At 62.9% G+C, this 56894-nt stretch carries 51 protein-coding genes and 1 pseudogene (1 of these 52 running past the window's edge); 19 read left to right on the top strand and 33 right to left on the bottom strand.

Going from position 1 to position 56894, the window contains the following annotated elements; translation table 11 throughout:
* Window positions 1–65: 65 nt before the first annotated feature.
* Both ACZ5KP_RS06275 and ACZ5KP_RS06270 read left to right on the top strand, forming a co-directional pair.
* The gene (locus tag ACZ5KP_RS06275; RefSeq protein ID WP_460921036.1) at window positions 66–731 is read left to right on the top strand and encodes a ribonuclease H-like domain-containing protein; all 666 of its coding nucleotides are present in this window, start codon (window positions 66–68) and stop codon (window positions 729–731) included.
* Between the two features lie 119 nt (window positions 732–850).
* Window positions 851–1780: a metallophosphoesterase family protein gene (locus tag ACZ5KP_RS06270; protein WP_460921034.1), complete on the top strand. Its 930-nt coding sequence runs from the start codon at window positions 851–853 to the stop codon at window positions 1778–1780.
* Between the two features lie 96 nt (window positions 1781–1876).
* Here ACZ5KP_RS06270 and ACZ5KP_RS06265 read toward each other — a convergent pair whose 3' ends face one another.
* From ACZ5KP_RS06265 to ACZ5KP_RS06240, 6 genes are all read right to left on the bottom strand, one after another.
* On the bottom strand, window positions 1877–2944 hold the full coding sequence (locus tag ACZ5KP_RS06265) for an ABC transporter permease (RefSeq protein ID WP_460921032.1): 1068 nt from the start codon (window positions 2942–2944) through the stop codon (window positions 1877–1879).
* A complete protein-coding gene (locus tag ACZ5KP_RS06260) occupies window positions 2934–4769 on the bottom strand; it encodes an ABC transporter permease family protein (RefSeq protein WP_460921030.1) in 1836 nt (611 codons plus the stop codon). The genes ACZ5KP_RS06265 and ACZ5KP_RS06260 overlap by 11 nt, the downstream gene beginning before the upstream one ends.
* Before the next feature lie 82 nt (window positions 4770–4851).
* A complete protein-coding gene (locus ACZ5KP_RS06255) occupies window positions 4852–5733 on the bottom strand; it encodes an ABC transporter ATP-binding protein (RefSeq protein WP_460921028.1) in 882 nt (293 codons plus the stop codon).
* Window positions 5734–6165: 432 nt separating this feature from the next.
* Window positions 6166–8328 (bottom strand): PAS domain-containing protein, encoded by a 2163-nt coding sequence (locus ACZ5KP_RS06250; protein WP_460921026.1) that lies wholly within the window; start codon window positions 8326–8328, stop codon window positions 6166–6168.
* Between the two features lie 143 nt (window positions 8329–8471).
* Window positions 8472–9626 (bottom strand): PAS domain-containing protein, encoded by a 1155-nt coding sequence (locus tag ACZ5KP_RS06245; protein ID WP_460921024.1) that lies wholly within the window; start codon window positions 9624–9626, stop codon window positions 8472–8474.
* A 63-nt stretch (window positions 9627–9689) separates the two neighbouring features.
* Complete coding sequence (locus tag ACZ5KP_RS06240) at window positions 9690–10715, bottom strand: two-component system sensor histidine kinase NtrB (RefSeq protein WP_460921022.1); 1026 nt, start codon at window positions 10713–10715, stop codon at window positions 9690–9692.
* A 392-nt stretch (window positions 10716–11107) separates the two neighbouring features.
* On the opposite strand from ACZ5KP_RS06240, the gene ACZ5KP_RS06235 reads away from it, so the two are divergent.
* Window positions 11108–11656: a hypothetical protein gene (locus tag ACZ5KP_RS06235; RefSeq protein WP_460921020.1), complete on the top strand. Its 549-nt coding sequence runs from the start codon at window positions 11108–11110 to the stop codon at window positions 11654–11656.
* A 333-nt stretch (window positions 11657–11989) separates the two neighbouring features.
* Window positions 11990–12445: an ester cyclase gene (locus ACZ5KP_RS06230; protein WP_460921018.1), complete on the top strand. Its 456-nt coding sequence runs from the start codon at window positions 11990–11992 to the stop codon at window positions 12443–12445.
* Between the two features lie 638 nt (window positions 12446–13083).
* On the opposite strand, the gene ACZ5KP_RS06225 is transcribed toward ACZ5KP_RS06230, so the two are convergent.
* Both ACZ5KP_RS06225 and rdfA read right to left on the bottom strand, forming a co-directional pair.
* Window positions 13084–15222 (bottom strand): archaea-specific SMC-related protein, encoded by a 2139-nt coding sequence (locus ACZ5KP_RS06225; protein WP_460921016.1) that lies wholly within the window; start codon window positions 15220–15222, stop codon window positions 13084–13086.
* A 168-nt stretch (window positions 15223–15390) separates the two neighbouring features.
* Entirely contained in the window at window positions 15391–16017 is a 627-nt protein-coding gene (gene rdfA, locus ACZ5KP_RS06220) for a rod-determining factor RdfA (RefSeq protein WP_460921014.1), read from the bottom strand.
* Between the two features lie 563 nt (window positions 16018–16580).
* Here rdfA and ACZ5KP_RS06215 point away from each other — a divergent pair.
* Both ACZ5KP_RS06215 and ACZ5KP_RS06210 read left to right on the top strand, forming a co-directional pair.
* Window positions 16581–17345 (top strand): IclR family transcriptional regulator, encoded by a 765-nt coding sequence (locus tag ACZ5KP_RS06215; RefSeq protein WP_460921012.1) that lies wholly within the window; start codon window positions 16581–16583, stop codon window positions 17343–17345.
* Between the two features lie 85 nt (window positions 17346–17430).
* The gene (locus tag ACZ5KP_RS06210) at window positions 17431–18603 is read left to right on the top strand and encodes a mandelate racemase/muconate lactonizing enzyme family protein (RefSeq protein WP_460921010.1); all 1173 of its coding nucleotides are present in this window, start codon (window positions 17431–17433) and stop codon (window positions 18601–18603) included.
* A gap of 54 nt (window positions 18604–18657) precedes the next feature.
* On the opposite strand, the gene ACZ5KP_RS06205 is transcribed toward ACZ5KP_RS06210, so the two are convergent.
* Entirely contained in the window at window positions 18658–19443 is a 786-nt protein-coding gene (locus ACZ5KP_RS06205; RefSeq protein ID WP_460921008.1) for an SDR family NAD(P)-dependent oxidoreductase, read from the bottom strand.
* Between the two features lie 286 nt (window positions 19444–19729).
* Between ACZ5KP_RS06205 and ACZ5KP_RS06200 the strand changes: the two genes are divergently transcribed.
* The 5 genes from ACZ5KP_RS06200 (at window position 19730) to ACZ5KP_RS06180 (ending at window position 24981) form a co-directional block, all read left to right on the top strand.
* Window positions 19730–21019 (top strand): ABC transporter substrate-binding protein, encoded by a 1290-nt coding sequence (locus ACZ5KP_RS06200; protein WP_460921006.1) that lies wholly within the window; start codon window positions 19730–19732, stop codon window positions 21017–21019.
* Window positions 21020–21042: 23 nt separating this feature from the next.
* The gene (locus ACZ5KP_RS06195; protein ID WP_460921004.1) at window positions 21043–21996 is read left to right on the top strand and encodes a carbohydrate ABC transporter permease; all 954 of its coding nucleotides are present in this window, start codon (window positions 21043–21045) and stop codon (window positions 21994–21996) included.
* A 3-nt stretch (window positions 21997–21999) separates the two neighbouring features.
* On the top strand, window positions 22000–22938 hold the full coding sequence (locus ACZ5KP_RS06190) for a carbohydrate ABC transporter permease (protein ID WP_460921002.1): 939 nt from the start codon (window positions 22000–22002) through the stop codon (window positions 22936–22938).
* A gap of 110 nt (window positions 22939–23048) precedes the next feature.
* Complete coding sequence (locus ACZ5KP_RS06185; protein WP_460921000.1) at window positions 23049–23843, top strand: creatininase family protein; 795 nt, start codon at window positions 23049–23051, stop codon at window positions 23841–23843.
* A gap of 76 nt (window positions 23844–23919) precedes the next feature.
* Window positions 23920–24981, top strand: a complete 1062-nt coding sequence (locus ACZ5KP_RS06180; protein ID WP_460920998.1) for a lactonase family protein — start codon at window positions 23920–23922, stop codon at window positions 24979–24981.
* Between the two features lie 103 nt (window positions 24982–25084).
* Here ACZ5KP_RS06180 and ACZ5KP_RS06175 read toward each other — a convergent pair whose 3' ends face one another.
* Entirely contained in the window at window positions 25085–26242 is a 1158-nt protein-coding gene (locus ACZ5KP_RS06175) for an ABC transporter ATP-binding protein (RefSeq protein WP_460920996.1), read from the bottom strand.
* Window positions 26243–26746: 504 nt separating this feature from the next.
* On the opposite strand from ACZ5KP_RS06175, the pseudogene ACZ5KP_RS06170 reads away from it, so the two are divergent.
* Window positions 26747–27246 (top strand): annotated as a pseudogene (locus tag ACZ5KP_RS06170) (hypothetical protein).
* A gap of 170 nt (window positions 27247–27416) precedes the next feature.
* Here the strand turns inward: ACZ5KP_RS06170 and ACZ5KP_RS06165 are convergent.
* The 4 genes from ACZ5KP_RS06165 to ACZ5KP_RS06150 form a co-directional block, all read right to left on the bottom strand.
* Window positions 27417–29966, bottom strand: a complete 2550-nt coding sequence (locus ACZ5KP_RS06165; RefSeq protein ID WP_460920994.1) for a PAS domain S-box protein — start codon at window positions 29964–29966, stop codon at window positions 27417–27419.
* A gap of 108 nt (window positions 29967–30074) precedes the next feature.
* Window positions 30075–30830 carry an ABC transporter permease gene (locus ACZ5KP_RS06160; protein WP_460920992.1) on the bottom strand — a complete coding sequence of 252 codons (756 nt, stop codon included), beginning with the start codon at window positions 30828–30830 and terminating at the stop codon, window positions 30075–30077.
* Window positions 30827–31564 (bottom strand): ABC transporter permease, encoded by a 738-nt coding sequence (locus ACZ5KP_RS06155; RefSeq protein WP_460920990.1) that lies wholly within the window; start codon window positions 31562–31564, stop codon window positions 30827–30829. Before ACZ5KP_RS06155 ends, ACZ5KP_RS06160 begins: the two co-directional genes overlap by 4 nt.
* Complete coding sequence (locus ACZ5KP_RS06150; protein WP_460920988.1) at window positions 31557–32258, bottom strand: ABC transporter ATP-binding protein; 702 nt, start codon at window positions 32256–32258, stop codon at window positions 31557–31559. The genes ACZ5KP_RS06155 and ACZ5KP_RS06150 overlap by 8 nt, the downstream gene beginning before the upstream one ends.
* 395 nt (window positions 32259–32653) lie before the next feature.
* Between ACZ5KP_RS06150 and ACZ5KP_RS06145 the strand changes: the two genes are divergently transcribed.
* Entirely contained in the window at window positions 32654–34924 is a 2271-nt protein-coding gene (locus tag ACZ5KP_RS06145; protein ID WP_460920986.1) for a copper-translocating P-type ATPase, read from the top strand.
* 51 nt (window positions 34925–34975) lie between these two features.
* Window positions 34976–35182: a hypothetical protein gene (locus ACZ5KP_RS06140; protein WP_460920984.1), complete on the top strand. Its 207-nt coding sequence runs from the start codon at window positions 34976–34978 to the stop codon at window positions 35180–35182.
* Between the two features lie 703 nt (window positions 35183–35885).
* Here the strand turns inward: ACZ5KP_RS06140 and ACZ5KP_RS06135 are convergent.
* The 3 genes from ACZ5KP_RS06135 to ACZ5KP_RS06125 all read right to left on the bottom strand — a co-directional run bounded on the left by ACZ5KP_RS06135 (window position 35886) and on the right by ACZ5KP_RS06125 (window position 36996).
* Window positions 35886–36302, bottom strand: a complete 417-nt coding sequence (locus ACZ5KP_RS06135; protein WP_460920982.1) for a PIN domain-containing protein — start codon at window positions 36300–36302, stop codon at window positions 35886–35888.
* Between the two features lie 9 nt (window positions 36303–36311).
* Window positions 36312–36542, bottom strand: a complete 231-nt coding sequence (locus ACZ5KP_RS06130; RefSeq protein ID WP_460920980.1) for a hypothetical protein — start codon at window positions 36540–36542, stop codon at window positions 36312–36314.
* A gap of 256 nt (window positions 36543–36798) precedes the next feature.
* Entirely contained in the window at window positions 36799–36996 is a 198-nt protein-coding gene (locus ACZ5KP_RS06125; RefSeq protein WP_460920978.1) for a CopZ family metallochaperone, read from the bottom strand.
* A 253-nt stretch (window positions 36997–37249) separates the two neighbouring features.
* Here ACZ5KP_RS06125 and ACZ5KP_RS06120 point away from each other — a divergent pair, with 253 nt between their 5' ends.
* Both ACZ5KP_RS06120 and ACZ5KP_RS06115 read left to right on the top strand, forming a co-directional pair.
* Entirely contained in the window at window positions 37250–37621 is a 372-nt protein-coding gene (locus ACZ5KP_RS06120; protein ID WP_460920976.1) for an SHOCT domain-containing protein, read from the top strand.
* 119 nt (window positions 37622–37740) lie between these two features.
* Window positions 37741–38544, top strand: coding sequence for a DUF1801 domain-containing protein (locus ACZ5KP_RS06115; protein ID WP_460920974.1), 804 nt, complete (start codon window positions 37741–37743; stop codon window positions 38542–38544).
* 99 nt (window positions 38545–38643) lie between these two features.
* Here the strand turns inward: ACZ5KP_RS06115 and ACZ5KP_RS06110 are convergent, their stop codons facing one another.
* The 14 genes from ACZ5KP_RS06110 to ACZ5KP_RS06045 all read right to left on the bottom strand — a co-directional run bounded on the left by ACZ5KP_RS06110 (window position 38644) and on the right by ACZ5KP_RS06045 (window position 52423).
* Window positions 38644–39456, bottom strand: coding sequence for a DUF6036 family nucleotidyltransferase (locus ACZ5KP_RS06110; RefSeq protein ID WP_460920972.1), 813 nt, complete (start codon window positions 39454–39456; stop codon window positions 38644–38646).
* Window positions 39453–40376, bottom strand: a complete 924-nt coding sequence (locus tag ACZ5KP_RS06105) for a helix-turn-helix domain-containing protein (protein ID WP_460920970.1) — start codon at window positions 40374–40376, stop codon at window positions 39453–39455. Before ACZ5KP_RS06105 ends, ACZ5KP_RS06110 begins: the two co-directional genes overlap by 4 nt.
* Window positions 40377–40612: 236 nt before the next feature.
* Window positions 40613–41089, bottom strand: a complete 477-nt coding sequence (locus tag ACZ5KP_RS06100) for a hypothetical protein (RefSeq protein WP_460920968.1) — start codon at window positions 41087–41089, stop codon at window positions 40613–40615.
* A 141-nt stretch (window positions 41090–41230) separates the two neighbouring features.
* Window positions 41231–42016, bottom strand: a complete 786-nt coding sequence (locus ACZ5KP_RS06095) for an ABC transporter permease (RefSeq protein ID WP_460920966.1) — start codon at window positions 42014–42016, stop codon at window positions 41231–41233.
* Entirely contained in the window at window positions 42009–43010 is a 1002-nt protein-coding gene (locus ACZ5KP_RS06090) for an ABC transporter ATP-binding protein (RefSeq protein WP_460920964.1), read from the bottom strand. The genes ACZ5KP_RS06095 and ACZ5KP_RS06090 overlap by 8 nt, the downstream gene beginning before the upstream one ends.
* Before the next feature lie 132 nt (window positions 43011–43142).
* Window positions 43143–44228 (bottom strand): TrmB family transcriptional regulator, encoded by a 1086-nt coding sequence (locus tag ACZ5KP_RS06085; protein ID WP_460920962.1) that lies wholly within the window; start codon window positions 44226–44228, stop codon window positions 43143–43145.
* A complete protein-coding gene (locus ACZ5KP_RS06080; protein ID WP_460920960.1) occupies window positions 44225–45388 on the bottom strand; it encodes an ABC transporter ATP-binding protein in 1164 nt (387 codons plus the stop codon). Before ACZ5KP_RS06080 ends, ACZ5KP_RS06085 begins: the two co-directional genes overlap by 4 nt.
* Window positions 45389–45390: 2 nt before the next feature.
* Entirely contained in the window at window positions 45391–46515 is a 1125-nt protein-coding gene (locus ACZ5KP_RS06075; protein WP_460920958.1) for an ABC transporter ATP-binding protein, read from the bottom strand.
* Window position 46516: 1 nt separating this feature from the next.
* A complete protein-coding gene (locus tag ACZ5KP_RS06070; RefSeq protein ID WP_460920956.1) occupies window positions 46517–47407 on the bottom strand; it encodes a carbohydrate ABC transporter permease in 891 nt (296 codons plus the stop codon).
* Window positions 47404–48309 (bottom strand): carbohydrate ABC transporter permease, encoded by a 906-nt coding sequence (locus ACZ5KP_RS06065; RefSeq protein ID WP_460920954.1) that lies wholly within the window; start codon window positions 48307–48309, stop codon window positions 47404–47406. The genes ACZ5KP_RS06070 and ACZ5KP_RS06065 overlap by 4 nt, the downstream gene beginning before the upstream one ends.
* 3 nt (window positions 48310–48312) lie before the next feature.
* Window positions 48313–49626 carry an ABC transporter substrate-binding protein gene (locus ACZ5KP_RS06060; protein ID WP_460920952.1) on the bottom strand — a complete coding sequence of 438 codons (1314 nt, stop codon included), beginning with the start codon at window positions 49624–49626 and terminating at the stop codon, window positions 48313–48315.
* A gap of 81 nt (window positions 49627–49707) precedes the next feature.
* Window positions 49708–51243, bottom strand: a complete 1536-nt coding sequence (locus ACZ5KP_RS06055; protein ID WP_460920950.1) for a sulfatase — start codon at window positions 51241–51243, stop codon at window positions 49708–49710.
* Window positions 51240–51461 (bottom strand): DUF1450 domain-containing protein, encoded by a 222-nt coding sequence (locus ACZ5KP_RS06050; RefSeq protein ID WP_460921136.1) that lies wholly within the window; start codon window positions 51459–51461, stop codon window positions 51240–51242. Before ACZ5KP_RS06050 ends, ACZ5KP_RS06055 begins: the two co-directional genes overlap by 4 nt.
* Window positions 51462–51481: 20 nt before the next feature.
* Window positions 51482–52423 (bottom strand): glycoside hydrolase family protein, encoded by a 942-nt coding sequence (locus ACZ5KP_RS06045; RefSeq protein WP_460920948.1) that lies wholly within the window; start codon window positions 52421–52423, stop codon window positions 51482–51484.
* A gap of 421 nt (window positions 52424–52844) precedes the next feature.
* Here ACZ5KP_RS06045 and ACZ5KP_RS06040 point away from each other — a divergent pair, with 421 nt between their 5' ends.
* Together ACZ5KP_RS06040 and ACZ5KP_RS06035 are read left to right on the top strand one after the other, a co-directional pair.
* Window positions 52845–54821 (top strand): amylo-alpha-1,6-glucosidase, encoded by a 1977-nt coding sequence (locus ACZ5KP_RS06040; RefSeq protein WP_460920946.1) that lies wholly within the window; start codon window positions 52845–52847, stop codon window positions 54819–54821.
* A 154-nt stretch (window positions 54822–54975) separates the two neighbouring features.
* A complete protein-coding gene (locus ACZ5KP_RS06035) occupies window positions 54976–55338 on the top strand; it encodes a hypothetical protein (protein WP_460920944.1) in 363 nt (120 codons plus the stop codon).
* Window positions 55339–55503: 165 nt separating this feature from the next.
* Here ACZ5KP_RS06035 and ACZ5KP_RS06030 read toward each other — a convergent pair whose 3' ends face one another.
* On the bottom strand, window positions 55504–55830 hold the full coding sequence (locus ACZ5KP_RS06030) for a hypothetical protein (RefSeq protein WP_460920942.1): 327 nt from the start codon (window positions 55828–55830) through the stop codon (window positions 55504–55506).
* A gap of 186 nt (window positions 55831–56016) precedes the next feature.
* Between ACZ5KP_RS06030 and ACZ5KP_RS06025 the strand changes: the two genes are divergently transcribed.
* The gene (locus ACZ5KP_RS06025) at window positions 56017–56484 is read left to right on the top strand and encodes a hypothetical protein (protein ID WP_460920940.1); all 468 of its coding nucleotides are present in this window, start codon (window positions 56017–56019) and stop codon (window positions 56482–56484) included.
* Here ACZ5KP_RS06025 and ACZ5KP_RS06020 read toward each other — a convergent pair.
* Window positions 56475–56894 carry the final stretch of a type B DNA-directed DNA polymerase gene (locus tag ACZ5KP_RS06020; RefSeq protein ID WP_460920938.1) on the bottom strand. 1719 nt of this gene lie beyond the right edge of the window, so only the last 420 of its 2139 coding nucleotides appear in the window; its start codon lies beyond the right edge, outside the window — the gene reads right to left on this strand; its stop codon occupies window positions 56475–56477. The genes ACZ5KP_RS06025 and ACZ5KP_RS06020 overlap by 10 nt on opposite strands.

The following is a 56894-nucleotide window of genomic DNA, read 5'->3' as shown; positions in this document are numbered from 1 at the left end:
TCTGCCGGGGATTGCATGTCGATCTGATACGAACGTTCAACGGGGGCGGCCATGTAGTATGTGGTATGCACATCGATAGAGGTGATCCGGGATTCAATCGTGTAGCAACGTTAGACATCGAGACGACGCACTTCAAAGCGCACAAGGGAGAGCTCGTATCGATTGGGATTGGCGTACACGAGCGAGGTGACCCAGGGGTCGATGCGAGTTACGAGCTGTTCCACAGGGACGGCAGAGGCGAGGCGGCGCTAATACAGCGGGCGATGGAGCAGCTTTGTACCCTCGATGCCGATGGGCTCGTCTCCTACAACGGGCAGGGTTTCGATCTGTCGTTCATCGATGATCGGCTCGATATTCTGGGGAAAGCATCTACCGTTCCAGAACCTCCAGCATTCGTTCGAGATCAACACGTGGACCTCATCCTTGATCGGAAGCAGAAAGCAGACCGAACTGGGGTATCATGGCCGAGCCTTGAGGACTGTCTACAGTCGTACGATCTCCCGCTTCCGAAAACGTTCTGGCATGATGAACCAATCACAAACAAGCGGTTTGGGGAAGAAGTCGGTCCGACTTATCTCGAAGCGATTTCGGACGGGGCCAATCCCCAGGACGATCTCGTCGAGGCAATTAATCACTATCTTCAGACCGACCTGGAGGCGAACCTCGCACTCTACTACGCCGACATCGGCGACTCGTTTGAATTCCATTCCCTTGGAACCGAGTACCCGTAGACGAGCAGATTGCGGAGCAATCGTGATTGGTGAATCTGTGGTCAAAGGGCACCGGAGAGATACCGAGCTAGCCATCGTCCGGTCCAAACGTTGATTAATGCCCCCTGAGCGGGACGAACATGGGCGAGCAGCGCATTCTGGTGATGGGGGACAATCACGGCGACATTGAATCGGTCCAGCGAGTGGTTGACGAAACGGCTGAGGAGACCTTCGACTTCGCCGTCCACGTCGGCGATCTCACGAATGCCTATTTCGACGGAGTCGAAGCAGGCGTGGAGCAGTTGCAGGATCTCGATGAACTACTTCAGGCTCTGGAAAGCCGCACGTCCGGCGGTTTACTCTACATTTTCGGTAACAGGGATCACGCGAGGGGACTCGACGGAGAATACGTCTACGAACGATGCCAGCTGGAAGCTGGGACACGAATACCACCTGACGGTCACGTAACGGTTGGAGGGCAACGTTTTACACAGAGCCCCGATCTCGTCGATTCTGACGATATTTTGGTTACCCATGGAGAGCGCGTGTGGTTACTCGATCACTTTTCTGGTCGGGCGTATTTCTCGGGCCACGTCCACACCGGCCGGTACAAGGGCCGCTGTCTCAATTCTGCATTCCTGTATCGAACTGATGACCACCAAGCTGAGCCCCTCGTCGGTGGGTATTTCGTTGTAACTGTCCGGGACGAACCGCCGTTCGATGTCGAGCTTCGGAATCTCGACCGGCTGCAGAAGATCATCTGTCCCGACCACCACGAGCGAGGCGTCCTTTTCGCCGCGGACTATCACGACTGCCAGTTCTGCTACGACAACGAGCACCAGTTTCTACGCGAGATGGCGAGTTCAGCTTTCTACGGGCTCACCCAGGGTCGAGACAGGGAGGCCGTCGATCAAGCTGCAATCGTCGAGTACGCCGTGAAGTTGTTCGAAAACCCTCCGGCTGGGTTTGAAGAGAAGTTTACTAGCTATATTGAGAACGTTGGACAGCATCCCAAGGATCCACTCCGGCGCACCAACGACGGCAGAATCGTCACTCCGTCTGCTCTGTAGATGCAATCCCGTCGAGTCGTACTGGCTTCTGGCAACCGTCCTGTGAACTCTTGATGATAGGACAGGAAACGATGATTGCTCCGAACATTCCGTCAATCACCGATCCCCACCCAGCTGCTCCACGGACAGCCGCCCGACCAGCACCCGAACCACCACGAGCGCGAGCGCGCCGGCGAGGAGGTACCCGCCGAGCAGCGTCCAGGTCGTCCCGGTGGGATTCCCGACGGAGAGCTTCGCGACGGTGTTCGCGGGGTGTTCGGGCAGGAGCGACGCGACGATGAACGCCGAGAGGACGCCGACGGAGTAGACCAGCTGGGCCTGCCGGCGGTCCGGGGCGAGCAACGCGATGGCGATGCCGAGGCCGACGATCGCGGCGGTGATCGCGGCGACGAGCCCGAGGATCGCGGGCGCGTTGTCGATCGGGATGCCGTTGACGTGGAGCAGCCCCAGCCAGAGCGCGACCTGGGCGGGCGCGAGCGACGCGGCCGCCAGCAGCTTGCCGTCGAGGATGTCGACGATCGAGACTGGCGCCGCGCGGAGCAGTTCGAAGGTGCCCCGTTCGAGCTCCTCGCTGATGGAGTCGACGGCGATCGAGCCGCTGATGAACACCGGCAGGAAGCAGAGTAGCGGGAGAAGCACCGTGTAGGTGAACCCGACGTAGGGGCTCCCGGAGCTGTCCGCTGGCAGGGCCAGGGGCTCGAACTCGAGCCGGTCGTCGAAGGCGGCGCGGCGATCCCGCTCGAGGGCCTCGAGCCCGTCGCGGAGCCGCGTGACGACGAGCGTGCTCCGGACGCCGGAGTCGGGGACGGCGGCGCGTATCCGCAGCCGGCCGTCCTCGCTCTCGGTGACGGTCAGGAGGGCGTCGTACCGGCCGTCCCGGAAGCGCGTCTGGGCCTCGTCGGCGTCGGCGAAGTGGACCGGCTGGATCCCGTCGACGGACTCGAGCGAGCGGGTGACGTCCTCGCCGCCCTCGCCGGTGATCGCGACGCCGATGGAGCCGCCCTCGACGGAGGAGGGATCGTACATCGAGACGAGCCCGACGACGAGGAAGGATGAGAAGGCCGCGACGAACAGCTGGATCAGAAGTGCGAGGACGATCGTCTTCTCGCTCTTCAGCGCGGCGAGCTCCCGCTTCGCGATCGTGAGCCGGGGATCACGTGGCAAGCGCGATCACCCCGAGGTTGTACGCGGCGTGGACGACGACCGCGACCGCGAGCGCGACCCCGTAGCTGCGCGCGTTCTTGCTCGCGCCGACGGCGCTGATCGCGGCCGTCACGCAGTGGAGCACGAGCGGCGCGAGGAACAGCGCGACCGCCAGCGCCGGCCCGACGCTCGTGGCGGGCGTGAACGCCGCCTGGGCGACCTCGAGCTGGTCGAGCCCGACGAGCTGGACGGCGTGGGTGACCTTCTCCGCGAGGAAGAAGCCCGTCCCGCTCGCGAGGCCGAGTGCGACGGCGGTCCGGAGCCCGCGGTCGAACCGGTCGTGCTCGAAGGCCGCGTAGACGTGGACGCTCTTGGCGACCTCCTCGATCACGGCGACCAGCAGCATGATCGCGGGCAGCGAGACCGCGAGCGGGAGCGCGAACAGGATGGCGACGGCGAGCAGCTCCAGGACGAACACGAAGGGGATGAACAGCGCGGTCATCGCCGCGACGTGCCGGCGCTCGTGGATCCACGCCGCCAGCGCGTCGAGGGCCTTCCGGTGGACCGGCAGCTGCGTGAACATGTCCTCCTCGCGGTAGATGCCGGTGCCCAGCCCGAACAGGACGCCGCTCGCGAGGACGGAGGGACCGGTCGCGAACGCGATCCCGGCGAGCCCAACGCTCGTGCCGTCGAGGTCCATGACCACCAGCGTCAGCGGCGAGATCAGCGCGATCGGCGTCACGTCCGTGAAGATCGCCGGGACGAACACGAACGTCGTGACGAGCACGCTGATCGAGACCGTGAGGAAGGTCAGCTCCTTGTAGGAGCGTGCGAACATCGCGCCGACGAAGGTCAGCCCGAGGAAGAGGAGGCCGATCGGCAACACGGCCAGCACCGACAGCGGGCCGCCGCCGATGAGTGTGGCGATGCCCACCGTGACCGCCGCGATCGCGCCGAGATAGGGCAGCGTCTTCCCGCCCACCACGTCGGTCCGGGTGACCGGCGCGACGAGCAGCAGTTCGCCCCGGCGGTTGCGCCGCTCGTCCATGATCGTCGAGCCGTAGGCCTGGATGACGAAGTTCATCGGCAAGACGAACGCGAACGCGAGCACGAGCGAGCCGAAGGGGAACGGTGCGGCGAGATCCCCCGGCGTGCCGCTCTGGGCGCCCCCGCCGCCGATCCCGACGTCGGGGATCGGGAGCCCGCCGCCGCTCGATCCGCCGGCGGTGCCGTCGGTCGTTCCGCTATCGGTGTCGTCGCTGGTGCCGTCCGTGCCGCTGCCGTCAGCGGTTCCGTCGCCGCTGCCGTCGCCAGTGGTGCCGTCGCTGCCGGTGCCGTCGGTGGCAGTGCCGTCGCCGCCGCCACCGCTACCGTCGGTCGTCCCGCCGTCGTTCGTTCCGCCGGTCCTGGCGTCCCCGCCGGACTGCTCGACGAACACGAGATCGACCAGCACCGGGAACGCCGCCGCCTGGTCGCTCTCCTCGCGGAGGTGCCGGACGTTGTACGCCCGGATCGCCTCCCGGAGCTCCGTCTGCGCCGCGTCGCCGGTCGTCGAGTCCGCGACCCGCACGGTCTCGTCGGTCACGACGAGGTCCGCGCCGCTGCCCTCGCCGACGATCCGCAGCGAGGACCGTTCCTCGATCGCGTCGTGGTAGGGGTGGTCGTCGTCGACGGCGACGGTGTAGAGCCCGGCGTCGAGCTGGCCCGCGCCGCTCGTGATCGCGGGCGCGCCAGCGCCCGCGGCGACGACGGCGACGAGCAGTACGGCGATCGTCTTGCGGTCGATCGTTCCGGTGGCGGTCTGGACCTCCCAGCGCGCGATCCGGAGCAGCTTCCGCAGTCCCACAGTTATCGCCGCCTCCGGTCGGTTCGCAGGCGCGGTGCCGCGTCACTGCAGCTGCGGACAGTCGAGCGATGCGAACGCCGCCTCACGATTCGGCCTCCCGGCCGTCGCCGGCGAGGTCCAGGAAGATCTCCTCGAGGCTCGACCCCTCCGTCCGGACGTCGAGCACCTGTCCGCCCGCCGCGTCGGCGGCCTCCCGAACGTCCTCGATGGCGTCGAAGCTCGTGACGACCAGCTTGTGCCGGCCGTTCTCGCGGACGCTCCCCTCGATCTCCACGTCGGTGTAGACGTGGTAGGCGCTCTCGCCGTACTCCTCGCGGATCGCATCGAGCGTTCCGCGGGCGACGATCTCGCCCTCGTTCATGATCGCGACGCGATCGCAGACGTCCTCGACGTGATAGAGGTTGTGCGCGGAGAACACGACCGTCTTCCCCCGCTCGGCCAGCTCGCCGACGAACCGGTTGACGTAGTTGGTCGTTCTGGGATCGAGCCCACTCGCCGGCTCGTCGAAGATCAGGACGTCGGGATCGTTGACGAGCGCGCGGGCGATCGCGACCTTCCGGGTCATCCCCTTGGACATGTCGCCGATCTTCCGGTCGCGGTGGTCGAGTTCGAGGCGATCGAGGTCGCGCTCGATCCGCTCGGTGGCGGTCTCGCGCGGGACGTCGTAGAGGTCCGCGAAGAATCGGAGGTAGGAGCGCGCGGTCATCTCCTCGTAGAGCGGCGACTCCTCGGGCAGGAAGCCGAGGTTCCGGCGCATCTCCGGGTCGCCGGCGTCCAGGCCAGCGACGGTCGCGGTCCCCTCCGTCGGTTCGAGCAGCCCCGCGAGCATCTTCAGCGTCGTCGTCTTCCCGGCGCCGTTTGGCCCGACGACGCCGAACACCTCGCCGCTCTCGACGGCGAACGTGCTGTCGGCGACCGCGACGAACCCTCCGTACTCCTTCCGGAGGCCAGCGACCTCGATCATTGCGTTGGCCGGTGGTTGGAGGGTGTGGTAGTAAAATGGGTCGGCCCGTCCAGTGGTCGACGTCGCACGTCACACAGCAACGGCCTCGAAAGCCCTCGGCCGGCTCGCGGTCGCGCAGCGACATATCGCCGCCTTCGCGGCGATAGGGATCGCTGCGGCGACCAGGTGAACGCGACCCCGCCTCGCCCTTTCAGTCCACCAGGTGCTGTGGGGGTTACGGGCCGATTCGCGTGGTCGGTCGGGGTCGCGGATCGTGGGTTGGCTGGTGGGCTGGGGCCGGTGTGGAGAATGGGGGACTCGATTCGGGACGTCCACGAGCGACGGGACGTGGCCGAGTGCGGGCGGGATGAACGGCCTACCGAGCCACCATACCAATTCACATGCGGGCCGTGGCTCCCCGTGGCGTACTGATTTCCAGCCGGGCGAGCAGCGTTACTCCGACAGGAAGATCTCGAACCGGACGCCGGTGAGTTGTTCGGCGTCCTTGATCGAGATCGACCCGCCATGGGCCAGAACAATTTGACGAATACTCGCCATCCCCATCCCAATGCCTTCCTCGCCGTTTTTCGTCGAGAATCCCGGCGTGAACACGCGGTCTCGGAGATCGGGATCGATTCCGGGACCGCTATCTTCGTAATACATGCCATCGTCGAGGCTTCCAACCTGGATGTTCACGGTTCCGTTGCCGTGTTCGATCGAGTTCCCGACGAGATTTTCGAGCAATCGTTGATACGCATCGGCGTCTACGTCCAAATGGATCTGCTCTTCGACCGTGAACGATGCAGTCTCCGGAGGATCGACTGTCGTCCAGACTTCTTCGAGGAGCGCCTCGATATCGGTTCGTTCCGTGCTTGAGACGATGTCTCCCGTACGAAGTGAGGTCACGAGATCGTCTCGAAGATCGTCTACGCGCTCGATAGCAGAAGCGGCACTTTCGACGTGCGTCATATCGCCGGTTTCCAGGGCCAACTCCAACCGACCCTGCACGGTCGAAATCGGACTCTGGAGATCGTGAGAGACGAAACTCGTGAATTCGTCGAACCGTTCCTTCCGCTCCCGTAACTCCTGTTCACGCTGCTTCCGTTCGCTCACGTCGTTTGCAGATGCGACGATCCGGGTCACTTCACCGTCGTCAGTGACGGGTCGAAAGCTCCCTTCGACGGTTATCCCGTCGCCGTCTTCCGATGAATGGACCGCCTCGTAAGTTACGTACTCACCGCTTGCGGCGTCGTCGATCCACCGCTTCACATCCGAGGTTTGCTCCTCGGTCCACCACGGCCCGTCCCAGAACTTCTGCCCGAGGACATCCTCACGACTGGCATTGACGTATTCGATCGCTGTATCGTTGACATCCTGTACCGTTCCATCGAGTGTGAGCAACCCGACCAGCAGGTTCGGATCGTTGAATATTGCCTCGAACTGCCGATTACGCTTTTGAAGCGTCTCGTTCCGATCTTGTAGCTTCGAGATGTTCCGTCCTTCCGGGAGTAATTCGGTAACCTCACCATCTTCGTTGGTGACGGGCCGAACCGAGAAGTCGATGTACGCTTCTTCCTCCACACCCTGAATGCGTATCTCGTCGCGGAACATCTCGCCGTCTCGGGCTGTTTCGACCGCTTCCTGGGCGATTGTTTGGGCACTGTCGCTAGAGTCGAACCAAGCAGTCTCCCACAGTTTCGTCCCGACCACAGCGTCGCGCTCGACACCAGCGAAGGAGAGGGCCGTCTCGTTCGCTTCGATGATCGTTCCATCCGGCTCCGTCAGCCCAGTGAACTGATACGTGTTGTTGAAGATGGCGTCCAACCGTCGCTCCCGTTGCTTCTGATCGGTGATGTCGGTGATGAATCCTTCCAGCCTATCAGCCGATTGCTCGGGGGTGATGACACTGCGGCCACGCTCCCATACCCATTTCGTCTCGCCGCCAGCAGTGGTGATGCGGTACGTACATTGGAAGGAGTCGTTGTCCGCGACTGCCCGCCGAATATCTTCAGAGAGTTCGTCCTGGTCGTCGGGGTGGACGATATCCTTTCCCCACGAGACTGTTCCGTTTTCGAGTTGCTCTGTCGTGTGGCCGGTTAGCGCCTCACATTCCCCTTCGACGTTCTCCATCGGCCAGCCCGGTTCGTTCCGACAACGATAGACGACGCCAGGCAGGTTACTGACCAGGGTTTTGAGTCGCCGTTTCTGCCGTTCGACCGCTCGCTGTGAGCGATGGCGTTCGAACGCGTTCTCGATCCGGTTCGCCAACAAGGTGTAGTGGTCGGTCCCCGTTTCCTTCTGGAGGTAGTCCGTGGCGCCAGCGGAGACGGCCTTGCTCGCAACTTCTTCGGATCCCTTGCCAGTGAAGAGGATGAACGGGAGCTCTGGGTAGTCATCTCGGACGCGTTCGAGCAACTCAATGCCGGTCATACCCGGCATATCGTGATCCGAGACGACGCAGTCGGGAGGATCCTGCCGAATCGTTTCGAGTGCAGCCACAGCACTCGTTTCGGTGTTGACGGAGAGGTGCTCGCTTTCCTTCTCCAAGAACTCTGCCGTGAGTTCCGCAAAACCAGGCTCATCATCGACGTGAAGTACCGAAATAGAGCCCGTCACAGTGACTGTTTATCGAACCAACATTATAGAGATTATCCCCAAGCGACGAACTGAACCACCAAACAGCCTTCGAGGAATCGGTTAGCGAAAGTGAGTGCCGAGTGTATCGATGTGGGGCAGTCAGTACGGACGGTGCATGCAGGTCATGGATCCTTCCGCCCGAGTCCGACGACACCGATGACCTCACCATCGTCCTCGACGGGGATACCGGTGAACTCGTAGGGGATCGTGTTGCCTTCCTTCGTCAGCAGGTCGGCTTCCACCACGACACGCTCACCGTCGTCGAGAATCCGATCGATTTCGGCTTCGATCGCGGCCTTCGTGTCCCCCTCGAACAGGTCCATCGGCGTTAGCCCGCGAATCTCCGAGGGCGAATATCCGATGACGTCCTCGAACTCGTCGTTCCAACGAACGTAGTTCAGGTCGTCGTCGAAGACGTAGAATAGGTCGTCGAGGGAGTTGAGCGCGGTTTCCAGAAAACGCTGTTCGCGCCGAAGTGCTTTCTCGCGTGCCTGCCGCTCGGTGATATCACGGACGACGCAGACGTGGCCACCGTCACCCAACTGCGTGAGGCTGAGCTCCTCGACGACGCGTTCGTCGCCGGCCGTGATGCCGACCGACTGACCCGACCAGGTCCCGTCGGATTCGAGCGCTGGAAGGATTTCGGAACGGAAGCGATCGGCCTCCTCGTCGGGGTACAGCGCCTCCCAGTGTTCCCCGAGAATGTCTTCCCGCTCGGCACAGTACACGTCGGCGTAGGCCCGATTCAAATAGACGTACTCGCCGTTCTCGTCGAGGATTCCGATCCCCTCTTGGGCCGATTCTAACGCCTGGAATCCACGGAACACTTCCTGTTCTGCTCTGTACTTCTCGACGAGGTTCTCCACGCGGTTCGCCAGAACAGTGTACTGGTCCGTCCCAGTTCCTTTCTGCAAGTACTCTGTAACGCCAGCTGTGATTGCCTCGCTGGCAATCTCCTCGTCACCTTTCCCTGTGAAGAGGATAAACGGGAGATCCGGATGTTCGTCTCTGACGAGTTCTAGAAAGTCGAGTCCGTCCTGTCCGGGCATCTCGTAGTCGCTGATGACACAGTCGATGTCGTTGTGCTGCAGAACCTGCATCCCGTCATCGACGCTCGTTTCCGTGGAAATCTCGATGTCGTCCCGTTCCCGTTTGAGAAAGGTAGAAACCAACTCGACGAACGAACCGTCGTCGTCCACGTGCAACGCGTGGATTGAATCCGCCCGTGGAGAGAAACTGAGATCGTCAAACTCGCGTATTTCTCCCGATTCGAACATGCTCACTAGTGGTCGCCCTCGTCATATGAATCCTGTTGCCGAGCCGAGTTGAATGGCGTGAAACTATTGAAAATCGATCCCGGTAATCTCGAACCGTGCACCGCCGGCATCGCTCTCGGTGATAGCGATGTCCCAACCGTGGCCGTCCACGATCTGCTTCACGATCGAGAGCCCGTAGCCAGTCCCGTCTTCGCTCGTCGAGTAGCCGTACTCGAAGATATCCTCACGGATCGCTTCTGGAATGCCTGTCCCGTTGTCTTCGACGTAGAGGCCATCCGCATTGGAGAGGCGTCCGACGCGGAGCGTTACATCTTCGCCGACGTGCTCTATCGCATTGTGAAAGAGATTCTCGAATAGACCGTGCAGGCGGCTCTCGTCGGCCTCGATCGTCCCGACATCAGTGCCGATACAGAGCTCGGCATCGCCGGTCGAGACGTTCCGCCACGCCTCCGTGACAACAGTCTCGACATCGACCATTTCGGTGCTGCCAATTGCCTCGCCGTCTTTCGTCAGCTCGGCCACGTCGTCAACGAGTGCGTCGATGCGTTCGAGCGATTCCGCGATCCGGTCGAGCTCCGGAATGTCGTGTTGCTCCTGGGCGAGTTCCGCATGGCCGCGCGCCACGGATAGCGGATTCCGAATGTCGTGCGTGAGGATCTCGGAGAACTCGTCGAGTCGATCTTTCTGGTCGCGGAGGCGCTCTTCTCGCTCTCGACGTTCGGTGATGTCGCGGATGATGCCCGTGAAGTACCGCTCGCCATCGTGTTCGTGCTCGCGCAGGCTGATCAGCGTCGGCACCTCGTGGCCGTCTTTGTGGAGGGCGGGCAGCTCCATCCCGTCCCAGTCGATGTTCTTCTCGCCGGATTCGACGTAGGAGTCCAGCGCAGCCGCGTGCACAGGCTGGAGCCGTTCGGGGATGATCTTCATCTTGGAACTCCCGATCAGTTCCTCCTGTGAGTACCCGAGAATGTCTTCGACGGCCGGATTCGCGTGCACGATATCGCTGTTCTCGTCGATCGTCAGCATCCCCTCCGCTGCGTTTTCCACGAGCGTCTGGTAGAATTCTTCAGACCGAACGGCTGCACCCATCCTATCCATTTGGTGGTCAAATCAGTATACGGGTTTGCGCCCTAAATCTGTGCTGGGCGTTCCTGGATGGCACCTACGACGGAGTCGGTGAGAATCCCTCGGGAGCTTCGACGCTGGTACACTCGAATCGACCACCGCCATTCTGCACGTCACAGATTTCGACGTTGCCCCTGAGCGTTCGTGACGACGGGAACCCGAGAAGCGCCGCGAGCAATCTACAACCCCAGCACACCGAGCGCGGTCGGACTATTCTGTGCGGGCGTGCGAGCGGCTGCTGAGTCAAGACGTGGAGTAGCCTGTGAGCAGTCCTTCGTCTGCCCGCCGTTACTGGCTGCCGTACTGGCCGTCTCTCGGCCGATACGTTTGTAGTAGGCCGTGAGATACGTTGTCGTATGGCGGGGGAAGAGGAGGATGCGGTGGCGTTCGAAGCGTTCAGTCTGCCCGTTCTCGGCGTCCTCTTTGGACTCGCGACGATCGGGAGCGCGGGGAGCATCCTCCTGTTGGGTTCGTCCGTCCCGACGCCAGCAGGCGCCGTCGACGGTGCCATGGAGCAGTATCTCGACTGGATGCGCGTTGCCGTGGCTGCACTCCTCATCGCAGTGGGGCTGGATGTGGTGAGCGGCTTCCTCACTGCAAACTCTGAGCTCGACGTGAATTCGAAGTGGGGCGGCTCCGCGGTCTACGCGATCGCCGTCTGGAGTATGCTCCTGGTCACACTCTGGAACGTCGGGATGTTGGTGTTGCTGCCGATCGCGCGCTCGATCGTTCCCTACCAGGGCTCTCGGTACATGGTGTGGACGTTCGCGATCAGGTTCAGCATCGACGCTATCCTCGTCGTCGCAGCGCTCGTCCTGATTCTCACGGTGGCCGTGCTGGTCCTGCGGCTACTGCTCGATGTGATCGTCTTCGGCATGAGCACGCTCGGGTCCGACGGCGAGTGAGGTGACTGACGGGGCGATCGGTCCACCTCGTGGTGGGACCGATCGGTCGCGAGTGCCCGGTGGCCGACGGCGCGGGGTTGGTTGTGGTGCTGGGTGGTTGGAGCCGGGGAGTGCCGCCGTGCGATCGAGTTCCGGCTCGGTGCGGCGTCGGACCGAACGTCCGCCTGGCGGTGATCCGATCGTGGGGAGTACAGCCGGGTAGATCGTCCCGAAGTAAGCCGGGACCCGCACCGCCCCGGCAGGACGTCGTGGAGCGTTACTCTCGATCTGGTGCTCATAACAATACGCTCTCAAGCCTTCCGTGCTCCCACCTGCCTCCGGGCGGGACCGATTATGGCACTTCAAGAAGACAACGAGACGGTGGCCCGACGCGTGTACGAGGAAATCTGGCAGAACCACAACTACGACGCCATGGAGGAGCTCGTCGCCGAGGACTACGTCCTCCACGACCCCTCGATGCCGGAGGACGAGTCGTGGCCCGGCGGTCACGAGGGCTATCGCATGATGGCCGAAATGGGCGCGGAGATGATCGACGGCGAGCTCGAGATCCAACAGCTCCTCCCGTCCGACGACTACGTCACGATCCGCTGGAGGCAGACCGGCACGCACGTCGGGCAGATGGGCGACGTCGAGCCGACGAACGAGGAGGTGACCGTCACCGGTATCGAGATCGACCGCTTCGAGGACGGGAAGCTCGCCGAGACGTGGCAGGAGGTCGGCATGCTCCCGATGCTGATGCAGATCGGGGCCGTCCCCGACGACCTCTTCGGCGAAGACGTTCCGGCGTAGCGTCGGTCGAGCGGGCGCCCGAACGCTCCGCTTCGGTCGCGAGTGCGTCCCGGGTCGCCGTGCTCCGAACGGGAGTATCGAGGACTGAGCAGCACTCCAGGTACACTCACCAATTTTGCCATAGATCGGCGCGTTCCTGAGCTAGAACAACCGCCGTGTGATGCACCAAAGTATAAGATTAATATATATTCAGTGAAGCTGAGTGCATGGTATTCAGTGTATCCAGCACGGGCGACTGTTCGCCCCTCGGAAGTATCGGACAACTCTTCCAGCAGTCGGGAATCTCCAGACTGCACTCGTGGATCTCGTGACTGTCGGGGCAGGTATCGGCGACGTCGATGGCTGGTGGAAATGTGACGGACGAGCTGCCGTCGTCTTGGACGTAGTACTGCTGTCCGTGTACTACTTCCTTCGTTTCGCCCCGGTGTTCCCGACTGGGTTGCTACTACAGCTCCGTTCGATGGGTCGCTGGTCCGGGAGAAACAGCGCGCAGCCAAAGCATGCCACTGGCAATTGGCTGATCCGTCCAGTCGAATCGGGGGTTCGATCAGTCAGTCGCGTGCACAGTTCGTATTCGGGGTCTCCACTAGTTGCCCCCGGCCATCTGCGGAGATTTACCGGACCGAGATTAGTGTATTCTATTCTGATAAGAAGTCAATATCCTCGGCTTTCCGATGTTTGTAGTCGGTGGCTCCTCTCGCCACCGTCTGCTCGCTGGATTGGACCACGGCCGCGTCTTCCGGGAGCAGAGCAGTGATAAGGAACCCCGTCCGCTGACCGAAGTACCCGAGCAGTTCGGCGATCCGTTCGGCGTCGATCGCTTCGACCGAGTCGAGGACGACGAACGGCACGTCGTCGTACACGCTGTGGACGATGTACCCCGACAGCGCCAGAACGAGTCCGACCACCTTTCGCTCCGATTCGCTCAGCGTCCGGACCGAATCCTCGTAGACGGCACCGTCGTCACCCTCCCGCACGACGGTGAGTTCGAACGTTCCCGGCTCGGCCACGGCGTCGCCGGGTTTGTGGTCGATCCAGATGCGCGCGATGTTCTCGTAATCGAGGACGTCGACGACGCGCTCCATGTGTTCGTTGAACGCCGACGCGAGCGCCTGCTCGGCAGCTTCGACGCGCCCACGGAGCGTCTGGAGGCCCTCAACGACTGCGTCGCGCGCCTCCTCGACGTCCTCGCGATCGTCCACGAGCTGCTGGATTCGCTCGATCTCTGCCTCGACGTCGTCGAGCTCGCTCTCTGCCTGTCCGCGCTCGTACTCCAGCTCCGAGAGGCGTTGATACGCGTCGACCAGATCGCTCTCGCGAAGCGATTCGGTCTCGTCGACGCGGCGTTCGAGCTCCTCGATCTCCGCCGTGAGCTCTTGGACCGATTCGGCGCGTCGCTCGGCCTCCGACCGGTGGTGGTCGATCTGGTCTTCGATCCGTTCGGAGCGGGACTCGAGCCGCTGGTACTCCTCGCGTTCGTCGGCGAGTTCCTGGCGCCGTTCCTGGAGTTCGTCGATCTCGTCTTCGATCTCCCCGACCTCGGCGTGCAGATCGGCGCGGAGGTCGCGAAGGGAGTCGAGCTGGCCCCGAACTGCCTCCACGTCGACGTCGCTTCCACACGTCCAGCACTCGACCGTTTCGTCGGCTGGATTCAGCTGATCGGTGACGCTGTCTGAACCCTCGACAGTCTCGCTCCCGGGGACTCCCTTCCCTCCGATCGCGTCGACGTCGATGTCGTCGTCCTCGAGTACCGTCTCGTTGAATCCGATGATCGCGTCGACGTCGGTGTACGTCGCTTCGCGGTCACGTTTCCGCCGTCGCTGGCGTGCGAGCCGCTCCTCGAGCCGCTCGATCTCTTCTTCTGGGACCGCGGTCGCTTCGAGCGCCGCTTCGACGTCCGTGGCTTCTTCCTCGTACTCGGCGACCTTCTCGCGGTGGTACTCGATCTCGTCGTTCGTCTCGGCGAGTTCGGAACGGAGGTCCTGGAGTCGTTCGAGGAGCTCCTCGGCCTGTTCGGCCTCGGCCTCGCTAGCGTCGTAGGCGTCGACCTCCGCCTCGACGTCCTCGATCTCTGCCTCGATCTCCTCCAGCGTCGTCTGCTTCTGTTGGCGACGGTCACGAAGGGCTGGAAGTCGGTCCGCTTCGTCGTCGATCGTCGCCAGATACTCGTCGACCTGCTGGAGTTGGGATTCGAGGTCGTCGATCCGGCGGTCGACGGCGTCCGTGTCGACCGGTCGCATCAGGAGCTCCCGAAGCTCCGTCGGGTCGCCACCTCGCTCGACGGCCCGTCGCACTGGATTGTCCTCGAGGAGCGCGACGAAGGCGTCGACGACGTCGGCGTCGTCCGAGAGCGGGCTGCCTCCCGCAACGACGCGGTTTCGATCGGTTCGAGTGAACGTACGCGTATACGTTGCTCCGCCGAACTCGAGCTCGACGCGACCCGCGTCGGCGTCCGAGGACAGGGTCGTCGCCGGTGGCGCAGTCGTGTCGGTCCCGAGTGCGGCACAGAGTCCACGGAGTGTCGACGTCCGATTGGTCGCATTGTGGCCGGCGATAGTCGTGATGCCGCCGTCGATCGTGATCTCGCCCGCTTCGACGCCGCCGATCTGTTCGAGCGAGAGCGTGGCGGTCTGGGGTGCGTCGATCGTCGGCGCCTCGACGTCTGTGTCGAAGGACGATTCGATCTCGGTGTCGACGGCGTCGACGTCGAACTCGTCGGCTGGCGCGTCGACGCCACGATCGTCCCCGCGTCGGGATGGTGGATCGAACTGTGACATTCTTAGATCGTCAACGGAGCTGTGTCGGAATCGGTTCCGGATCTACTGGTCATGGGCACGACCACTGCTCCCGCTCGTCACGACTTATAGATTGTGGACGTCGCCGACACCCAGTGGCTTGTCCCGCGGGATCGCGGGTTCGCCGTATCCACCAACGCCCGGTCGGATCTACTCCGACGCGCACGCACAGCCCGTTTCGTCGAGGAGTTCGTCCACGGCGTAGGTCTCGCCACAGTCGGGACAGGTCACCCGTACCGTGAGCGAGGCTTCGAGGGAGCCACTGTCGAGTCGATCTGCCCGTCGGAGGGACTCGAGGGATTGCTCCACGATCGATCTGTCGCGTTCGATGATCGAGGCGATCATCTCCCGCGTTTCCTCGACCGACGGATCGGTTCGCGACCGTGCCGTGTCGACGCCCAGATGGTCGTTGAGGTGTCGGCGTACCGTCTCGTGAGAGACGAACTCGCGCTCGAGCGACGCCACGTCGAGGGTACTTCGATCGAGCGCCGTGGCGATGCGTTCGCGGACGGCGACGTCGACCTGCATCTCTTCTGCGGGGGTGCCGACGATCACAGAGCGGACGGTTCCGGGATCGGCCGCGATCTCCACGTCGGCTTCGCGGAGCGCACTCCCCAGGAGCTGTTCGTCGACGTACTCGGCGAGTTCACGGAGGCTGGCGTCTTCGGTCCGTAGCTGCCGGAGTTCGTCGTCGAGTGTCGTGAGTCCACGTCGGTCAGCGGCAGCGGCCACTTTGCAGCAGTGATCGTCCGCGTCGTCGTGGTCAGGGGCTGCCATGGCGACTCTGCCAGTCGATAGCACGAACGCTCGTATAGGTCTTCATATTGCTCGCTTGCTCGGTTACTGCGGTCCTCACCGTCGACTCCGATGCCGTTTTCGTCTGCCGAGTACCTCCGACAGTTGTCGGGCCATCGAGTCGAATGTCCCGTTGCATGTGACCTGTCCCCGCCCGCCCAAAATTTGACAGACTTGTACTGTCAAATCCGACTGCCGGTATCCGTTCTGTGACCTATGCCGCCAGCCTGAGTCCAGCAATATAGGATTCAATCGATGGATTGTGCACTATTATTGGAATTATTGCTGTTCCTTCCACGTTTGTATCTGCCATCGGTCCCGCCAGCGCTCCTCTCGTTGCGGGTCGGTACCAGTCCGTATACCTTCCGTGGGGGAGTTTCACAAACAGGCTCGAACAGATCGAGATTGGCCACGTTCCTTCGCGTATATTGAATAGCCAGTATTAGCTTCCAATATGGCTGGTTCATGTGGCGATAGAATCTTTCAATGGTGAAATATCGAAGATTCACGACCACGCTTATGAGCAATCGCGAGTGTGGTGGTGTATGGGACAATCGTCGACGGGGAACTCGATCGGCTCGCTGGAGCGCGCGTTCGACATCGTCGCGCTCCTCCGCGAGGAGGGCTCTCTCACGCTCACCGAAATCGCAGAGGAACTCGACGTCCCGACGAGTACGGTACACGTCTACCTCAAGACGCTCGAACAGGAGGGCTTCGTGACCGCAGAGGACAGGCAGTACCGTAACAGCCTGAAATTTCTCGAGATCGGGGGGCAGGTTCGCCAGCAGCTAGACATCTACAGGGCGGCGGCACCGGTCCTCACGGACATCGCGGGAATCACCGGCGAACGTGCTGGATTGGGCGTCGAAGAGAACGGTAAGCGAGTCCTCATCGGCGCGGAAGACGGGCGAGGGGCGGTGAGCGACAATATCCCGATCGGCGAGTTCACCGAGATGCACTGGACGGGGCTCGGAAAGTGTCTGCTGGCGCATCTCCCCGAGCAGCGTCGGGAGGCAATTATCGAGGACAGTGACCTCCCTCGTGCGACCGAGAACACCATCACTGACCCCGGGCGGCTGCGCGAGGAACTCTCGACGATCAGAGACCGAGGGTTCGCGATCGAAGACGAAGAGCGGCGCGACGGCATCCGAAGTGTGGAGGTGCCGATCCTTACGCCGGAGGGTGAGATCATCGCTGCTATCGGCGTGACTGGCCCCGTCAACCGGTTCGGGGCCGAGCAGCTCTCACAGTACATCTCGATGCTTCGGGACAAGGCGAACGAGATCAAACTCAAGACGGTCTACTACTAGACTGGGTCAGTTCGTAGCGGCACCCGCCCCACGTGATACAATATCTATGGAAAAATTTAAGAGAGTAGTTACTCAACCGCGCCCTGTGCAAATCACAGACGTAGCGGCGACGCCTGTCTCTGTGCCGCTTTCGCCGATCGAAGACGGTGGTATCGCACCGTACAGGACGAATCACGGGGAGCTCTACGCGATGGACCGTATCCTCGTCAGGGTCGATACCGACGAGGGGTACACTGGATGGGGCGAAGTACGATCGTTCCTCTCCCCGGAGGCCACCGTTTCCGTCATCGAGGACGGCGTCGCACCGATGGTCGTCGGCCAGTCGCCGTTCGAGCTCGAACGGTTTCGTCGGCAGGTGTTCATCGAGTATACGAACGCGAACATGTTCTTCGCGCCCGTCGAAACTGCCTGCTGGGACATCGTTGGCCAGGCGCTGGACCGCCCCATCTACGAACTCCTCGGCGGTTGGACCGCAAACCACCAGACGAACATGCGACACCGCGAGCACGTCGCTCAGGACAGCGACGCCGGCTCCGTCGAGTTCGCTTACGCGCTCGGCATCTTCCCGCCGGAGGAGTCTCGCCAGTACGCACGCCGTGCCCTCGAGGAGGGCTATTCGGTGCTGAAGACGAAGGCTGGCCGAGACTGGCAGACGGACGTGGAACGCATCGTCGCGATGCACGACGAAGTCGACGGCCAACTCGAGTTCCGAATCGATCCGAACCAGGGCTGGACGCCCGAAGACGCAGTGCGCGTGGCCGCCCAGCTTGAGGACGCCGGCGTCTACCTGCAGTACGTCGAACAGCCGATCCGTGTCGACAACCACGGCTCGTTCGAGGCGCTCCGTAACCGCACGGCACAGCCCGTCGCTGCCAACGAGGACACCTACATTCCGCGGAACCTCCGACAGATGATCGACCGGAGCGCCATCGACGCCGCCGTCTTGGACATCACGCCCGCCGGCGGGATCGCGGGCGTCCGGCAGCTCGCGAGCATCGCTGAGGACGGTGGCATCTCCGTTGCCCACCACTGTGCGTTCGACCTCGGCATCCGGACCGCTGCGATCCTCCATACTGCCCACAGTACGCCCGCGATCAACCTCCCCAGCGACACGGCGTACTTCGGCTGGGAGGCGGACGTCATCGAGGATCCCTTCGAGATCGACGAGGGGAGCATCGCCGTTCCGGACGATCCTGGTCTCGGGATCACCGTCGATCAGGACGCGATCGATCGATATCGGATCGACGACGCAGCATAGCCGCGTCGTTGTCGTCTCGCCAACGTCGTAAGAACAGAATCGGTGTGACGGTGTCTACACCCTGTGCGCCGCCCAGCCGCCGTCGACGTAGATATCCGCGCCGTGAACGTAGCTCGCCTCCTCGCTCGCGAGGAACGTGACGACGTCGGCGATGTCTTCGGGTTCACCGAACTCCGGTAGCAGCGTCTGTTCGCGGCTGATCGCGATCGACGACTCGTCCTGATAGTCCTGGATCGGGGTCTTGACGTAGCCCGGCGAGACGCAGTTCACGTTGACGTTCTCCGGCCCGAGTTCGACCGCCAGATCTCGCGTCATATTGACCTGTCCGGCCTTCGCTGCGGAGTAGGCCGGCCCCGATCCTCCCTCTGTGGCGTTGACCGAGGCGATGTTGACGATGTCTCCCTCCGTCTCTTTGATGTGCGGGATCGCGTGCTTACAGCAGAAGAAGGTGCCATCGAGGTCGACGCCGATCATCTTGTTCCAGTCGTCGATGGAGGTCTCCTGGGAGTCACCGACGACCGAGATGCCGGCGTTGTTGACGAGCACGTCGATCTGCCCGTAGACGTCGAGCGTCTCCTCGACCATCGCCTCGACTCGCTCGTGGTCGGAGACGTCCGTCGAGACGAAGACGGCGTCACCGGGCGTCTCCTCGCGCACGTACTCCTCTGTCGGGACGGTCAGGTCCTGGTCGTAGTGTTTCCCCTGATTGGGTTCGTTGCTTCGTGAGGCACAGACGACGTTGGCACCCTCCTCGCCGAACGCCTGGGCGATCCGCCGGCCGATTCCACTGGAGGCACCGGTAACGATGACTGTTCGATCCTCGTGTCGGGCTGAGCTCATTGACGGTGCGTACACCGAATTACCAGATCCTCATTAACGTTTGCGTCGGCGCTGCGATCCAGTTGCCGACCTCTCTGTGGCGATTCTCAGCGGCTTTTCCCCTGCTCGCCCGTCGTGCTCGACGTCGAAATACGTCTACAGTCCGGCGTTTCCGATCGTGATCGTCGGCGCTATAGATCTGGGGGCAGCCCCGCTACCCGGCGCTTGCATCGGTCCGGTACGACCGCCAAACACATTTGAAAGATGGTAAAAAGATATAATAAGGGAGAGTTTAAACTGGCTGTCGATGCCGACGAGACGACAGTTCATGACGACCGCAGGTACGGGTATCGCCGCGGCTGTCGCCGGATGCGCAGGCGACGGCGGCTCCGGCAGCGGCGGGGAGATGGAGATCATGATCGCCTGGAGCGGTGGCGACGGTGCCACTGCCTTCGAAGCGATGCACGACGGGTTCACGGACGAGTACCCCGACGTCGCTACCACGATCAACAACAACCCCGGTGGTGCAGGGACCGGCCTCGCGACCGCTCTCGACACCCGGATGTTCAACGAAGACCCGCCGTCGACCTGGGGTTTCTTCACGGGGCCGCAGCTCCAGCCCTTCGTCGACGGAGGGCTGATGGGGAGCATCACGGAGGACGTCTGGGAAGAGGAAGGGCTCACCGAGGTCGTCCCGGAGTACCTCCAGCAGATGTGCGAGTTCGAGAGCACCGGATACGTCGCCGTCCCGCTCGAGTTCAACCGGCTCAACAACCTCTTCTACAACGTCGACGTCGTGGAGGAGGCTGGCGTCGATCCGACCTCGATTTCGTCGCCGACCGAACTCATCGACGCGATGGACACGATCGAGAGCGAGACCGACGCGAACGGGCTCGCGACGTCGACTCAGGGAACCTGGGTCGTCCTTCAGCTCTGGGAGTCCATCTACGTTGGCGAGAACGGCTACGACTCCTACCAGTCGTTCCTGGAGGGGAACGTCGCGGAGAACGAGGCGGACGTGAAGGCTGCGCTGGAGGTGCTCGCCGAGTACCGAAGCTACTGGAACGACGACGCAGCGTCGGTCAACTTCTCGGAAGCGATCAGCGACTTCATGGGTGGCGAGGCTGCCTTCCTCAATCAGGGCGCCTGGGCTGTCGGGAACTTCAGCCAGTCCGACGAGTTCAACTACGACACCCACTGGCAGTCGACGCCGATCCCCGGCACCGACGACGTGTTCATGGGCCAGAACTCCGGGTTCATGTACCCCGAGCCCCAGCCGACGCCGGAAGCGACCAAACAGTGGCTCCGGTACGTCGGGAGCAAGGAAGCCCAGGTCCGGTTCAACGCGATCAAAGGTGGCGTTCCGTGCCGGAACGACATCGAGATGGACGGCAGCGGCGAGTACACCTTCAACGGGTACCAACAGACCCAGTACGAGGAGTTCCTCGCTGCCCAGAACCTCACTGGCACGATCGCCCACAACAACGAGGTGCTCCCGCAGATCGCCTCGAACGTCTCGGGCGTCTTCTCGACCTTCAAGAGCAACTGGAACGTCGATCAAGCGTACAACGGTCTCGTCGACGCCTTCGACGTCTAATGGCAGGATTTCGACGGTAACGCATGGACGAAACTACCGAGGGATCCACGAGCGATCGAACGACGCTCACCGGTCTGCTAGGGCCGATAACCCGGCGTTTCCGCCGAAACGAGTTCCTGCAATCGCTCCCGTTTTTGCTCGTGCCGACGCTGTTGCTCGGCGTGTTCGTGTACGGGTCGATTCTCTGGAACGTCGTTCTGTCGTTGACCGATTTCCGAGGGTTCGGCGATCCCGACTACTCCTCGCTCGACGTCGAACTGTACCGACAGATGCTGAACGACCCCACGTTCATCACGGCCGCCAAGAACACCGTGATGCTGATGGGAGGGTTCACCGTCGTCTGTCTGCTCGTCGGGCTCGGTCTCGCGATCCTCATCGACCGCGAAATCAGGTTCGAGGGCTCGCTACGGACGATCTATCTCCTCCCGATGAGCCTCTCCTTCGTGGTGACCTCGATCTTCTGGGCGTGGATGTTCAACCCCTCGAACGGCGTGGTCAACTATCTGCTCCGGACCGTTGGCTTGGATTTCCTCGCCAACGACTGGTTCGGCGATCCGGCAACGCAGCTGTGGGCGATCATGATCGCGCTCGTGTGGCAGTTCAGCGGGCTGGCGATGATCATCTACCTCGCCGGACTCCGCAAGATTCCGACCGAGCAGTACGAGGCCGCACAGCTCGACGGGGCTCCCGTCTGGATTCGCTACCTCAAGGTGATCATCCCGCAGCTCAAGACGTCGACGTTCTCGGCGATCGTCATTCTCCTCCTGTTCTCGCTGAAGGCGTTCGACTTCATCTACGTGCTCTACGGCGTCAACCCGGGGCCCGGAGCCGACATCCTCCCCGTGATGATGTACCGAGAGGCGTTCGACGCGAACAACTGGGCGTACGGGTCCGGTATCGCGGTGGTCCTGCTCGTCGCGACCTTCGCCGCGATCGTCCCGTACCTCTACTATCAACACAAGAAGGACCTCCTCTGACCCATGACTGATCCATCCCACTCAGACGACGCCGAATCGCGGATTGCGAACGCACTCGACGGGACGTCCTGGGTCCGTGCTGGTCTGTACGCGAGCCTCTTCGCGATCGCAGTGCTGTACCTGCTGCCGCTGTGGTCCGCGGTCGCCACTTCGCTGAAGACCGTCACCGGGTTCGCCAACACGGCGCCGTTCGTCCCACCCGGCTTCGAGCAGTTCACGCTCGATGCCTGGTCGTCGGCCTGGGAAACGCTGAATCCCTCGATCATCAACAGCGCGATGTTCGTCATTCCGGCGACGATCATCGTCCCGATCCTGGGCAGCCTGGCGGCGTTCGGACTGACGATCACGAACTGGCGGGGCCAGCTGGCGCTGTACACCCTGTTCATCGCCGGCATCTTCGTCCCGCTGCAATCGGTGCTCGTTCCGCTGTCGATCATCTGGAGCAACGCGAGCGTCGAGGCGACGTTGGCGAGTCTTGGGCCACTGAACGTCTGGGAGCTTCCGTACACCCAGCGGTACCAGGCGCAGTTCATCGAACTGGCAGTGACCCACATCGCCTTCGGCATTCCGCTCGCGACGCTGCTCTTCCGGTCACACTACAAGGACATGTCCGAAGAGATGATCGAGGCGGCTCGCCTCGAAGGCGTGAGCATCTACCGGATCTACCTGAACATCGTGTTGCCCCTCTCGCGACCGGTGTTCGTGGTCGTGATGATCCTGGCGTTCACCACGATCTGGAACGACCTGCTGTTCGCACTCGTGCTGGTCAGTAACCCGGCGGCGGAGCCGGTCACCGTGACCTTCTCCGGCATCGCTGGCGCGAAGGTCCAGCAGTTCAACACGATCATGGCGGGTGGCTTCCTGACCGCGCTGCCCACGCTGATCGTGTACGTCCTCTTCACCAGGCAGTTCGCAGAGGGATTCAGCCAGACTGGCGCCTGATCCCCCTTCGATTTCCCACGGAACCACCATGACGTGTTCACACCAGCCGACGACCGTATCGACGAGGAGACTCACCGAGCATCGACGTCCGGAATCCGGGGTGACCGCTCGTGTACCGTGAGCTGGGGGCCTCGTCCGATTCCTGGGCGGGGAAGTCCTACCCTGAGATCGTCGAACTCGCCGAGCAGCCCGGCTCGGTCCTCGTGATCCCCGTCGGAAGCGTCGAACAACACGGCCACCATCTCCCCGTCGCGACGGATACGATCCTCGTCGACGCGGTCGCCCACGAAGGTGCGAGGCGGGTCCGCGAAGACGTGCCGATCCTGCTGACGCCCCCGGTGTGGTCGGGCTTCTCGCCCCACCACATGGCCTTCGGCGGGACGATGTCGCTGTCCCACCGGACGCTCCTGACGGTTCTCGAGGAAGTGGCCGACACGGCCCTCGAGAACGGGTTCGATGCTGTGCTATTCTTGAACGGGCACGGCGGCAACACAGCCGTGATCGGCTCGGTCGTCAACACCCTCGGCAACCAGCGGCCTGGCAACGAGGTGCTCGGACTGACGTACTTCGAACTGGCCGAACCGTTCGTCGACGAGGTTCGCGACAGCGACACCGGCGGGATGGCCCACGGTGGCGAGTTCGAAACGTCGCTCATGGCGCATCTCCGCCCCGACCTCGTCGGTGACGGCGAGGCGATCTACTGGGAGGACCCCTACGACCTGGCCGGCGACGACCTACTGGAAGGCGGTCCGCTCTCGGTCCATCGGCCGTTCACGGCCTACTCTGACACCGGTGCGATCGGCGATCTCGATCTCGCGTCGTCGGAGAAAGGCGAGGAGCTCTACGATCTCCTCGGCGCGGAACTCGCCTCGCTGTTCCGCGCGATCAACGAGCAGAATCGGTAGCTGGCCCGTAGCGACGAGGCGGCGGTTTTGGTGCTCGACAAGTAGATTGAGGGTTCTGGACGTCGAGAGTCGCGTTGTGCACTACAACGCAGTTATCGGGACCTACAGCGAGCACGGTAGCGAGGGCATCTACAGCTGCGACGTCGAGTTCGAGGCCGATGCGGAACCGGGTGCAGGCGTTTCACTCGAGCAGCGATCGGTCACCGAGCACAGCGAACATCCGACGTTCCTCGCAGCCCACCCCGACGAGCCCCTGGTCTACGCCGTCCACGAGATCGAGTCTGGTCAGGTGTCGGCCTATCGCTTCGAAGACGACGGTGCGCTGGCGAAACTCGATCAGCAGCGAACCGGTGCCGCCGGACCGTGTCACTGCAGCGTCCATCCGTCTGGTCGATATCTCTTCGTGGCACAGTACGCGGGTGGTGCCGTGTCGATGCTTCCCGTCGAGAGCGACGGCACCATCGGCGCCCCCGTCGAGGTAATCGAGCACGACGGCTCGGGACCGAACGCCGACCGCCAGGAGGCTCCGCATCCTCACTCCGTCGTCTGTGGTCCCAATGGGACGTTCCTCTACGTTCCGGATCTGGGAACCGACGAGGTGGTGGTCTACGAAATCGACGCCGGTAGCGGCTCGCTTGTACGCACTGACGCCGTCCGGACCGACCCCGGTGCCGGCCCGCGTCACTTCGCGTTCCATCCGACGAGATCTCTGGCCTATCTCGTCACCGAGCTCGGGTCCACGATCGTCGCGTACGAGTACGACGCGTCCACGGGGGCGCTCGACGAAATCGGGACGACGTCCACCCTCCCTGCATCCTACGACGACGCCAACCAGACCTCGGAGATCGCCGTCCATCCGTCAGGTGAGTGGGTCTACGTGGCGAACCGCGGCCACGACAGCATCGCGGCGTCGGCCGTGCGGGACGACGGCAGTCTCGAACTCGTCGAAACGGTACCAACTGGCGGCGCGTGGCCACGGTACTTCGCCATCGATCCGACGGGGCACCTACTGTTCGTCCAGAACAGGGAGTCCGACGACGTCGTCCCCTTCCGGATCGACCCCGACGACGGCACGCTGCGTGAGGCCGATGGGCGGCTATCGGTACCCGCTCCATCGTGTATGATCTTCCAGGAGTAGTCGGTCGTAGCGGAGGGCGGCCGTCCACCGATCGGTGGTGGTCTCGAGTCCTGTCGGAGTTCGAAGGGAGAATGAGCGGTGTACTGTCGGATCGAGCGGTCCGCTAGGGAGCGGAGTTCGCAGGCTGGGCGCCGTCGAGACCGTCCACGTCACCACTCGCCTCGGCGCTCCGAATAACCTCGCCCGTCTTGGCGTCGAAGACGTGGATCGCGTTGTCGGGCACTTCGACTGTGACTTCGTCTCCGTCGTCGACCGTCGGTTCCCCGTCGACGACGACGGTTAACTCGGCCGCATCGCCCTCGGTCTCGACGTAGACGTTGCTCTCCTTGCCGAGATGCTCGGTGACCGTGACGGAGCCCTCGAAGCTACTAGCGTCGGCTGGGGGCTCCTCGGAGATCGAGAGCTCTTCGGGTCGCACGCCGACGATCACGTCCCCGTCTGTCGTCCCGTCGCCGATCGGTTCGGCGAACTCGTGTTCGAAGCCGCTCGTCGAGATGGTCGCGTCGTCGAGCGTCATCTCCACGAGGTTGATCGAGGGCTCGCCCAGGAACTCCGCCACGAACGTGTTCTGGGGTTGATGATAGCACTCGGCTGGCGTTCCGTACTGCTGGAGTTCGCCGTCGTCGAGGATCGCGATCTTGTCGCCCATCGTCATGGCCTCGGTCTGGTCGTGCGTGACGTAGACCGTCGTGACGCCGAGGTCCTCCTGGAGCTGCTGGAGATAGGTTCGCATCTCTGCCCGTAGCTTTGCGTCGAGATTGCTGAGGGGTTCGTCCATCAGGAACGCTTCGGGGTTCCTGACGATCGCTCGACCCAGGGCAACTCGCTGCTGTTGCCCGCCCGAAAGGTCTGCCGGATGCCGATCGAGGAGATCGTCGATTCCCATCATTTCGACGGCGTCTTCGACCTTCTCGTCGATCTCCTCGCTCGAGTGGTCGGTCGCGTACTTGAGCCCGAAACTCATGTTCTCCCGGACCGTCATATGCGGATACAGCGCATAGGACTGGAACACCATCGAGACGTTCCGGTTCTCGGGAAGCTTGTCGGTCATCCCCTCTCCGTCGAGCCGAATTTCACCGTCAGTTACGGATTCGAGTCCAGCGATACACCGGAGCGTCGTCGTTTTGCCACAGCCACTGGGCCCTACGAGGACGACGAAGTCCCCGTCCTCAATCTCGAGATCCAGCTCGTCGACTGCGGTGACAGTTTCATTTTTGTCAGAAAACTGTTTGGTTACACTATCGAACGTTATAGCTGCCATGGAGTTCGATTTTCGCTCTTCACAAGTAAGTATTGTGGTCACCGACGGTATGCCGATGCACCGTCGTCGGTGAGTCGTGGACGGTTTGGATATCTCCGGACTGTCAATAATATTGGATTAATTATGGTAAATATATAAGAAATAGATATATTATCTGTAGAATATATTTCTTCCTCCAGATCAGCCTGCCAGTTGGGTCTTCACTCTCTCATTGTTCCGCAACTCCCTCGTACTGCCGCCACATACCTGGCCCCTTGAATCTGCGATCGAGGCCACCGGAGACGCATGGAACTGTTTCCCGCTTATTTCTCATTGAATGTCCGCTTTCCCGTACTGGCAATCAGGCGAGCGAGTAGCGGGTTTGAGCAGGATCGAGTATCTACCGGATCATCCCTGTACTTATCAGAAGAGTTGAGAATTAGAAACATAATATTATATTGACTATATTTATCTTATTTGACTGGTGGCTTGGCTGGCGGTCGACGAGGTGGCCGTCGACGACGCGTGAGTTTGCTCCACCTCACCGAAACCGGGTTCGTCGCAATGGGGCAGCCATTGAACAGCCGGTACCAGGCGGTCCGGAGATTCGCCCGTCGGAGGAATGTCACGTTCGTTCTGCCGGAGCGGGTCTACGACGAACTGACCGTTCCCGACGCCAACGTGGAAGCCCCGCCAGTCGCCACAGCGATCGACGACGGATGGGCGACTGTTGGACCACCGCTCGAGTTCTCGGTGCCGATCGTCTCGCGGACAATGAAGGCGTCCAGCGATACATCGCGAACGTCGACGATAGGCCTGCGGACGAGGTCGATTGGGCGGACGCCGCGCTCGAGGCCCTCGCCGTCCAACACCTCAGTGCAGGCACGGCGACTGCCGTCTACATGACCGATATCGCAGCCGAAGAAGGTGCTAAGACTGTGCTCGCGAGCGAGGGATACGAGGACTCGGTCACGTTCGTGAACGGCTTTCGGTTCATCGACGATCTGGTAACAGCCGACGGTTGAGGGCTCCCGGCATCGGCACGACCGAGCCTTCATCGAACGCGTAGCCACCGAGAAGTGAGGACGCTGCTTCTCCAGATCGAATGTCAGCTCGACTTGCTCTCCGTTCTTGAGGGCATCCTTTGCAGGGACGGTTTCGGCGTCGAATATGACCAGCCCGGGTCCACCCGTCCTCACTCCGCGACGCCGCCGGGGATGACGAGCGTCACCTCGCTCCCCTCGGATTCGGTCTCCTCGAACCGTAGGGTGCCGCCTGTGCGGTTCGCGATCCGCTTGACGAGCCAGAGCCCCATCCCGCTGCTGTGGACGAGCGGATCGATCGGCGAGTCGTCGCCGATCACGCGCCGTTCCTGTGGCGGCATGCCCGGGCCGTCGTCCCGGACGCTAATCCTGACCGTGCCGTTGTGGTGGTGGGCGCCGATCGACACCGTCGGCTCGTCCCGGTCGCTGTGGACGATCGCGTTGGTCACGAGCTCCTCGATTGCGCGGACGATCTCCGGGATCGCGACGATCTGGAGGCGCTCCGGGAGGTCGTATGCTACGTCGGCCTCGGGATAACGCTCCTCGAGCCGATCGACCATCGCCGACACGGTCTCGCAGAGGTCGATGCGTTCCGGCGGCGACTGGTCGGTCAGCAGTTCGACGATCTCGCGTTCCTTGTCCGCCTGCTCGAGCACCCGTCGCGTCGCCGCAGTGATCGTCGTCGCGTACTCGGCGATCTCGCCCTCGCCCTCGCGTTCGATCATCTCGGCGTAGCCCAGCACGACGTTGAGTTCGTTGTTGAGGTTGTGCCGGAGCATCCGATCGAGCGACACGAGCTGGGTCTCCCGCTCGCGTTGCTCGGTGAGGTCCCGCATCGTCTCGACGACGCCCTGGACCGAGCCGTCTTCCTCGACCAGCGGCGAGAACTGCGCCTCGAGGACGCGCGTCGGCTCGTCGGGTCGCGATCGCGTCGTCCGGTAGCGGGTGGTCTCGCCGTCGAACGCGCGTTCGAGGTACGGTCGCGTGGTCTCGAAGGCTTCCTCGTCGAGGGTATCCCGGAGGGAGGTGTCGCGGAGGGTCTCCTGGTCGAGCCCGTAGTACTCCCGGTAGGCCCTGTTGGCGAAGAGATACTCGAACTCGTCGTCGATGGCCACCATCATCTCGCTGGCGTTCTCGATCGCGAGCTCGTACTGCCGGAGCCGCTCCTGCCGTCGCTTCCGTTCGGTGACGTCGCGGGCGGAGACGACGATCGACTGGACGCTTCCATCGACGTCTCGCACCGGTCGGAACACGCCCTCGATCGAGCTTGTCGTCCCGTCGGGAAGCGTAAACTCCGACTCGAACTCGACGTACGATCCCGCGGCCGCACGATCGATCCACTCGCGGACCGTGGACTGCGGAACGTTCGGCCGTCCGATCCAGTCCGTCGTCCACAGCGGCGATCCGAGCGCGGCCGACGGTGCCGTGTCGATGAACTCCACCGCCCGCTCGTTGACGTCCAGGACGGTCCCGTCGGTGTCCAGCAGCGCCGCGAGGATGTTCGGATCGTTGAAGATCGAGTCGTACCGGCGCTCGACCCGTTCGAGTTCCCGTTCTCGCTCGTGTCGGTCGGTGACGTCGGAGATGAACCCCTCGAGGACCCGCTCGCCGGTATGTGGGGTCACGATCCGGCCGCGTTCCCACATCCACCTCGTCTCCCCGTTGGCGGTCTCGATCCGATAGGTGACCTCGAACGGCTCGTCGCGATCGATGGCCTGCTGGACGGTCTCCCACATCCCCTCGCGATCGTCGGGGTGGATGACGTCCTCGCCCCAGACGACCCCACCGGACTCGATCGCCGCCGGATCGTAGCCGGTGATGGCTTCGCACTCGCCGCGGACGACGTCCATCGGCCACCCCGGTTCGTTCCGACTGCGATAGACGATGCCGGGGAGGTTGCTGATGAGCGTCTCCAGCCGACGCGCCTCCTCCTTGCGCTGGGTGAGGTCGCGGAGGATCCCGACGAACCGTCGCTCGCCGTCGTGGTCGAACTCGCCGAAGGAGATCGACAGCGGGAGCTCCGTTCCGTCGGCGCGACGCCCGGTGAACTCAACGTCCGACCAGTCGCGTCTGCGCTCGCCCGTCTCGAGATACCGGTCGAGCGCGTCGCGGTGACCGTCCTGGTGGCGCTCGGGCACGAGCGTGGAGAGTGGCTCCCCGAGGAGCTCGTCGGGATCGTAGCCGAACAGCTCCCGAACGGCGGCGTTGGCGAACCGGATCGTGCTGTCGGCGTCGACGGTGACGATCGCGTCGGCGGAGTTCTCGGCGATCGCCCGGAGGTGGGACCGACTCCGCTCGGCCTCGCGCTCCGCCCGGTAGCGGTCGGCGAGGTTCGTGATGCGGTTGGCGAGCACCGCGTACTCGTCGTCGCCGTGGCGGGCGCGCTGGTAGTAGTCGCTCACCCCGGCAGTGATCGCCTCGCTGGCGACGTCCTCGGAGCCACGCGCCGTGAACAGCACGAACGGGAGCTCGGGGTACTCCTCGCGGACTGCCTCGAGGAACGCGAGCCCGTCCATGCCGGGCATCGCGTAGTCCGAGACCACGCAGTCGAAGGTCGCCTCCGCGAGGTGGTCGAGCCCCGCCTCCGCGTTGCTCGCTGGCGTGACCTCGAGACGGTCGTTCTCGCGTTCGAGGTAGTTCGCTGCCGTCTCGGGATAGTCCGGCTCGTCGTCGACGAGCAACACCCGAATCGGCTGACGCATTCCCCAGATGTCTGTCGCCCACCCTGATAGGGTTTATCGCCGTTTCTCCGGGGTTCGGCGCTTCGAGGGGTCCGGTCGGTGGGTGGGAATTCTCACCGCGACCGAGTGCTACCGCTGCGACACGGTCAGCCGACCGAAGACGACCACCACCAGCCCCACAACCACGGACAGGTAGCCAAGCGTCCACCCCAGCGACGCCAGCGTGTCCACCTGGGCGGTGACCCCGACGTCGACCATGACGCGAACGGGGTGGTAGCCCGGAAGGAGTTTCATCCACCAGTCGGGCGCGGACTGGACGAACAGCGGATCCTGGAAGAGGCCGATGTCCAGCATCGGGACGGTCAACATCACCCACAGTCCGGCGAGTCGGTCGACCGCGGCGCCGACGAGCATGCCGAGGAGTCCGTAGAGGACGGTCAACAGGAACATCGCGACGACGAACGGGGCGACGTGTTCGGGCGTGAAGTCGACGAGCATGACGCCGACGGCGACGGCGGTGACGACGGCCGAGATGACGGTGAGGACGCCGAGGCGGGCGACGACGAGCTGTCGCGTCTCGTAGCCGGCGACGACCAACCGTCCGTCGGCGTCCTGGGCGTCGTTCATCAGGAACAGCCCCGCGAGCCCCGCGATCAGGGCGCTCGTGATCGGCGTCATGATGACGCCGTGGACGGCGGGCATCGGCACGGAGACGGTCGTCGTCTCGCCGCTCTCGATCGTCCGGACCGGCATCGAGACGTCTTGGGTCACCTCGAAGGAGAGGGTGATGAACAGCACGGGCAGGGCGAGCAGCAACGCCACCAGCAGGTAGTTGCGGGCGTGCTCACGGAGGCCGATGGCGAACGCCACGCCGGCCCGCGTCATCTGGAGTCACCTCCGGCGAGCCGCATGGTCCGTCCGAACACGACCGTCACGACGAGGAGGAGTACGCCGACGTACGCGCCGACGAAGACGAGATCGCCGGTCGCGAACGTCCCCTCGAAGGCCGCCGCCTGCAGGAGCTCCTTGGGGTGGTACAGCGGGAAGTACTCGACGAACCCCGGGACGTCGCTGGCGAGGGGGCTGTCGCCAGCCAGGAACGCGTCCATCATCGCCAGGAAGACGACCACGAGCGACCCCTCGAACAGCCGCGGGAGGACGGCGCCGACCAGTGCCCCGAGGAACGCGTAGACGAGGCCGGCGAGTGCGAGGAAGGCAAAGGTCAACAGCGGCGCCTCGGGGGAGACGAGCACTGCCAGCACCGCGAAGTTCACGGCCGCCACGACGACGGTGATCGCCGCGAGCGTCGCGAGGCGCGTCGCCAGCAGCGTCAGCGGCGGGTAGCCCACCTGTACGAGCCGGCGGTCGGCCGAGCGCGCGCTGATCATCTGGACGAGCCCGAGCAGCCCGGCGACGATGGCGACGCCGAAGATCGCGCCGAGGAGCCGGCCCAGCTCGAGGGGCACCGCCTCGACGGTCGGCATCGTCGGGAGCCCCGCCATCGCCTGGCCCCACCCCTCGATGACGACGAGCGGGACGAGGACGGCGAGGACGACGTTCAGCGGCGTTCGCACGAACGCACTGACGTTCGCGCGCACGCCCGCCGCCACCCTATGCACGGTCGTCACCCCCGTGATCGGTGACGTCGTGGACCTCTCCTTCCCGGAGTTCGTACACGCGGTCGAGGCGGTCGCGCTCCTCGATGAGGTGGGAGATCATCGCGACGCCGGTGCCGTTCGCCGCGAGGTCGGCCGCCATGTCCCAAAACCGCTGGTAGGTGTCCCAGTCGAACCCCGTGTAGGGCTCGTCCAGAAGGAGCACGTCCGGATCGTGCATGAGCGCGACCCCGAGGTTGACCTTCTGCCGGTTTCCGCCGCTGAGCTGGTCGATCCGGTAGTCGAGATACTGCTCGAAGTCGAGTTCGTCGGCGAGCCTGTCCCTCGCTTTCGCGATGGCCTCGCCGTCCATGCCGTAGCCCGTCCCGAACAATCGGAACGTCTCCTCGACGGTCAACCGATCGTACAGCACTGGCTCCTGGGGACACCAGCCGATCGACCCGAACCGATCGACCGTACCAGCGTCGGTCTCGAGCACGCCGACAAGGGCGTTCATCAGCGTCGACTTCCCCGAGCCGTTCTCGCCGACGATGCCGACGACCTCGCCGGCGCGGATCTCGATGTCCGCTCCGGTGAGCACCGGAACGCGGCGCGTGAACGGAAGGCGCGATCCGTAGGCCTTCTCGAGGCCGGTCGCCCGGAGCAGGACGTCAGCTTCGTCGTCGGTCCGTTGCCGTGGTTCGGCGTCCGTGCTCATATGTGGAAGAACGGGCGCCTCCTTCAACCGGTTTACTGCTCGCAATCCAAAGCGAACGCGGGTATTCACCCCTCTTCGCGAATTCATTTTCGACAGAATATCGACGAACTGGAGTATTCTATCCGGAGTTTTGTATCCAAAGCCTCCGGCGTCGTCCGGAACAGGTCCGTGGTTCGAAAGCCACGTGGGGCGCCGAAGACCCCCTCATACGCAGAATCCCGGGTCCGGCTCTCCCGCTCGCCCGTCGCGGAGCGCTCGACGGCCGCGAGGGGGACGTGGCCCCCTACGACGCACTCCTCGAGCACGACCGTGTGACTGCCCCGGAGGTCGTCGGGAACGCCGATCCGTACCAAACACTCAGGATGCTGCCGGGACAATCCGGAGGGAGATGACGCATGGACGACTCCCAGGGTACTGATGAGAACGCAGCGGGAGGAGGGGACGGTGGCAGTCATCACGATGGGTCCGACGAGCACGAGGAGACGCCTGCTGAAGCCGGTGCGGAGCGGATAGAAGAGGAGCGACTGGCTGACGAGGCGCACACCGATACGGAGGGGGCGGCGGTGTCACACGACCAGCACGAGCACGGCGGCGATGGACACGGCCACGGGGAGGACGGCGGCCACGAGGGTCACGACGGCCACGGCGGGATGCACGAGGGCCACGAACAGCTGTTCCGGCGGCGCTTTTTCGTCGCGACGCTGCTCTCGATCCCGGTTCTCCTCTACAGCGAGACGCTGCAGGGGTGGCTTGGCTTCTCCGTCCCGTCGTTCCCGGGCAGCGAGTGGATAACGCCCGTCTTCGCGGTGATCGTCTTCGCCATCGGTGGGGTTCCTTTCCTCCGGATGGCGGCTCCCGAGCTCCGCGACCGCTCGCCGGGGATGATGACACTCATCTCGATGGCGATCTCCGTCGCCTTCGTCTACAGCCTGGCGACGGTGGCCGCCGACCTGGGCGAGGCGTTCTTCTGGGAGCTGGTGACGCTGATCGACGTCATGCTGCTGGGTCACTGGATCGAGATGCGGTCGATCCGGCGGGCGTCGAGTGCGGTGGACGAACTCGCCAAGCTCATGCCCGACACGGCCGAGCGGATCACGGAATCGGGCGAGGTGGAGGAGGTGTCGGTCGAGGAGCTCTCCGAAGGCGACCTCGTCCTCGTGCGGCCGGGCGCGAGCGTCCCCGCCGACGGCGTCGTCGAGGAGGGTGACTCCGACGTCGACGAGGCGATGATCACCGGCGAGTCGAAGCCGGTGTCGAAGGCGCCCGGCGACGAGGTCATCGGCGGCACCGTCAACGGCGACGGCAGCCTCCGCGTTCGCGTCGACGCCCTCGGCGACGACACGACGCTCGCGGGGATCGTGCGTCTCGTCGAGGAGGCCCAGCAGAGCAAGTCCAAGACCCAGGTGCTCGCCGACCGGGCGGCAGGCTGGCTGTTCTACGTCGCCGTCGCCGCCGCGGCCGTGACCGGGGTGGTGTGGACGCTCGCGGTCACGTTCGACGCTACGGTGATCGCCCGCGTCGTGACGGTGCTCGTCATCGCGTGTCCGCACGCGCTGGGGCTGGCGATCCCGCTCGTCGTGGCGATCAACACGTCGCTGGCCGCCCGCAACGGGATGCTCATCCGGGATCGCATCGCGATGGAGGACGCGAGAAATCTCGATACGATCGTCTTCGACAAGACCGGCACGCTCACCGAGGGCGAGCACGGCGTCGTCGGCCAGGCGACCGTCGACGGCGTCGGGGACGAGGAGGCACTTGCGCTAGCGGCCGCCGTCGAGGGTGATTCCGAGCACATGATCGCCCGCGCGATCCGCGAGGCGGCCAGCGATCGGGGCGTCGACGTCCCGGATGCGCGGGCGTTCGAGGCGATCAAGGGCCGGGGCGTCCGGGCCGAGGTTGATGGTGAGGAGATCTACGTCGGCGGGCCGAACCTGCTGGACCAGCTCGAGAGCGACGTGCCCGTGGAGCTGGAGTCGTTCGCCGATGACGCAGGCGAGAACGCCCAGACCGTGGTGTATCTGCTTCGTGACGGCGACCTGATCGCCGCGTTCGCGATGGCGGACGTCATCCGCGAGGAGAGCTACGCGGTCGTCGACGCGCTGCACGGACTGGGCATCGAGGTCGCGATGTTGACCGGCGACTCCCAGGACGTCGCGAACGCCGTCGCCGACGAGCTGGGGATCGACACGGTGTTCGCCGAGGTCCTGCCCGAGGACAAGGACGTGAAGATCCAGGAGCTCCAGGACCAGGGCAAGCTCGTCGGGATGGTCGGCGACGGCGTCAACGACGCGCCGGCGCTGACGCGGGCCGACGTCGGCATCGCCATCGGCAGCGGCACCGACGTCGCCGTCCAGTCCGCCGACGTGATCCTCGTCCAGAACAACCCCGTCGACGTGGTGCGGCTGGTCAAACTGAGCACGGCCAGCTACCGGAAGATGCAGGAGAACATCGTCTGGGCGGCCGGCTACAACGTCTTCGCCATCCCGCTTGCGGCGGGCGTCCTGGCGCCGATCGGCATCCTGCTCTCGCCCGCCGTCGGGGCGGTGTTGATGTCGCTGAGTACGGTGATCGTGGCCATCAACGCCCAGCTGCTCCGGCGCGTCGACCTGTCGGTGCCGGGGCTGTCTGGCGGCGTCGCGTCCGGGGGATCGACCGCGGCGGACTGAGCGCCCCTGGCACGCGAAACGGTTTCTGGGTCCGACCGCGTAGTGACGGGCATGTCGACCACGATTTCGACGCCCGAACCGGACCAGTCCTGTGCGTACTGTGGGTCAAGCATCTTCGATCACGACCCGATCTGCGTCCGGGACTGCACCGACGACTGTGGCTCGCCGACCTACTTCTGCAACTACGCGTGCCTGGCTGCGTACGTCGAGGCGAACGACCTCACGACGGGCGATGCCTGCGAGTGGTCGCCCGAGTAGCGGACCACGGGGAGGGTTTCGTCCGGCTTGAGCAGAGATCTACTAGTAGAGGGTTCCGAAGCAGCCGATTCCCGTAGCGGTCGTGATGGGGAACGATCTATATCGGTGAATCGAAACCTCTCTGACAGCTATCATGCTACCTTCCGAGACACAGAGTGGACGCAGCAGAGCTATATTCTTCGTTCCAGCACAGCAACGATGGTACAGCCGTTAGATAAGTGTGCAAACCGAACGCCAGAAGGTTCATCAGTCCGCATTTTGGTGAAATGGTATGGATGGCCTTCAACGAAAGCGGATCACGGATACTCTCCCTGAGTCAAGTATTGTACTCATTGGTCTCTTACTCGCTGCCGGTGGACTTCTATTCCGAGATTCAATTGGAATCACGCCACTTCTCATCGCAGTAGGAATTGGACTTGTCATCTCCGGAACGGTGTATATTACTGCAAAAGGGCCTCAATTGGCTCGGCTTTCGCTTGCTTTCGTATCACTCGTCGCTGTCCAACTAGTTGCCTTCAGCGGTGTCGTTCAGTGGATTGGCGCCGTAATGATTGGTATCATTGTCGCCGCCATTTCGTACACTCGATTATCGAGGTAGATGGTGCGTGAGCACCCTGTATTGAACGGTTCAATCTGTGATGACTGGCGAGGTATACGAACTATTCTATGACATCCTCACCAAAAAAAGTAATCGCAGAGTGAGTCAGAACGTGTCGAACGAGTCGATCACATTGCTCGTCGAGTACGTTTCGACCACGTCCTGTTCGTCGAAGTCGGAATCGTCACTCCAGATGGCCGCACCGCGGGCGATGGCACACGCCAGATAGAGCACGTCGTCAGGGTCGATATCGCCGATTGCGTCGTCTGCCCGCTCGATGGCCGGATGGAACTCCTCAGCAGGAACGACTTCGACGTACTGGAACAGGAGGTCGATGAACTGCGCCACTCGGTCCGCACTCATCCCGGATTTCTCCACAATCAGCTCCTCGTACTTCTCGATTTCGTCGGAGACGAACGCTGGTGTCAGCAGGTCCGGTTCGAGCGTGACGATGAGCTCTCGTGTTTTCGAATCGGCGATGAGTGCTGAGATGACGACGTTGGCGTCGATGACCAGCTTCATTCGTCGTGTCTACGCCGATTCTTCGTCAACGCGCTTCCGTCCACTCTCGTTGATCTTCTGGGCGATTTCCTGCACGTCGCTCTCGGTCAGTTCGCTCTCGCCGGTGAGTTCGTCCATCACTTCGAGCGTCTCGATCTTGTCCTGGATCGCCTGTCGCGTGACCTCACTCCAGTTGATTTCGGGATGTTTCTCCATTCGCTCTTTGAGATCGTCGTCCACGTTGACCGTGATACTGGGCATACAGATATCTATAAGGACACAGAATACTGTGTCTTTCGATGCATCTCTGCTCCCGATTTCGGCCGCCTCACATAGCACAGGACGATTCGTTCGATAGTCGAATCGGAGCCTGCAGGGCCCATCGGACTCCTACCTGTTTAGAACCAATAACGGACGCGACAACGGTACACACTTGCGTTGAGCTGTCTTCCTTGACATCCAGGAACCGAGAGGGATGGGTGCGGTCGGGTCCGGCCGAAGCCGATTCGTTCGCGGTTCAGGCGCTGGCCTCGTAGCCCGCGTCCTCGATCGCGGCGACGAGGGCGTCTGGATCGGCGTCGCCCTCGACCGTCGCCTGCTCGGCCTCGCGGTCGGCGGTCGCGTCGTCCACGCCGGCGACGCTCTCGAGTGCGTCCTCGACGGACTGCTCGCAGTGGCCACAGCTCATTCCTTCGACGGTGAGCGTTCGGGACATCGTGTGTACTTCGTGCTATCGGCCTTTCTCGATTCCGCTTTGGAATCCGAAGTGAGCGAGTGTATCGATTCGAGGCGCCGTTGCGGGCGATCGGGCCGGATTCGCAACTCGTGCTCCGATCGATCGGTCGTCGCGCTCCCGATTCCAAACTGATTCGCACGTCCCTGTTTGCTCGCCGAGGAGCAACCGCATTGAACGGTGCACCCGTAGACCTAGCTAGGGCGCCCACTCCGGCGGATCGGCGCTGATTCCCATGACAACCGACACACCTGACCGGCAACTCCTCTGGATCGTGCTCGCGATCGTCGTCGTCCTGTTCGTCTTCCCGGTGATCGCGATGGGGTTCTGGATGATGGGGTCGGGCCCGATGATGGACGGCGGGAGCGGTCACATGTGGGGAATGGACGACGGGGCTGCCGGCTGGCTGTTCGTCGTCGGGGCAGTCTTCCAGTTGCTGTTCCTGGCTCTCGTCGTCGGCGGTGGCTACCTCGGCTACAAGGCGTTGACGTCCGAGTCGGACGCCACCGACCCCGCCATCGAGGAACTGCGCACGGCGTACGCCCGCGGCGACCTCGACGACGAGGAGTTCGAGCGGCGGCGCGACCGACTCGAATCCGATCGATGACGCCCGCAGCTGGGACGCGAACAGCTACGTGCAACGAGCCCGATCGCTGATCGAGAAGCGTTGAGGGTGGGCACTGACGTCGGGAACCTTTGATAGTCCCAGTTCGCCTACTGGGTGACATGAGCACGTCCGACCCGCTCACCGCCCAGCGGGTGTCCGATCTCGTGCTGGCGAACCGCGTGATCAGAGCACCCCACTACGACAAGACCCACGACGAGGGAGTCGAGTTCACGGAGCCGGAGAAGGGGCTCCAGTGGGGTGCCGACGCGATTCCAGCGCTGCTGGGACTGTTCCGCGTGGAGCCGGCCCCCGGCGACGATCCCGACCGCTTCGTGGGCTTCGCTCGCCACTGGCGCGGCGGGACGCTGCGACTGGACGTCGATCGCTTCGTCGCTCCCGAGGAACCCGAGCCGATCCTGGTCGTGACTGCGATGGCGGGCCGGGCGGGCGAGGACTCGATCGCCGACGAGGCGTTCGGGGAGATCGAGCTGCCCGCGGAGCTCCCGACGGAGACGGAGTGGGACGAGCGGAGCAAACGGTACCAGAACGCTCGACGGAACGACGACACCGACGGTGCGGCGGCGGTGCAGGCCTACGTCACAGCCCTCCCGGGCTGGAAGCGCGAGATCGCGACGCGCTTCGACGAGCTCGTTCGGCGCGAGGTCCCCGAGGTTCGCAGCGCCGTGCGCTACCACCAGCCGTTCTACGGCGTCGAGGACCGGGGTTGGTTCGCGTCGGTCACCGCGCTGAAAAACGACGTGAAACTGACCTTCGTGGCCGGATCGTACCTCGAGCCCGAACTGCCCAGTGCGCCGGCTCCGGACCGACAGTCACTGGCCGTAAGCGAGGCGGAGTCGCTGGACGAGGAACAGGTCGCCGCCTGGGTGCGCCAGGCCGCCGAGGATCCGGGGATGAACTGGTAGGGAAAGACTGGCAGTCTGTACAGGCACGGCGCTTGTGACCGTGAATCCGCGCCTTGCTACTGTCCGTTCTTCTCGGGCAACGCGGACTCTCACCGATCCTCAGATCTCCATCGATTGGCGTTCGACTCGGTCGTCGATCGTTTTGACCGCGTCTTTCCTTTCGAGACGTTTCACGACGTCTCTCACCGCCGTTTCAGTACGATCGAGTTCCCGTTGCAGCTCAGTCACCGACTTCGGTCCGTCGAGAGCGTGAAGCACTTCGAGTTCCTCGTAGACCCGTCCGGTAATCTCCGCCACGGGGTCGTGCAGCGGGGTCGTCACGTTGTGTTGCTCGGTGAGATTGGCCAACGCCTCGTTGACGTACGTCACGAACAGCTCTCGATCCAGTAGTTCGATCTGCGTCGCGAGTTCGGCTTCGACAACGTCGAAATCCAGGCCGGTTTGCACCAACGAAGCCATGTCCTCGACGTCGTCCACCCGGCCGGCGACCGCTTTGAACAGGAAGATATCTTCGGGACTCACGAGTTCGACCACGAGATTCCCCGAGTCGAGATATCGTTCGCTTCGCGTTCGCATCGACGGGGACAGCACGAGTTTGTCGACTACCTGTTGGTTGAAGATATCGATACGACAGCCTTCGTCGTTCTCGAGGATCCGCTGGGCACCGAGCTCGTCGTACACCTCGCCTGGTTCCCGAACGATATCGTATCCATGCTCGAGGAGGACAGTCCGGAGCTGATTGAGTTTTTCACCGGACGAGACGACGAGATCGATGTCCTTGGTCGTGTTTTTGAGTCCGCGGAACGCCATCGCTCCACCGCCGATCAGGGAGACGGTCAGCGGTTCGTCGAGGTGCTCCCCGATGCGCTCGAGCTCCGACCGTATGTACGACTCGTCGAACCGGGGTCTCATACCGGTACCCCGTACTCGTTGGCCAGTTTCTGGAACTCGTCCCACTCCGGAAGTCGATCCGTTCGCCGTTCGCCGTCGGTGTCGAGATACGTACACAGTTCGTCGACGAGGATTCTGACGCCGTACCTGTCGGCCTGACTACGGAGCTTTTCGCGGTCGATATCGACGTGGCTGAGCAGAAGCAGACAGTACGACAGTGCCCGCGTCCCCGAATCGATCACGAGCATGTGACAACACAGTGCCTCCGGCGAGAGGTCGCTGGTCGTCTCCGAATAGAGATAGTATCGGCGATCACGCACCAGAAGTGGCACGTCGTATCGCTGGAACTGATCCGGCCCCGTTCGAATGAAGGTCTCGTCGGCGATATCGGTCCCAGTCTGTACCAGAAACTCGTCGAGATCTTCCCAAAGAATGGTATACGCGTCGGTCAGTTCTTCGACGGTATTTCGGTGTCCATGGTGGGCAAGTTCGCGGGCGAACGCGTGTAGTTGTTCGAAATCCTCGTTCAGCGCGTAGTTGTCGTCGTCCGTCTGGTACACGATTCCCCGATGCTGAAGCGGAGCAAGCGCACGGTGGACGGTGCTCCGATGGACGCCGGTTCGGTCGGCGAGATCGGCTGTAGCTCGTGGCGTGTCGAGATAGTAGCATACCCTGAGCGCCGACCCTGCCAACAGCTCCGGCCAGTCGATGTGTGTATACTGCTGTGTGAGGGCCGTGAGCAACTCCAGTGCCTTTGCGTCAGACAGTTGGAGCAGCTTCCGCTTCCCCTCTCGCTGCGTCGCAACGAGGCCAGCCGTTTCGAGCCGTTCGACGAGTTCCGACGTGAAGCTGGGGCTCCGATCCAGATTGGTCGCGAGGTCGGAGACCGTCTGCTCACCCTGGAGGGTCGTCAGAACGTGTAGCTCGCCTTGGGTGAGCATTCTGTTGCACAATAACGAACCAATGTATAAATAACCTCGCTATTTTGCAACGAATTGGGTTGCTTCGGTGGACGACTGGAGTCGGTAGCGGCTTCACGTGGCTCGCCAACGTGCTGCTGCCGGTGGGAGCGCGCGACCGGCGAGTGCAGCGAGTTGGTATCGACCAGCCGTTCGATCGGGTAGATTCTCCCTCACTGTACGAGGGCCGCGCAGAGGATCTGACCGGCCGCGCCTGGCTACTCGTCGGCACTGGCGTCGGCGAACTCGATCGGCTTCTCGAACTCTTTCTGTACCTCGTCGGTGACGCCGTTGGTGTAGGGCACGTCGATGATGATCTCGTAGTTCGTCGCCGACCGCAGCTGCTCTCGGTCGGTCTCGGTGTTGACGAACAGCGTATCGAACTCCTCGGTCGACTGCCCCGACATCGAGATGGTCCGGTAGGCCTCCGCGACCATCTCCTCGCCGTCGTAGACGTAACAGGTCAGGTCGCCGAGTTCGAACCCCGCGTCGCGAGTGTTCCGGATCGTCACGAACAGCGTCGGGCCGATCTCGGGGGCTTCGAAGTGGTGGCGGACGAGCGAGACGCCGCCACCGGCGGAGCCAACCTCGATGGGCTCCTGTTTCGAGCCACCACCGTCACCGTCGGACCCGATGCAGCCGGCGACCCCGACGAGTCCGATCCCCGCGACCAGTTCCCGACGTGACGGCGTCATGCGCGATGGTGAGCACGACGGAATTGAAGAATCTGCTGGTAGCTGGCCGTCAGTTTTCGTTTTGTGAGCTGACGCCAGCAGCAACCGTTGGAACTGGGGTTCGGAGCGCGAGAGAAGCGACGGAATCCCGTTGCTTCTGGCTCAGGGCGCGTCCACGCGCCGGAAGCGGACGATTGCGATCGCGAGTGCGATCGCCGCGATCAGACAGAGCGCGGCGACGCCGACGAGGTCGTACTCGCCGTCGACCATGATCTCGGTGGGGTCGTAGTAGCGCATCGGGCTCACGGCGCCGATCCACGCTCGCTCGGCAACGACGGAGAGGGAGTCCAGCAGGTAGAGTGCGAACACGACGGCGATCGCACCGCGCTGGGCGAGGTCGCCGTCGAGCACGAGCACCGACGTCGCGACGCCGATCGCCCCGCAGGCGAGGAGGAAGGGGATCGAGAGCGCGTGGACGGCGAGCAGTGCGACCGGGTCGATCGACTCGCCGAGCGCGAGCACGCCGGCGAACACGACCGGCGGGACGACGAGATTGGGCACGATCACGACCGGCAGCAGGGAGGCCGCCTTCTCCGCGAGGATCCGCGTTCGAGACAGCGGCAGCGAGAGGAGCACGTCCAGCCGATCCTCGTCGGCGTCGCCGGCGACGACGCCAGCGCCGAGGTAGGCGACGTACAGCGGGAGCAGGAGCACCCAGACGAACTGGTAGATCTCCACGGCGAGAAACCCCTCGATGGTGCCCATCGCCGCGATGTTGAACAGCTCCTGGAAGATCGCCGGCATCGCCTCGGTGTACTCCTCGACGTCGATCTGCTCGACGGACGGGAAGAAGGAGGTGAAGAGGAGGGCGAACGCGGCGATCCCGATCGAGAGGTAGAGCGAGCCCTTCAGCCGGCGCCGCGCCTCGAAGCGCGCGATCTCAGGCATCGGCATCGACCTCCCGATCGCGGCCGTCGGCCGATCGTCCCGGCGTCGCTGCCGCGTCGGTCTCCTCGCCGTAGAAGTGCAGGAAGACGTCCTCGAGAGGCGGCTCCGCGATCTCCAGGTCCTCGATGGACTCGATGCTCGCGAGGTGATCGAGCAGTCGCTCGTAATCCCCGCCGTAGGTGAACTGGACCTCCCCGTCGTGGACGGTCCGCTCGACGACGCCCTCGAGGTCCCTGCCGATCGCGGCCGGATCGCCGCCGGTCCGCACGCGGACGCGCTTGCCGCCGCGATCGAGGAGTTCGTCGACGGGCTCGACGGTCGCGAGGCGGCCACCGCGCAGGATCCCGACGCGGTCACACACCTGCCGGACCTCCCCGAGCACGTGTGAGGAGAAGAACACCGTCGTGCCCTGGTCGGCCTCCTCGCGGACGAACGCGTTGAAGTGGGACTGCTTCAGCGGGTCGAGGCCGCCGGTCGGCTCGTCGAGCACGACGAGGTCGGGGTCGTGCATGAACGCCCGGACGATCCCGAGCATCCGTCGGTTCCCCGTGGAGTACTCGCCGATCTCGCGATCCAGTGGCGGATCGAACAGCTCCAGGAGCTCGTCGCGTCGTTCGTCGCCGAGGATCCGCGCCTGGTGATCGAGGTAGCGTCGGCCGGTGACGTTCTCGGGAAACCCCATGACGGACGGCAAGAAGCCGACGTCCGCTCTCGCTTCGCGGAGGGCGGTCGGATCCGTGACGTCCGCTCCGAGGAGCTCGGCGTGGCCGCTCGTCGGCGAGAGGAATCCCAGTAGCGTACGGATCGTCGTCGTCTTCCCCGCGCCGTTCGGACCGAGATAGCCGAAGATCTCGCCCTCCTCGACCGTGAGGGAGACGTCCTCGATCCCCACGACGGGACCGCTCTCGCCGTCGGATCGGTCGCGCCACGGCAGCGAGAGCCGCCGCTTCGCTCCGTAGCGCTTGGTCAGGTTCTCGGTCCGGATCGCTGCCATTGGAGGCAGTGTCGGCCGCTCCCGAGAAAAGTGTTCGTGGGGGTCGGCATCCGAGGTAGTCAGTACGAAGACGCTATTCTCTGACTGAGTCCGCGACCGCGATGATGGCCGGTGTAATCACCGACGCCAGAGCTATTGTTCGCTTCGCGAAATCTCGAGCCCTTCGGTGGCGATGTCCTCGACCGCCGCTTTCCACCCTCCTACCGAGTATCGCTCGCCGTCGACGTCGATGAGAAGCGTCGCTTTCACCGGCACCGAAACTTTGTAATCCGCGTCGATGGGCCCTTCGAGTTCGTAATCGACGACTGTGCCGGTCCAACTTCCGCCGACGCGGGACTCGGTTTCGTGCCCCACGACGTGGGCCTCCAGCGGTTCGTCGTTGTCGAATGCGGCCTGAAGGTCGACGATCGCCCGCCACGGATCCAGATATCGTCGGGGGAGGATTTGTGACTCCTGTACGGTGCGTGACGACGTCCAGATCTGCTCGTAGTACTGCTGAAACTGCAACACCAGGTTCTGGTTCGTGACGACGTGATACGAACGATCGTCACTCGTCGGGATCTCGCCGCTGTAGACGCCATAGGAACGGTCACTGGCGACGAGCAGGTCGGATAGCTGTCTGGAGCGTACGAGGAGGTCGTCCGGGTAATCCTCTGCCGTCACGCTGGCACCCACGTCGGACGTTGTGGCGACGAGTCTAACCGTGACGCCGCGATCGAGGGCGTCCAGTATCTCGTCTTCGAGCTCTGCGTACCGTTCGGGCGTCAGCGAGAGCGCGATCCACCATTCGGCCTGTTCGATCGCCTGACGCATGTGCCGATTTGCCGACTCGCTGTGGCTCAACACCGTCACGGAGCCGGCAGTCGCTTGCTCCCGTTCGTGGGTCTTCTCGAGTTCACTCGAGACGTAGTCGACCGTCTCCGCGAACTCTCCCACGTGGCGCTCCTTGTACGCGTCGAGGGCCACGTCGGGCGCCGGCGCCCCAACGGTCTTCCCGCCGCTCTTCTCGTGTACCTCGACCAGCCCCATCTCACTGAGGTCGTCGATGACGTCGTAAATTCGGGCCTGGGGAACGCCAGACTCTTCGACGATTTTCGACGGGCGCGCTTCACCGAGTTCGACCGCTGCAACGTAGGATCGGGACTGGTACTCGGTGAGGCCGAGATCCTGTAGCTGCTCTGCGAGGTGTTCTACGTCCAGATTGTGTCCTTCGCTCATCTGTTGGCACTCCGTGATTCGGCGCCGTCGCGCTCGCTCTGGGACGTATCCGGCGCCGCTCGGGTCTCGGTCGGATCGGGCGGCGATCGGATCGCGTCACCAGTGTCCATGTCGAACAGGTGAATCTGGGCGGGTGGGAAGTTAAGCCCTACACTATCGCCCTGTCGCGGACGGGCGTTGGCGGGAACAACACAGGTGACGGTTCGACCGCCGACCTCGACCTGGACGAAGCTGTCGTTCCCCTGGTATTCTACGTGGCCGATGGTTCCGGTAGTGGTGCCGTTGTCCGGCTCGTCGAGTAAGGCTAGGTCTTCCGGCCGAATGCCGAGTTGCACCGGACGATCGATTGCTTGGACGCCATCTGCCAACCTGACGAGCTCGTGGCCGTCGAGCAGGCAGCTCGTCTCACCGTCGCGACGTTCGATGTTTACGCCGAGGAAGTTCATCGGCGGGCTGCCCAAGAACGACGCGACGAATCGATTATCGGGCCGATCGTACGTCGCCTCGGGCGTCCCAATCTGCTGGAGTTCGCCGTCGTTCATCACCGCCAGGCGATCACCCATCGTCATCGCTTCCTTCTGATCGTGCGTCACGTAGATCGTCGTTACGCCGAGCTCCTGTTGAATCCGCTGTAGCTCCGTTCGCATCTGTGAACGCAGTTTCGCGTCGAGGCTTGACAGCGGTTCGTCGAGGAGGAACACGTCGGGATCGCGGACCAGGGCACGACCGAGGGCGACGCGCTGCTTCTGACCGCCTGAAAGCGCCGATATCTCTCGATTGAGCAGTTCGCTGATGTCGAACATTTCCGCGATCTCTTCGACCTTGTCTACGCGGTCGGCCTTCGACAGTGAGCTCGAGTGTTTGAGCCCGTACCCGATGTTCTCCCGAACGTTCATCGTCCGGTAGAGTGCGTAGTTCTGGAATACCATCGCGATCGACCGATCGCTCGGGGATCGTCGGGTGACGTCCTCTCCACCGATGGTAATCTTCCCGCTCGTCGGTCGTTCCAGCCCGGCGATCATTCGCAGCGTCGTCGACTTCCCACAGCCCGACGGTCCGACGAGGACGAGCAGATCGCCGTCGGCCGCGAGGGAGAGATCCGACACGGCGGTCTCCGACCCGAACTCCTTGGTGACGTTTTCGAGGCGAAGTTCGACCACGATTACAACACCTCCCCCTCGGCGTCGAACGCGGTCAATCGCTCAAGATCGACGACGAACTCGGCACGATCGCCCTCCGTTACGTCGCGGGGGAGTGTTCGGAGTCGAGCGGTCAACTCGAGGCCGTGACCGGCGAGCTGTACCTCGTAGGCCCGTCCGACCGGTTCGACGAGTTCGACAGTCAGCGGTACTGGATCGGACGGCCGTTCCACCTCGACGCGATCGCCGGCCGACGGCGCCCCCTGCGTCGTCGGGTAGACGTACTCGGGGCGAATTCCGAGTGTCGACGGTGTCCCTGTCGCGATCGCAGGAACGTCGATCCCCGCCTGGCGCACGTCGTCCGGGTCGCAGAAGTTCATCGGTGGGTCACCGATGAACGAGGCCACGAACTCGTTCGCGGGGCGTTCGTAGACGTCCTCTGGTGTGCCGACCTGTTCGATCCGTCCGTCGTTCATGACTGCAATTCTATCTGCGATACTCATGGCCTCCTCTTGGTCGTGCGTGACGTAGATTGTCGTGAGGTCGAGGCGCTGTTGGAGTTGCCGAAGCTCTGTGCGGGTTTCGACCCGCAGCTTGGCGTCGAGATTGCTCAACGGTTCGTCCATACACAACAAGTGTGGCTGTCGAACGAGTGCTCGCCCGACGGCCACCCGCTGGCGCTGGCCTCCGCTTAGCTCCGCTGGCCGCGTGTCGAGGTGGCCCTCCATCTCGAGTAGCTCGGCAATTTCCTCGACGCGTTCCGTCGCATCCTCGCCGCCGACGTCGGCTTTCCGCAGTGGGAACTTTAGGTTCCCCCGCACCGTCTTGTGAGGATACAGCGCGTAGCTCTGGAACACCATCGCGACGTCGCGACGCTGTGGTGCCTGCCGCGTAACGTCCTCGTCGTCGAACCGGATGACCCCGTCGGTCACGTATTCGAGGCCAGCGATCGATCGGAGTGTCGTCGTTTTCCCACAGCCCGACGGTCCGAGCAACACCAGCAACTCTCCCGGCTCGACGCGAAGGTCGAGATCGGAGACGGCGACTACATCGTCGTACTCCTTTCTGAGCCCCTCGATTTCGACTGCTCCCGCCGTCGAGGACTCCGGCTGTGACGAGCGCCGGGCCGTGGCGTGTTGTTCAGTCATGCTATCCCTCCACCGCGCCAGCGGTCAACCCTTCGACCATGTACTTCTCGAGATAGAGGAACATTACGATGATCGGCAGCGTCGTGATGATCGATGCAGCCATGATCTCTCCCCAGACGTTCTGGAACGCGCTGTCAAGCGCCTCGATTCCGATCGGGAGCGTGTACAACGAGTCCGATTGCAGGAACACGCTCGCGAACAGGTACTCGTTCCATGCGATCTTGAAGGAGAAGAGGAAGGCCGCAACGAGCACCGGGAGACTTACCGGTACGATGACGCGAACGATCGTTTCGATTCGGGAGTACCCGTCGATGAAGGCTGCCTCTTCGATCTCGACGGGAATCGACCGGAAGTAGTTCCAGAGGATGTACAGCGTCAGCGGGAGCGTCTTGACGGTGTAGGTGATGTAGAGACTGGTCCGCGTGTCGACGAGGTCGAACCTGACCAGTAGCTGGAACAGCGGAACTACCAGTGTGATCGCCGCGAGCATATACACTACGATGATTCCTCGGCGAATCAACGTGCTCCCCGGATAGTCGAGGCGCGTGAAGCTGTACGCTCCGAGGATACTGACGACGAGTGCGATCACGGACGTCACGAGGGCGACCGAGAGGCTGTTCCAGAAGTACGTCTGGATTGGGAAGGATCCGCTCCCGAAGAGGACTTCGTAATGCTCGAGCGTGAACGACTCCGGGATCACGCCTCGATCCCGTGAGTACAGCGAATCGTTTGTCGAGACGCTCGTGATGAACATCACGTAGAAGGGGTACAGCGAGAACAAGAGCGTCAGAGCGGTCGCGATGTAAAACCCGATTCGGCTGAGCAACGACGACCGACGGTGGCCGTCGAGCAACACCCGAAAGCCGTTCGTCACGTTCTCTCGCACCGTCATAGTTCGTCCTCCCCCACGAAGCGCATGTAGACGGCGACCATGACGAGCTGGAACAGGAACAGCATGACCGCGATCGCTGCACCGAGCCCCTGATCGTACGTCGAGAACGCCGACTGGTAGGCGTAGATCGGGAGCGTTTCCAGGTTTCTGGTCAGTAGCCAGACCGGCTCGAACGCGTTGAACTCCCAGACGAACCGGAGCAAGATCGCAATCAGGATCGTCCCCTTCAGCTCGGGGAGAATGATGTCCTTGAACTGCGCGAATCGACCGGCACCGTCGATCGTGGCTGCTTCGTACATGCTCTGTGGGATCGCCTGTAGACGGGCGATAAACAGCAAGAATGCGAACGGGAAGTTCCGCCAGACGTCGAAGAGGATCGCCATCTGCAATGCGTGTTCTCTGGACTGCAGGAGCCCGACGTCACTATCGTAGATGCCGAGCCACGCGAGGAGATCCGGGAGGTTCCCCCACAGCGGATCGAGCATGAACTGCCAGGCGAACGCCACCGCGATGATCGGGGTGACGTGCGGGAGAAGCACAAGGCCTCGAGCCAGTCGCCTGCCGCGGAACGTTCGATCGAACAGGAGTGCAACACCGAGACCGACCGCAGTCGCGAGGAGTGAACTGGCTACCGTGAACACGACCGTGTTGTACGCAGCGTCCCAGAACCGGTCGCTGTTGACGAGCATCTCGTAGTTTTCCAGGCCCACCCAAGTCGGGGACTGATCGGGGTTGAGGGGGACCTCGGTAAAGCCGAGGTAGACGTTGTACGCGAGCGGGTACAAAATGACCGCGCCGATGAGGAGCAGCGACGGCAACACCAGCAGGTAGCCCAGCAACACCTCGCGCCGGCGCGGATCGATTCGCTCGATCCGGTCTCTGACGAACGTGGTCGACGACATTCCCTAGATCACGTTCCGCATCTCTTCGGCCTGCTCCTGCGCGACGGTCTGGGGGTCGTCCCCTTGGACCGCGACTCGGTTCACGGCGCCTTCGACGAGCGCTGCGCTCGCGATGTCACCGAACGCCGGCACCTGCGTCCCGTCGACGAGGTCGAATCGCTCCATGTTGTCCATCGCAGCGGTGAACTGCGAGATGGTGTCTCCCCAGGCGGAGAGGATCTCGTTGTCCTGGTACTGCTCGGTCTCCGTCACGGACTGGCGTGCCGGAACCATTCCACCGGGCGCCGCGTGTGCCCAGGAAATGTAGGCGTCGCCGGACGTGACGTGGGAGACGAGGTCCTGTGCGGATTCACGCTTGGCCTCCGAGCTTTCGAAGATCGGGTGTCCGAGGACCTGGCCGTACGTGGACTGTCGGGTGTTCTCCATGTAGGATGCGAACCCGGTGTCTTGGGCCATCTCCTCGCCGACGTTGTTGAGAATGTGCCGGAGAATGTTCGTCGACCACAGCGTCATGTGGATCTCCTCGTTCTCATAGAGCTGTCGGGTGTCGTCGAACGTTATCGCGCCAGGTGTGTACTGACTGAGGTCCTGCACGTACTCCAGCGCTTCGACGACCTCGGGCTCGTCGAAGACGACCTCGCCGTCGGCGTTGACGACCAGCCCACCGTTCGCGCGGGCGATCTGGGTGAAACACTGGCGGGCGTAGGCGTCTTGCTGGGTCCCGAACCCCATCCCGTACGTACCGTTGTCCGGGTCGTGGAACGTCTCCGCGGCTTCGAGGATCGCATCCCAGGTGAGTGGGTCGTCGAGCCCCTCCTCCTCGAACGCGCTCTTACGATACCAGACGCCCTGAACCCACGATGTCGACGGGACGGCGTAGTAACCGCCGTCGGGATCGCTCACGAAGTTGAGCGTCGCGTCGCGGAAGTCGTCTTCGCCGAGCTCTTCGACGACGGCCGTAGCACTCTCCGTCGACACCGCGCCATCGTTCCCGAGGCGCTGGATGTCCTGCACCGCGAGCAGGGCCGTCTCTGGCAGCGAATCAGAGGCGATCGCTGTCTGGATCTCTGTCCCGATGTCGTTGTTGTCGACGAAGTTCGTCTCGACATCGACGCCCGACTCTTCTTCGAACGACGCGATCGTCGGTTCGATCGCGGAGCGGCGGTCTTCGGAGTTGTGGATGCTCCAGTATTCGATGGAGTCGCCCCCACCGTCACCGCCGCCACCGCCGATACACCCTGCAAGGCCGCCGGCAAGTGCGGCGGCGCTTCCCAGTACTGTACGCCGTGGCAGTTGTCTATTGTGGGACGTTCCCATAGATAACCAATGTCTAACGGGGCACCTTAAAGATTTGGGAGACAACTATTCTGCGTAGTTGTTCGTAAGCAACGCCAGTTCTCAATCGGCTCCTGGGGGTGTAGCGAGGCTAAATCGGGTGAATTCGGCGGCTGGGACCGAGAGGTCGTCCAGCCGAGAGGCGAGCAACTCCCGCATCCGTTCCGCGTGTTCCGGTGCGGTCGATTGTAGATCGCGCTCTTGTGCTGGATCCGCGTCCGTGTCGAACAGCATCGTTCCAGCCTGCCGGGAGATACTCGGCGCCTCGTATCGCCACACTGGTCGTTTCGCGTAGGGTAGTCTGGTCGTGGCTGGCTCTACCGGCGGATCTGGCGGCTGGAACACGGCGCGAGGATTCGACTGGAACGTGGATCTGACGACCGCTGGGTGGGTCTCGTCGCACTGTCGGTGATAGGTGTACTGTCCGTCAGTGACGTTGACGTCCGATCCCCAGATACCGTAGATCGCTGCGTCCCGGATAGCGGTTGATTCCCGCTCGAGGAGGGGCAATATCGACCGGCCGTGTGGACCGTCCGTCTCGCCGTCTAGCAGAGCTGCGATCGTCGGATGCAGATCTACTGCACTCGTGAGCGCGTCGACTCGACCCACGGAGTCGCTGTAGGTGGGATGCCACACGAGCAACGGTGTGTGCGCCAGCGTGTCGTACAACGGTCCGTCGGCCTTTCCGAGCCACCCGTGATCCCCCAGCGAGAACCCGTGATCGGCGGTGACGATCACGACGGTTTCTGACCAGGCATCTCGCGCGTCGAGCTCGTCACGAAGTCGGCCGAACCACTCGTCGACCATCGTGACCTTGCCCGCGAACTGGGCCTCGAGGAACGCCAACTCCCGGTCGGCGAGTGCTGCCTGGCCAGCGTCGGTCCGCCCCCAGTGCGGCCAGACCGGTAACTCGGGATCGAGGGGGTCCTCGTCGGTGTACATCGACGCGTACGGCTCCGGACAGTGGAACGGCTCGTGTACATCGAAGCTATCGACGAAGCAGAACCAGTCGTCCCACGTCTGGTTGGCTTCGATCCACTCGGCCGCTCTCGAGAACACCTTGGGTGCGAAGAAATCGGTTTCCGTCTCTGGGTCAAAATCGGCGACGTTCCGAGCATACTGCGCCCGATGCATGTAGGAAAGCTCCTCGGGATCAGTCGCGCGGATCTGGGCGGCGAACGACTCGTCGATCGTTCTCGGTGCCGTCCGCCACGCGTCGTGTTCGTGTCCTCGAACGAATTCGAACCCGTTGAAGTCCTCGTAGTAGCCAGATGCGCCGTGCTGGAAGTAGTGGTAGTGATCGGTCACGAGTCCTGCCACGGTCCCGTTCGACCGGGCGATGCGGGGCAGCGTGTCGTCGAACGGCTCGATCGGGCCCCACCCTCGCCAGGGGAACTCGCGAGTCCCTGTCAGCCACTCTCGTCGAGCCGGCATACAGAACAGGCTTCCGGCGTAATGGGAATCGAACACCGTCGCCCGATCGGCGAATCGGTCCAGATTCGGCGTCTCGACTGCATAGTCGTACTCAAACGGCCGGTCCCGGTACGTGGTGAGAAAGTCCCGACGGAGACTATCGATCGAGACGAGCAGGACGTTCACTCCGGATCACCTATCGTGTGGGCGTCGATGAACCGGTCACACGCCGCTCCCTCGACTGGCTCTCCGTCCACGACCAGGAACGCCGATCGGAAGCATCGCCCACATCGGTCGAGACAGCAAACGCCACGCGTGGGCACGTCGGCTGCGTCGAGTGTCGCTCGGCGTCGTGCCGAGACGTTCGCGAGACAGTACTCGACGTAGGGTCGACTCCCGTCCACGTCGACTAGTGTGTCCCCAGTCACGATCGGAACCGCTGTTCTGTGAGTCGCTGGTTGTACAGTGCGAACGAACCGTCCTCACGGGCCACCTCGAAGAATACCTCCCAGCCGTCCCCGGTTGGTAGCACGTCCATGTATCTACACGTCGCGAAGTTCTGCGGTGCGAGCCGGTGATCTGCGACCGGTGCCGAGGCGACTGGCCCGTGAGGAGAAGTGTCATCGAACGTCTGCAAATCCGGCGAGATGGCAAGCCCCGTTCGAAGGTTCCAGGTACTCCCGTAGTCCGTGCGCCCGGATCCGTCGTAGAATACGTACCAGACAGGAGCGTCTGGCGCGGGGAGGACGCAAGAAACCCTGGTTCGTTCATCGTGCCAGAACTGGCTGTGGAGAATGGGCTCCGCTCGTCGCTCCCAGGTCTCGCCGTCGATACTCGTCGCGAGGTGTGCCCGCGTGTTGTCCCCGTCGCTCCCCGCGTAGAACATGTAGAACTTCCCGCCGGTCGTGATTACGTAGGGATCCTTGACCGTCGATCGATCGGTGTGGCCGCTCTCGGGACGGAGCACGTCGCGAGCCGTCGCGGGATCGAAAGCAGTCGGATCGCCGACGTCGGCTAGTTTCTGGACGTGCCAGCAGTTCCGGTGAGCGTCGACCGGGAGGTAGAGTTTGAGCTCCCCTGAGTCCGGGTCGGTCGTCAACGCGGGGCGTTCGATGCTCGTAACGTCTAGTGCTGCCGCAGTGATGCGGACTCGCTCCGTGTACGTATTCGCTGCCTCACGCTCGTAGATCGCGATCGCGTGCCCGCGGTCGTTGGGGTTCCGCTCGCGAACGGCGAGGTAGATCGTCCCCTTGTGGCGGTGAACGCACGGTGCGCCCACCCAGTTTCCTTCCCCGCGGTCGGCGGGCTCCATGATCATCGAGGCGTCTCCAGCGTCCAGCGGCGGTGGCGTGGCATAGTTCGCCATGGCCGACGATTCGGTGCCACCCAGATATAGATTGCGTACCACCATTTTAAGTTGTTGTAGTCTGAAGCATGCTGTAGCGGGACGATCCCGCTTCTCTCCCCACTTGCGGCGGCTTGGCCGATTGTGAAGTGCCGTCGTTGATCAACTCGAAGGCCACTTTTTCGGGATAACGGCGACTCAGCGTCCGAACTCGCACGCACTGTGTAGAGAATCCGTGCCCGTGTCGTTCGCGCAATCGCCCGAAGGGATGGGATCCGTTCGACGCCACCGCTCCGGTGAACAATACAACTACTGTCGGTGGAGGTATACAAAGTATTATATTGGAGGTCTCACTCGATGGAGATAGTAATGCGTCGGGCACCGCATCGAACCTCCCGAATCACCGAGACCGGATCTGAAATCGCCTTTGGACAGACTACCTATGGCGCCTAACGTATCGCTCGTCGACGGGTACTCACTCCTGTACACGACGAGAGACGGCGTCGAACCGGCACAGGGCGGACTCTACCGACGAGATACTCGTTTCTTGACCGGGATCGACGTCACCGTCGACGACGGCTCGTTCAGCGCGATCGGCGAGGAACTTCTCGCACCGAACCGGCAGCTCGTCCGGTACGCAGACGGCTTCTCGACCGTCAACGAGATCTCCGAGTCCGGCGAGGACAAACGTACCTCCGTCGTCCTCGAACGCGATCGACGGGTGAGTCGAGAGGGCACCCTCACGGACGAGATCGCGATCGTCAACCACTCGAGCACCCCTGTCCACAACGGGCTGCGCCTGGACTTCGACGCAGACTTCGCCGACCTGTTCGAGATCCGCGGCGTGAACGGTCGGATCGACCGCAACGTCGAAGCGGCTACCGACGGCAGCTCCATCACGTACGAGTACGGGTACGAGGCTCCAGATGGCACCCCAGTTCGCTACCGAACCACAATTGCCTTCGACCCTGTCCCGGACGAGCTCGTGGCTGGCCACGCCGACTTCCAGTTCGAACTCGACGGGCAGGAACGGGCCGCCGTCACCGCCACCGTGACGACCGCGATCGACGACCCTTCCCGGCCACGGTCGTCCACGTCTTCGCCCCCAAACGTTCCCGTTATCGAGAGCGAGGTCGACGAGTACGCCGAAACGTTTGCGCAAGCCGCCGCCGATCTCGAAGCCCTCACCGCCGACTCCCCGCACGGACCGGTTCTGCTCGCCGGCGCACCCTGGTTCGCCACCGTGTTCGGACGAGATTCCCTCCTTACGGCCTATCAAGTTCTCCCCGCGGCTCCGGAACTCGCTATGGGTGTCCTCTCCTATCTCGCCGACCACCAGGCGACCGATGTGGACCCGTCCCGGCGCGCCGAGCCCGGGAAGATCTTCCACGAGATTCGGCACGGAGAGCTCGCCAGACGAGGCGAGATCGACTACGACCCTTTCTACGGAACGATCGACGCGACGGCGCTCTGGATCGTCCTCCTCGACGAGACCGTCCGGTGGACCGGCAACGAGGCACTCGCGGAGCGGCTTGCACCGGCACTCGACGCTGCCGTCGAGTGGGTTACCGGTGCGATGGACGCCGTTTCCGACGATCCGTTCGTCTATTACGACGCCACGGACGACGACTCGCTCACGCATACCGCGTGGAAGGACTCCGATATGAGTGTCCAGTTTGCCGACGGAACCGAAGCAACGCCGCCACTCGCCAGCGCCGAAGTGCAGGGATACGTCTACGACGCGCTTCAGCGCGGCGCTACTCTGTTCCGAACCGTACGAGACGATCCCGACAGGGCGTCCCACCTCGAGGCGAGAGCAGCTACGCTCCGCGATCGGTTCAACGAGGCATTCTGGCTCCCGGAACGGTCCTATTACGCGGCAGCCTTGACCGGTGATGGTCGGCGAGTCGACACTTCCACGTCTAATGTCGGGCAGTGCCTCTGGTCGGGAATCGTCGATCCCGACCGGGCCGACGCCGTCGTCGATCGGCTCTTCTCCGAGGCGCTGTACTCCGGCTGGGGTGTCCGATCGATGTCGGCCGCGGACGCCGGGTACAGCCCCGTCTCCTACCATATCGGTAGCGTCTGGCCCCACGACAACTCCCTCATCGCGCTCGGCCTCGCACGGTATGGCTACCACGACCGCGTCGAACAGCTATCCAAAGACGTGCTCGGTGCTGCGGGAACCTTCACTGACAACCGCATGCCCGAGGTGTTCTGTGGGTTCTCCGATGCGACGACTCCCGTCCGATATCCCGCTTCGTGTGAACCCCAGGCCTGGGGCGCTGGAACGCCATACGCTCTGGTCCGGGCACTCACGGGAATGGTTTCGCCAGAAACGGACGTTCCCCGGTCGCCGGACGGCGAGTTCGGGCTGACACCAGCAGCTCTCGAGAAGTTCGAATCTCAGGGGCAGTAACGTCACGATAGCTTCCGATTCTTTGGCGATCGTCGTTCGCGGTGGCCTGCAGGATGTCTGGGCCGCTCGGTTCTCAGAATCTCCCCGTGGAACAGCAACGTAGTGGTGGATCAGACGATTACCTTCTTTACGAGCCGATCGGAACCACTCGATTATGTCTGGGGCAGAAGCGAAGAAGGTCGAGCGATTCACCGAGCGCGTCGCGGAGGAGACTGACTACGACATTTGGGTCGATCCGACACTGGGCGACGACCTCGGCTGGTTCATGGTGGACACCGAGATCGAGCTTCAGGGCGAGCCCTTCGATGCGGAAGTGGATTTCAACCTGTCCGAATCGGACGTCTCGCTGCTCTACGCCGAGATCACCATCGACCCGAGCGACGAGGGGCGGCGCAAAATTCTCGAAGAGGAGGCGGATCCTCTCGAGCCCACACTATACGACTACTATCCGGACGAATCCGAGGTCGAGGAGGTCGTCGAAGAGCTTCGTAGGGTCCACTCTGAAATCTACGGCTGAGTTGGACGGGTACTGTGATCATTGTTCCCTGCGCCAGTGACGACGTCCAATACGGCCGATAAAGTCCTCACACCCCGTTCGAGCCGCCTCGGTGGAAAGGGTGAATCAGTGTCATCGTACTTCGGTTGCCGCTTCGACCGACGGTTCCTGGGTTCGACACCGCCATCAGGCATCGTTGTGCTCGACTTCGACGATCTCGACGTCGTGACGTTTCATGTCGGGCTGCTGCTGAGTGTTCATCCGATGACTGTCGCGCTTGCCTTTTGCCGCACTCCGGGCGGCACCGGCATCCCAGTCGCGTTCTGGCCAGTGACTTGGTCCGTCTTTCGGATCGCGATCCCACGATTTCCCGCAGGTGTTGCACTTCACTCTATAGATCACGTCCTCACGAGGCTCGTCTGTCATCGTGGCCCGTTTCTGCTTCCTATCTTCGGTTTTTTCGCCGGTCCCGTTGGAATGCACGTTTCGTGCTTCGTCGAAGACGGCGACCAAATTAGTTCCTCTTGTGAGTATCGAATTACTCGAAGCAGAATGGCCAAGGGTGCTATTACCCAATATTGGGTATTTAGAGTACGTCTGTCGGTCATTCTCCATCTGATAAAGTCCGTGGCTATGTACTGAAATCCCCCCAGACCGCTGGGTCGCTTTATTATGAAGGGGTGTCAAACCAGGCCTAAGATGCAGTCCGACTATGCGAAATTTGCAATTGAGGGGAACCCAGTACTGGCGTTCTGGACGGTCGCATGCTTCTCTTACCTCTATTATTCGAATTCCTGGTTTGGGTACGGCATTGGTATTTTCCTGGCGGCAGTGGCATCCAGTATTACGTACTACGAATTAGAGCAACTCATCGATCAAATAGAGAATGCCAGCCGGAGATCCAGTGTTGGCCGTAACAGCGGAAACTCGCCTCGGGAGCAGGCTAAGGATATGTTCAAGAACGTCGTGTTCAACGGTGGCCTCCCATCAGGAGGAATTTGGATGGCTGCTAACGGGCTTCTGGGTCTAATCGGCCTAGGATTTCTCATCCACCTTCTGTTGCAGGGAGTCAACAATATCATCCCGCTCTTCCTGTTCGTAATTCCGGTTATTTGGTTGACCTCTATTGTCTGGAGAGCCTTCCGGAAATTTCACGATCAAGAATAAGCCGACAGACTCCCGTCTTTCCTACTCACCAGATACCCCTCCATTTCGTCTGCACGCCACCCCAGCGGCGACACTACGCTCTCGGCCGCCCTGACCAGCTGCTCCCGGTAGAACGCAACGTCGTAGCCCTCGCCGTCTTCGTGGCGCAGACGGACGCGTTCGCGTGACTCGGCGTCGTCGTCCACGACGACGTACTCGACGTCCTGGCCGGGTGCACGGTCCATCCCGGACGCCTCCACGCGTTCCAGGGCGGCCACAGTCAGGGTATAGCTACTGTAGTCCCCGACGTCCTTCGAGGTTCGATTCTTCACGAGCAGTTGGTCATCGGGCACGTCCCCCCGCTCGAGGCGCTCGATCCACGCAGAGAGCACCCGACAGACGGCCTCCGGCGTGCGCTCCTCGTCGAAGGC

It is taken from the genome of Salinarchaeum chitinilyticum (assembly GCF_055390775.1).
This window is presented reverse-complemented; position numbering and strand designations above follow the sequence as displayed.

Bases quoted from the DNA above. Each gene is read 5' to 3' on its own strand.
- ACZ5KP_RS06275 (WP_460921036.1), top strand. From the start codon at position 66: ATGCACATCGATAGAGGTGATCCGGGATTCAATCGTGTAGCAACGTTA.
- ACZ5KP_RS06270 (WP_460921034.1), top strand. From the start codon at position 851: ATGGGCGAGCAGCGCATTCTGGTGATGGGGGACAATCACGGCGACATT.
- ACZ5KP_RS06255 (WP_460921028.1), bottom strand. From the start codon at position 5,733: ATGATCGAGGTCGCTGGCCTCCGGAAGGAGTACGGAGGGTTCGTCGCG.
- ACZ5KP_RS06245 (WP_460921024.1), bottom strand. From the start codon at position 9,626: ATGTTCGAATCGGGAGAAATACGCGAGTTTGACGATCTCAGTTTCTCT.
- ACZ5KP_RS06240 (WP_460921022.1), bottom strand. From the start codon at position 10,715: ATGGGTGCAGCCGTTCGGTCTGAAGAATTCTACCAGACGCTCGTGGAA.
- ACZ5KP_RS06235 (WP_460921020.1), top strand. From the start codon at position 11,108: ATGGCGGGGGAAGAGGAGGATGCGGTGGCGTTCGAAGCGTTCAGTCTG.
- ACZ5KP_RS06230 (WP_460921018.1), top strand. From the start codon at position 11,990: ATGGCACTTCAAGAAGACAACGAGACGGTGGCCCGACGCGTGTACGAG.
- ACZ5KP_RS06225 (WP_460921016.1), bottom strand. From the start codon at position 15,222: ATGTCACAGTTCGATCCACCATCCCGACGCGGGGACGATCGTGGCGTC.
- rdfA (WP_460921014.1), bottom strand. From the start codon at position 16,017: ATGGCAGCCCCTGACCACGACGACGCGGACGATCACTGCTGCAAAGTG.
- ACZ5KP_RS06215 (WP_460921012.1), top strand. From the start codon at position 16,581: ATGGGACAATCGTCGACGGGGAACTCGATCGGCTCGCTGGAGCGCGCG.
- ACZ5KP_RS06205 (WP_460921008.1), bottom strand. From the start codon at position 19,443: ATGAGCTCAGCCCGACACGAGGATCGAACAGTCATCGTTACCGGTGCC.
- ACZ5KP_RS06200 (WP_460921006.1), top strand. From the start codon at position 19,730: ATGCCGACGAGACGACAGTTCATGACGACCGCAGGTACGGGTATCGCC.
- ACZ5KP_RS06195 (WP_460921004.1), top strand. From the start codon at position 21,043: ATGGACGAAACTACCGAGGGATCCACGAGCGATCGAACGACGCTCACC.
- ACZ5KP_RS06190 (WP_460921002.1), top strand. From the start codon at position 22,000: ATGACTGATCCATCCCACTCAGACGACGCCGAATCGCGGATTGCGAAC.
- ACZ5KP_RS06175 (WP_460920996.1), bottom strand. From the start codon at position 26,242: ATGGCAGCTATAACGTTCGATAGTGTAACCAAACAGTTTTCTGACAAA.
- ACZ5KP_RS06165 (WP_460920994.1), bottom strand. From the start codon at position 29,966: ATGCGTCAGCCGATTCGGGTGTTGCTCGTCGACGACGAGCCGGACTAT.
- ACZ5KP_RS06160 (WP_460920992.1), bottom strand. From the start codon at position 30,830: ATGACGCGGGCCGGCGTGGCGTTCGCCATCGGCCTCCGTGAGCACGCC.
- ACZ5KP_RS06150 (WP_460920988.1), bottom strand. From the start codon at position 32,258: ATGAGCACGGACGCCGAACCACGGCAACGGACCGACGACGAAGCTGAC.
- ACZ5KP_RS06145 (WP_460920986.1), top strand. From the start codon at position 32,654: ATGGACGACTCCCAGGGTACTGATGAGAACGCAGCGGGAGGAGGGGAC.
- ACZ5KP_RS06140 (WP_460920984.1), top strand. From the start codon at position 34,976: ATGTCGACCACGATTTCGACGCCCGAACCGGACCAGTCCTGTGCGTAC.
- ACZ5KP_RS06135 (WP_460920982.1), bottom strand. From the start codon at position 36,302: ATGAAGCTGGTCATCGACGCCAACGTCGTCATCTCAGCACTCATCGCC.
- ACZ5KP_RS06130 (WP_460920980.1), bottom strand. From the start codon at position 36,542: ATGCCCAGTATCACGGTCAACGTGGACGACGATCTCAAAGAGCGAATG.
- ACZ5KP_RS06125 (WP_460920978.1), bottom strand. From the start codon at position 36,996: ATGTCCCGAACGCTCACCGTCGAAGGAATGAGCTGTGGCCACTGCGAG.
- ACZ5KP_RS06120 (WP_460920976.1), top strand. From the start codon at position 37,250: ATGACAACCGACACACCTGACCGGCAACTCCTCTGGATCGTGCTCGCG.
- ACZ5KP_RS06115 (WP_460920974.1), top strand. From the start codon at position 37,741: ATGAGCACGTCCGACCCGCTCACCGCCCAGCGGGTGTCCGATCTCGTG.
- ACZ5KP_RS06110 (WP_460920972.1), bottom strand. From the start codon at position 39,456: ATGAGACCCCGGTTCGACGAGTCGTACATACGGTCGGAGCTCGAGCGC.
- ACZ5KP_RS06105 (WP_460920970.1), bottom strand. From the start codon at position 40,376: ATGCTCACCCAAGGCGAGCTACACGTTCTGACGACCCTCCAGGGTGAG.
- ACZ5KP_RS06100 (WP_460920968.1), bottom strand. From the start codon at position 41,089: ATGACGCCGTCACGTCGGGAACTGGTCGCGGGGATCGGACTCGTCGGG.
- ACZ5KP_RS06095 (WP_460920966.1), bottom strand. From the start codon at position 42,016: ATGCCTGAGATCGCGCGCTTCGAGGCGCGGCGCCGGCTGAAGGGCTCG.
- ACZ5KP_RS06090 (WP_460920964.1), bottom strand. From the start codon at position 43,010: ATGGCAGCGATCCGGACCGAGAACCTGACCAAGCGCTACGGAGCGAAG.
- ACZ5KP_RS06085 (WP_460920962.1), bottom strand. From the start codon at position 44,228: ATGAGCGAAGGACACAATCTGGACGTAGAACACCTCGCAGAGCAGCTA.
- ACZ5KP_RS06075 (WP_460920958.1), bottom strand. From the start codon at position 46,515: ATGACTGAACAACACGCCACGGCCCGGCGCTCGTCACAGCCGGAGTCC.
- ACZ5KP_RS06070 (WP_460920956.1), bottom strand. From the start codon at position 47,407: ATGACGGTGCGAGAGAACGTGACGAACGGCTTTCGGGTGTTGCTCGAC.
- ACZ5KP_RS06065 (WP_460920954.1), bottom strand. From the start codon at position 48,309: ATGTCGTCGACCACGTTCGTCAGAGACCGGATCGAGCGAATCGATCCG.
- ACZ5KP_RS06060 (WP_460920952.1), bottom strand. From the start codon at position 49,626: ATGGGAACGTCCCACAATAGACAACTGCCACGGCGTACAGTACTGGGA.
- ACZ5KP_RS06045 (WP_460920948.1), bottom strand. From the start codon at position 52,423: ATGGCGAACTATGCCACGCCACCGCCGCTGGACGCTGGAGACGCCTCG.
- ACZ5KP_RS06040 (WP_460920946.1), top strand. From the start codon at position 52,845: ATGGCGCCTAACGTATCGCTCGTCGACGGGTACTCACTCCTGTACACG.
- ACZ5KP_RS06035 (WP_460920944.1), top strand. From the start codon at position 54,976: ATGTCTGGGGCAGAAGCGAAGAAGGTCGAGCGATTCACCGAGCGCGTC.
- ACZ5KP_RS06025 (WP_460920940.1), top strand. From the start codon at position 56,017: ATGCAGTCCGACTATGCGAAATTTGCAATTGAGGGGAACCCAGTACTG.